Here is a 57671-nt window from a genome sequence, read left to right on the forward strand (position 1 = left end):
GCACAGCAGCGCCTCGTGCGCGGCGGCATCCTCCTTGACGACGTAGTGGCAGTCGTTGGTGACGACCGGCTTGATGCCGAGCTTGCGGCCGATCTCGAGCAGGCCGTCGCGGACGCGGCGCTCGATCTCGAGGCCGTGCTCCATCAGCTCGAGGTAGAAGTTGTCCTTGCCGAAGATGTCCTGCCACTTGGCGGCCGCCTCGAGGGCCTCGCGGTCGTGACCGAGGCGCAGGCGCGTCTGGACCTCGCCCGACGGACAGCCGGTGGTCGCGATGATGCCCTCGGCGTACTCGGCGATCAGCTCGGCGTCCATACGCGCCCACTTGCCGAGCTGCCCCTCGATGGAGGCGAGCGAGGACAGCTTGAACAGGTTGCGCAGACCGGTCGCGTTCTCGGCGACCATCGTCATATGGGTGTAGGCGCCCGAACCCGACACGTCGTCGGACTTCTGCTCGCGGGTGCCCCACTGGACGCGCTTGGTGTCGAAGCGCGAGCCCGGCGCGATGTAGGCCTCGATGCCGATGATCGGCTTGATGTCGTTCTTGATCGCCGTGTTGTAGAACTCGCTGGCGCCGAACATGTTTCCGTGGTCGGTCATGCCGATCGCGGTCATCCCCAGCCGTTTGGCCTCGGCGAACAGCGGTGACACCTTGGCCGCACCGTCGAGCATGGAGTACTCGGTGTGGTTGTGCAGGTGTACAAACGAGTCCGTCACGGCGCCTCTTCTGTCGAGATCAGTCGGTAGATGTCGGGTCAGTCGTCAGATGTCGGTTCGGTCGGCGGTCATCGGCACCCGGGAGAGTGCGCCCGAAGGCGGTCGGGCGGGTCCGAGTCCGGGTCCACTCTAGGCGCGTGCACCGACACCGCCGGGCTCCCACTCCGCGTCGTGACGGATGGGACAGCTGTGGTAGCGGAGCCGGTTCGCTCACCGCGCTCACAGGGCCATGAACACGAGGACGATCGCGACCAGCAACACCGCGGCGACGATCGCCAGCACGATGGGCAACCGGTTCGACGACGACGGCGTCGATGAAGTCGGACCCGCCGGCCCGGCCCAGCCCCGGGCACCCTGACCGGGCAGCCCGCCGGGTCCCGCGGCATCCAGGCCGCGCGGCGGGGTGCCGGCCGGTGTCGGGCCGACGCCGCCCGGGCGGCTCCGGTCGGGCCGCAGGTGGTCGTTGCTCTGCCGGAACGGATTCGACGGCAGGTGCTGCCACACCGCCGGATCGGCACCGGTCGTCGGCCTCGATCTCGGGCCGCGCCCGGGCACCCGCGAGCCCGGCGCGGGGCCGGAGGACGGCGTGGCCGCACCCGGTGGGGCGTTCGGAGGACCGCCCCGCGCCGGGGCCGCGCGCTGCGTCGCTTCATGTGCCGGGTCCACGTTCGCCGCGGGACGGCCGGGCCCGGGTCGGCGGGGCTCGGCCGGCCCCGGCCGTGATCGACGTTCCGCGGGTGGTCGGTCGGGGGTCGCGGCGCGACCGGCGGGCGGCGGTGTCGGCCGGTCGAACCGTCCCGGCATGTCCGGCGTGCGCGGACCCGGGACGGCGCCGCCGGCCATCCGACCGGGGAGGCCGCGGACCGTCTCCGCGTCGAGGTCGGCGGCCGACCTCGGCCGCACGTTCCGCAGACCCGTCGCCAGCGCATCGGCGAACTCCCGGCAGCTGGCGAAGCGCTCGTCCGGGGACTTCGCCATCGCACGCGCGATGACCGCGTCGGCGTCGGGCGAGAGTCCGGGCACGAGCTCGGAAACCCGCGGTACGGGTTCTTTCAGATGTGCTCCGATGACGGCGCCGTTGTCGCGGTCGTCGAAGGGCACGCGTCCGGTGAGCAGGTGGAAAGTGGTGGCCGCCAGCGAATACTGGTCGGTCCGGCCACCGAGTCGACGACCCGTCAGCTGCTCCGGCGACGCGTACGACAGCGTGGCGAGGACCGTGCCGACCGAGGTGAGCGCCTCGGTCTCGTCGGACAGTTTGGCGACCCCGAAGTCGGTCAGCAGGACCCGCTGCTCGTCGAACGACGAATCATCGTCGACCTCGGCGAGCAGGATGTTGGCGGGTTTCACATCGCGGTGCAGCAGTCCGCGCCGGTTGGCGTGGTCGATCCCCCGCGCCACCTCCGACACGATGTGCACCACGCGACGCGGGGCGAGGCGGCCGCGTCCGGCGAGTTCGCGCGCACAGTCGGTTCCCGGGACGTACTGCATGGCGATCCAGAGCAGATCGGCCTCCGCCGACTTGTCCGGCCTCGACGCCACCGGCACACTCGCACGTCCGCGGTTGAACACGGTGACGATGTTCGGGTGGTCGAGCGTGGCCGCGACCTCCGCCTCACGCAGGAACCGCCGGCGAAAGTTGCTGTCCGTGAGCCCGGCCGAGGCCTTCAGCACCTTCAGGGCGTCGTACCGGGGCAGCTCCGGATGCCGGGCGAGGAAGACCGCACCCATGCCGCCGCTGCCGAGTACCCGTTCGACGCGGTACCCGGCGACGAGGGTTCCCGGCTCGAGCACTCCCCCAATCTAGCGGTGTGTCTCGGAAATAGTCGATCGAACGGCCTGGTCGCGCGAGGCATCAGGTTGCGCGCAGGACCTCGAGCGCGTGCTGCAGGTCCTCGGGGTATGACGAGGTGAACTCCACCTGTCGGCCGTCGGCCGGATGGGCGAACCCGAGCGACCGCGCGTGCAGCCATTGGCGTTCCAGACCCAGCTTCTTGCCCAGCACCGGATCGGCGCCGTACGTGGGATCACCGCAGCACGGATGGTGGAGGGCCGAGAAGTGAACCCGGATCTGGTGCGTGCGACCGGTTTCGAGGTGAACGTCCAGCAGCGACGCCGACGCGAACATCTCCAGGGTGTCGTAGTGGGTGACACTCGGTTTGCCGTTCGCGGTCACCGCGAACTTCCAGTCGTTGCCCCGGTGGCGGCCGATCGGCGCATCGATGGTCCCCGACGGCGGATCGAGGTGCCCCTGGACGAGCGCGTGGTAACCCTTGTGTACGGTGCGCTGTTTGAACGCCCGTTTGAGCAACGTGTACGCCCGTTCGGACACCGCGACCACCATGACCCCCGACGTGCCGACATCGAGACGGTGGACGATCCCTTGACGTTCGTGCGCTCCCGAGGTCGAGATCCGGAAACCCGCAGCCGCTAGGGCCCCGATGACCGTCGGGCCGCTCCAGCCCAGCGAGGGATGCGCGGCGACACCCACCGGCTTGTCGACGACGACGATGTCGGAGTCGTGGTAGATGACCTCGAGGTCCTCGACCGGGGTCGGCTCGACGCGCAGCGGTTCGTCCGGTTCGGGCAGCGTGACGTGCAGCATCGTGCCCGCGGCGAGTTTGTGCGACTTCCCCACCGCCACGCCGTCGACGACGACGTCGCCCTCCTCGGCCAGGGTGGCGACGACGGTGCGCGACAGCCCGAGCATCCGGGAGACACCGGCGTCCACGCGCATCCCGTCGAGGCCGTCGGGCACCGGCAGGAACCGCGATTCACGCATGCGCGCCGCCCTCGGTGCCGGCGGGATCGCGCTGCTCGCGACGGGCCGCCCAGCCTGTGCGGGTGCCGTCGTAGTCGAAACCGAGCGCGGAGAGGACGACCAGGAGGATCGCACCGCACACCACCGCGGAGTCGGCGACGTTGAACACCGGCCACCAGCCCACCGACACGAAGTCGACGACATGGCCCTGAAGTGGTTGCGGGGCACGGAAGATGCGGTCCGTCAAATTGCCGATGGCGCCACCGAGCACGAGGGCCAGACCCGCCACCCACCACCAGGAGCGCAGCCGGCTGCTGTAGCGGATGATCACGAGCACGACCACCAGGGCGATGATCGACAGCACCCAGGTGTATCCGGTGGCCATGGAGAAGGCCGCGCCGCTGTTGCGGACCAGACGCAGCGTGACGAAGTCGCCGATGATCTCCACCGGGCGCATCGGGTCATCGCGGCGACCGCGATCGATTTCGTCAGCTGGTCGAGTCCCAGGACCACGAGCGCGACGCCGAGCACCACGATCGTCGCCGTCGGCACCCGACGGCCGGGACGTGCGGCGGCGTCGGTGTCGTCGGGTCCGCGGTCGGCCCCGGGTTCGACACGGTCGTGCGGGTCCACGTGCTCTCGATCCGTCAGGGGTTGGTCATCCACAGCATCATTGTCCACGACACGTCGAATACGCTGGCTACCCGTGTCCCCGCATCCCCGTCGCCTCCGGTCCGTCGTCTCGTCCATCGGGGCGGTGACCGCGCTGTCCGTACTGGTCGCGGGATGCGCATCGGGTCCCGACGAGACGCCCGGCGCTCCGGCGGCGAGCACATCGGCGGGCTGCAGCACCGACTCGCCGTCCCGCGCCGCCGGTGCGGCGCCGGTCCCGATCGCACCGGCGACGGTGACGATCGTCGACGCGGGAACCGGGGAGCGCCGCGTGCCGACGACTGCGCCGGACGTCGCCACCGCCCAGTCGGTGACCCTGGTGACGACCTCGGAGGTGGCGTCACCGGGCACCTCGGACGCCCAGACCGTCGAGATGCCACTGACCGCGCGGTTCGGGTGCGCCGATCCCGCCGACCTCGAACTCGACCTCGGCACGGTCACATCCCCCGACACGACCCTGAACGACGAACTGTCGGCGATGGCCGGCGCGAAAGCCGGTCTCACGCTCGGTCCGGGCCTGGCGCCGGTGTCGCTGCGGATCGCGCCGCCGGAGCCGGCCGGCGGCGAGGCGCGACTGGCGGTCGAGCAGGCGCTGGTGTCGGCGTTCAACGCCGCGGTCGTGCTCCCGACCGAACCGGTCGCGGTGGGTGCGACGTGGCGGAGCGAGCGGGTGATCGCGGCCGCGGCGACCGTCACCCAGACCATCGAGGCACGGCTCACCGGATGGGACGGCAACCGGCTGACCATCGAGTACACCGCCGACGAGACCCCGGTGAACTCGGTGTTCGCGATCCCCGGCGGCAGTGACAGCCTCACCATCAGCCGCTACAGCTACACCGGTCAGGGCTCGGTGACCGTCGACCTGACCCGCGGGCTGCCCATCGCCGGCGAAGCCACCTATCGGGGCGCTCGCGAGTTGGTCGGTGCGGACCCGAACCGGCCGCTGGTGCAGCGGACCGGACTGTCCGTCACCTGGCGCTGAACGCCGACGGCCCCGGGTCACCGACAGGCGTCGGCGACACGGGGCCGCGGATCATGCTGTGCGGCGAGTGGTCAGCTCGCGGGAGCGCACATGGCGCTCTCGACCTGGTAGAGGCCGAGGAGGTTGCACACGGTCTCGTTCGAGAGCTTCCAGCGTCCGTCGTCGAAGACGATGGTCGACTCGGCGTTGGTCGGCGGGTTGCCCGCGGTCTCGATCCGGACCTTGACGCGGGCCTTGTTCGGGCCGGCGCTGATCACGGGGTTGACGAGGACCCAGTCGACGTCGGAGTTCTCGGCACGCGCCTTGACCAGCTCGTCGAAGATCGCCGGGTCCTTCTCCGAACCCTCGACCAGTTCGACCTTCTCGGCCCGCGGGATGTCGGGGTCGACGGCCTGATCCACCATCTCGTTGAGGGCGGCAATCGACGGCGGGTTACTGCCGTCGGTGATCTCGGAGCCATCGCCGCTCGCGGCGGCGGTGGTGCTGGTGAGTGTCGGTGCGGGCGGGGCGTCGCTGTCGTCACTCCCGCAGGCCGCGACGGTGGTCATCAACGCGGCCGCGATCATGGTCGCGCCCAGAAACTTCCGATACTTCAACGATCTCCCTCACTGTGTTCTCGGGCATGGGGTGCGCCGGCGGGCGCTCTCGTACCGCGATGCCGGACGTGTCTGCCGGGTTCGACCCGACCGGACGTGTCTGCCGGGGTGTACCCCCAGCCGGACGTGTGTGCCGGGTTCCCCCCGGCGACGGCCCACACCACTATGCCAAACGGCAGGCACCAGGGGTCCCCGGTGCCCGGCGACACGCGTCGACGATCCGTCCGGCCGGCGGCGCCGAGCAGGCAACGCTTGACGGGCCGACCTGGTTCCGGTGACCCTTGGGCACCATGACAGGCACCCCGCCCGCGGCCGCCGGAGTCACCGTGCTGATCAGCACCGGAGGCACGATCGCCGCCCAGACCACCGACGACGGCGCGGTCCCGGCGCTCGGCTCGGCCGCTCTCCTCTCCGCCGCCGGGAAAGTCACCATCGGGACCGACATCGGGGCCGGGGACGACGGGACGTCGCGCACTCCGTCGGCCACCCGCACCGTCGACCTCATGTCGGTGGACAGTTCCGCGATGACCGTCGCCGACCAGTTCGCGGTGGTCCGCGCAATCGCCGACGCCCTGACCGACCCCGCCGTCCGCGGCGTGGTGGTCACGCACGGGACCGACACGATGGAGGAGACGGCCTACCTCGCCGACCTGTACGCCGCCGACGAGCGGCCGGTCGTGTTCACCGGGGCCATGCTGCCGTCTGATTCTCCTCGCGCCGACGGGCCGTCGAATCTCGCCGCCGCGTTGGCCGCGATCGACGACCCGGCCGCTCGCGGTCGAGGAGTCCTCGTGGCCATGGGGGGCCGGCTCCTGCCGGCACGCGGGTTGTTCAAGGTCTCCACCACCGACCCGGCGGCCTTCGACACCGTGCAGGGCACCCGTCGGGCCGACGACCCGCCGGTGCCGCGACGAGTGCTCGCCGGACCGGTACCGGTGGGCCGGCCGGCACGCGTCGATGCCTTCACCCTCTACCCGGGCGTGTCACCGGGACTGATCGCCGCGTCCGTCGCGCAGAACGCCGCCGGCGTGGTCCTCGCGGCGACCGGCTCCGGGAACACCCACCCGGACATCACCGCCGAGGTGGCACTCGCCGTCCAGCGCGGGGTGACCGTCGTCGTCACCAGCCGCGTCCCGTACGGCGAGGTGACCGCGACCTACGGCGGGGGCGGCGGCGCAGTCGATCTGCGGCGGGCCGGGGCGATCGTGTCACCCTGGCTGCGCGCACCGCAGGCGCGCATGGCGCTCATCGCACTGCTGACCTCGGGTCACGATCTCGAATTGATCACCGATTTCTTTGTCGCACAACAGGACTGATTGCTGCCACCGGCACCCGCCGGGTGGCGGTCACGGCCGGTCGATACCGTGCCCGATCGGTCAACCGTCGCCCGGAAGATCCCACTCGAGGCTGTCGAGCGGATCCGCCGGACGGAGGTTCGGATCGTCGACCGGAAACGTGCGCGTGCGCCCCGGCCCGCTCGTGCGGGTCTCGAATCGCACGGTCACGACCCCGTGTCCACTCCCCTGAACCCAGCCGTGCCCGTGGTCGGGGTGGGTCACGTCGGCGCCGGGGCCGAAGCGGCCGACCGGCATCGAACTCCCTCCCGGCGCGAACCGCGGGGGTTCGGGCGCCGAGTCAGCTATCTGGACGGCCGACGCCTCGGCCCCGGCCGGGTCCGGTGACGTCGCCACCTCGGCGCCGCCCCCCGCTGCCGCACCGTGGCCTGCGGCGGTGTCGTGGTGGGTGGTCTCGACATCGGCCGGTCCCTCGCTGCCCAGCTCGTCGAAGAGGGCGTACTGCTGCACCGCGGTCAACCCCGAGAAGCTGACGCCGACAAGGCGAATCGCCCCGATGGAACGCGGATCGAGCGCGAGCCGCTGCGCCGTCCGCTCGAGGTCGTCGAAGTCGGTGGTGGCCGCCGCGGTCGTCGCCGAGCGCGTCAGGATCGACATGTCGGATCTCTTCAGTTTCAGTACGACGGTGCGCGCTCCCCGGCCGTCGGTGAGCAGTCGGCGGTGAGCGCCGGCGGCGGCCTTGCGGATGGCGGGACGCAGCGCGTCGAGTTCGACGATGTCCTCGGCGAAGGTGGACTCGGCGCTGATCTGCTTCGAGGAGGCACGTTCGGCGACCGGCCGGTCGTCGATGCCGTGGGCAAGGCGATGCAACGCGGGACCGACGGTGGCGCCCAGCACGGAGGCCACCTCGACCGGCGACATCGCCGCGAGGTCACCGATGGTCGCGATCCCCAGCCGCGCCAGCCGATCGCCGGACACGGGCCCGATGCCCCACAGCTTGCGGACCGGGAGCGAATGCAGGAACTCCAGCTGGCCGGACGGTGGGATCACCATCACCCCATCGGGTTTGGCCATCCCCGAGGCGATCTTCGCGAGCTGTTTGCCGCTTCCGAGCCCGACCGACGCGGCGAGTCCGACCTCGCTCCGGATCCGGGATCGAAGCTCCTCGGCGAACTCGCGGGCCGCGTCGACGGTCGCCCCCGCGAGTTCCTCCGGCTCGCCGAACGCCTCGTCGAACGACAGCGTCTCGATGACCGGAACAGCCTCGCGCACGATCCCGAAGACACGTTTGCTGACCGTGCTGTACACCGATCCGCGCGGCGGGATGACCACGCCGCTCGGCCCGATGAGCCGACGCGCCTGGTGCATCGGCATCGCCGAGCCGGCACCGAACACGCGCGCCTCGTAGCTGGCGCCGGCGACCACCCCGCGCCCACCGGACCCGCCGACCAGTACCGGGCGGCCGCGCAGCGTCGGGCGGGTGAGCTGTTCGACGGAGGCGAAGAACGCGTCCATGTCGAGGTGCATCACCCAGCGTGGGCTGCGTTCGGACCCCCGCCCCGACACCGCACCGACCGGGCGCGGCGGTTCGGGTTCGAGGCGTGACACCTCCCCGAGTCTAGTGAGCAGCGGTGACGGCGAAGACGGGGATCAACCCGGCGTGGGCGGCGAGATCCTCATCCGACGAGGCGAGCTCGAGGCCCGCGGGCAGGAACCGCCCGACCTCCCACCCCCAGCGGCGCAGGTACTCCCGGATGACCGGCGGACGAAGCGCGGGGTCGAGCTCGGTGAGGGTGACGACGGCCCGACGTCGGCCGCGGCGGAGTTCCACCGTCCCGGCCGCGCGTGCGTTGCGGACCCATTGCGTGTCGCCTCGGACGGCGACCAGGAATTCCGCCCCGTCGAGTCGCAGCACGTTGACCGGCACCCGCTGCGGCGTGCCGGTCTTCCGGCCGACGACGGTGAGCGTCTGGGCCCCGGCCAGGTTGACCCCGCGGTCGGCGAGCCAGCGCACCGCGCGGTTGAAGGCGGCGTCGAATCCGCTGGGGGCCTTGTAGTGGGTGGTCGCGGTCATGATCGGCCTTTCGTCGAGGTGATGAATCCGAGAGCAGTGCTCTCGAAATCGAGTATGCAGCCACGCCGCCAGGAAATCAAGAGCACCGCTCTCGGTTGTGGCAGGATCGTCGCCATGGCCACCGGACGAACCCGCGCGGAGAACCGCGCGATGATGACCGACGAGATCCGTCGACTGGGACGCGAACACCTGACCACCTACGGCGCCGCCGGGCTCTCGTTGCGCGCCATCGCCCGCGACTTGGGCGTCGTCTCCTCGGCGGTGTACCGGTACGTCCCGAGCCGCGACGAGTTGCTGACCATGTTGCTGGTGGAGGCTTACACCGATGTCGCGGACGCCGTCGATGCCGCGGCCGATTCCATCGCCACCTCCCGACGGCGCGATCGACTCGCGGCCGCGGCCGCGGCCGCGCGGACCTGGGCTCTCGCCGAGCCGTCCCGATGGGCGCTGATCTACGGAAGCCCGGTGCCCGGTTACTCCGCCCCCGGCGAGCGGACCATCGGGCCCGGCACACGCATTCCCGTGCGGCTGCTCCGCGAGTGCTCGGCCGCTCACGCCGAAGGCCTGCTACGCGCCGACCTCCCCTCTCCCACACCGGATGTCGCCGCGGACATGGACGCGATCCGCGACGAGTTCGACCTCGACACCCCCGCCGCGGTCCTGGCCGCGGCCACCACGTTGTGGGCCGTACTCGTCGGCGCGATCAGCCTGGAGACCTTCGGCCAGTACGGGACCGACACCTTCGCGCATCCCGAGCAGCTCTTCCGGCTCCAGATCGAGCAGACACTGTCGGGCCTGTTCGCCTGAGATCGGACAGAGTGCGGTATTCGTACCGGTTTCCGGTACAGATCCCGCACTCCGCGCGGTGGGTGGATCAGCGGGTGACCGGCCGACGGAGCTCGACCCCGACGAGCTTGTCGGGGTTGCGCATCACGTAGATGTCGACGATCAGGCCATCGACGACGCGGAGGGTGATCGCGGTCTGCAGCCGGCCGTCGAAGTAGAGGATCATCCCGGGCTGACCGTTGAAGACCACGAACTCGGCGCGGTAATCCTCGAGCACGGCACCGATCCGGGTGAACCCCGAGAGCACCCGCATCACCGCGGGCGCCCCGCGCATGGGCTGCCGTACCGCGGTGGTCTTGCCGTTGCTGTCCGAGGTCAGCACCACCTCCGGTGCCATGAGGGCGATGAGGGCGTCCGCGTCGCCCGACTCGGCCGCGTCGAGGAACGTCTCGACGACCTCCGCGGCGCGGGCACGGTCCATCGGATCGAACCGGGGGCGCCGACGCTCGACGAACGACCGGCCCCGTTCCGCGAGCATCCCCACCTCGTCGAGCGACCAGGACAGCGACAGCATCGTGGCGATCGTGTCGTCGGCGAATCCGAAGACCCCACTCAGGACGTACACCGTCCGCTCAGCGGGCTCGAGTTCCTCCAGAACGAGCAGCATCGCGGTCGACGCGAACTCCGCAAGACCCGCGTCGGCGAGGACGTCGCCGTCGAACCGGATGGGATCGGGCAGCCAGGGTCCGACGTAATCCATGGCAACACGTCGACGCGCGGTCAGCGTCTCGAGCGCACGCCGGGCGACCTGCGCGATGAGGTGCGCTCGGGCCGACCCGGGGCCGAACGCGTCCACCGGAGCGCTCGCCGGATGATCCCAGAGGCAGTGTCGGACAACATGATCGGCGTCCACAGCCGAGCCCAGGATCTCGTAGGCCACCGTGAACAGCAGCGGTTCGAACGCGGCGGATCGCGCCGGGATCGGGTCCACGTCCATGCGGGTCATCGGGGTCTGCCCCCTCGTAGATGGTTCGGGCGGCGAACGACGCGCTCGGGTGTGTGCTCACCCGCGGGGCCATGTCGCGGCAGTCTCCACACCGTACGTGGCGCAGCACCACCAGGGTGCGACTGTTGCGATCGGTGTCCCAGATCGTCTCGTCCGACCTCCCCGCGCGGCCGACGACAACGACACCGCGCGAACACCCGGCCGGGATGTCCGCGCGGTGCCCGGGTCAGCGGATCAGTTCGCCTTCGTCACGTCGGCGGTCACACCGTCGCCCAGTTCGATGCTGCCCGCGTCACCATCGCCGGTCACGTCGAACCGCACCGCGAGCACCTCGCCGGCGATCAGGTCGGCGTGCGTCCTCGCCCAGTCCAGACGTTCGGCCGGTACGACGAGTCGCACCGTGATCCGGTCGGAGACGTCCAGTCCCAGGGTGCGGCGCGCATCCTGCAGCTCGCGAACCCGGTCCTTCGCCCACCCCTCGGCCTCGAGTTCGGGCGTGACCGCCGTGTCGAGGACGACCAGGCCGTTCCCGCCCGGCAGCTCCGCGGTCGAGTCCGGTTCGACGGCCACCAGCCGTCGGGTGAACTCCCCGTCGTGGAGTTCGATGCCGTCGGCGACGACGACCTCGGACCCGTCGGCGCCCTCGCGCGCAGTCCAGTTGCCCGACTTCACCGCCTTGATCGCACGCTGTACGTCCTTGCCCAAGCGGGGGCCGGCGGCACGCGCGTTGACCGCGATCTCGTAACGCCCGTACTCGCTGGCATCGGCCGCCAGAGTCACGTCCTTGACGTTCATCTCGTCCTTGATCAGGTCGACGAACGGCTCGAGCGCGGCCGCGGTCGGCGAGGCCACCGTCAGACCCGACAGGGGCAGCCGGACCCGCAGCTTGTTGGCCTTGCGGACGCTCGACGCCGTCGAGCACACCGCCTGGACCTGGTCCATGGCCATGACCAGGTCGGCATCGGCCGGCAGCTCATCGTTCGTCGGCCAGTCCGTCAGGTGCACCGACCGCTCCCCGGTGAGACCCCGCCAGATGGCCTCGGTCGCCAGCGGGAGCAGCGGCGAGGCCAGCCGGCAGGCGACCTCGAGCACGGTGTACAGGGTGTCGAAGGCGTCGGTGTCCTCGTCCTGGCCGGCCCAGAAGCGCGCCCGGGAACGACGCACGTACCAGTTGGTGAGCGACTCGACGAACTCACGGAAGGCGTCGCACGCCCCCGCGATGTCGTAGGTGTCGAGCGCCGCGGTCATCGTGTCGCGGGTCGTCGCCAGCTTGGCCAGGATGTAGCGGTCGAGCACATGCTGCGAGTCGGTCCGCCAGGTCGCCGGGCGCTCGGCGTAGAGCTGCAGGAAGCTGTAGGCGTTCCACAGCGGCAGAAGCGCCTGACGCACCCCTTCCCGGATACCTCGCTCCGTCACGACGAGGTTGCCGCCGCGCAGGATCGGCGAGGCCATCAGGAACCACCGCATCGCGTCCGATCCGTCGCGATCGAAGACCTCGTTGACGTCGGGGTAGTTGCGCTTCGACTTCGACATCTTCTGCCCGTCGTCACCCAGCACGATCCCGTGCGCAGCAACGGTTTTGAAGGCCGGCCGGTCGAACAGCGCGGTGGCCAGCACGTGCAGCGTGTAGAACCAGCCACGGGTCTGCCCGTTGTACTCGACGATGAAGTCGCCCGGGTTGTGGGCCGGGGCGTGCGCGGAGTCACCACCGTCGAACCAGTCGCGGTTCTCGAACGGATAGTGCACCTGGGCGAACGGCATCGAACCCGACTCGAACCAGCAGTCGAGGACCTCGGGCACCCGACGCATGGTCGACTTCCCGCTCGGGTCATCGGGATTGGGCCGGGTGAGTTCGTCGATGAACGGCCGGTGCAGGTTGTCCGGACGCACCCCGAAGTCGGCCTCGAGGTCGTCGAGCGAACCGTAGACGTCGACGCGCGGGAACTCCGGGTCGTCGGACACCCAGACCGGCAGGGCGCACCCCAGTACCGATTGCGGCTGATGTTCCAATCCCGGGCGCCTTCGAGCCACTTGCCGAACTGTCCGTCCCGGATGTGTTCGGGCACCCACGTGATCTGCTTGTTCAGTTCGACCATGCGGTCGCGGAACTGCGTCACCGCGACGAACCACGACGGCACCGCCATGTAGATCAGTGGCTGGCCCGACCGCCACGAGTGCGGGTAGGAGTGCTCGATGGTCTCATGGCGGAGGATCCGGCCGGATTCCTTCAGGTCCTTGATGATCACCGGGTTGGCGTCGAACACCATCAGACCCTCGTACGGCGGGACCTGCGCGGTGAAGCGTCCGCCCGGGTCGAGCGGTTGCACCACCTCGATGCCATTGGCGGTCGCGAGGTCCATGTCCTCCTCGCCGAAAGCCGGTGCGAGGTGCACGATCCCGGTGCCGCTGTCGGTGGTCACGTAGTCGCCCAGCAACACGCGATGGGAGTTCGGATGGCCGGCGAAGAAGTCGAACGGCGGTGTGTACGACAGGTTCTCCAAGGTCTTGCCCAGGTGGGTGCCGAGCACCTCCGGATCGGCGATCTCCTTCGCGTACGCACCGATCAGCGCCTCGGCCAGCAGGTATTCCCGGCCGTCGGCGGCCTTCACGTGGACGTAGGTGACCTCGGGGTTCACCGCGATCGCGAGGTTGGACGGCAGGGTCCACGGGGTCGTCGTCCAGATCAGCGCGTTGACTCCGTCGAGGGAGGACAGCGGACCGTCGGGCACCCGCAGCGGCATCGTGACGGTGACCGCCGGGTCCTGCCGCATCCGGTAGGCATCGTCGAGCTTGGACTCCTGGTTGGACAACGGCGTCTGCTCGTACCAGCTGTAGGGCAGCACTCGATAGCCCTGGTAGATGAGCCCCTTGTCGTAGAGCGCCTTGAACGCCCACATCACCGACTCCATGAAGTCGAGATCGAGTGTCTTGTAGTCGTTGTCGAAGTCGACCCAGCGGGCCTGGCGGGTCACGTAGTCACGCCACTCCCCCGTGTACCGCAGCACCGAGTCGCGGCAGTACTCGTTGAACTTCGCCATGCCCATCTTCTCGATCTCCGACTTGTCGGTGATCCCGAGCTGCCGTTCGGCCTCCAGCTCGGCAGGCAGACCGTGTGTGTCCCAGCCGAATCGGCGGTCCACCTTCTTGCCACGCATGGTCTGGTACCGGGGTACCAGATCCTTGACGTAACCGGTCAGCAGGTGACCGTAGTGCGGCAGGCCGTTCGCGAACGGCGGACCGTCGTAGAAGACGAACTCCTCGGCGTCGGCCCGGTTCTCGATCGACGCGGCGAAGGTCGAATCGGAGTCCCAGTACTGCAGGACCCGCTGTTCCACGGACGGGAAGTCGGGGGCGCTGCGCCCGGTGCCCCCGGTCATGTCGACCTTGGGATACACCCGCCCGGACTGAGTGGGGGCGGACTGGGTGGGGTCGGTCGCGTCGCTCACGGCTCGTCTCCTCGTGCCTGGTGATGTCTCATCGGCACGGGGACGCACACCGGAGGTCTGCGCGGTACCACCCCGCTTGCGTCGGAGTTCCGACGCCACTCGACGAATCGCGACGGTTGGTGACCGTACGATCCTGTGGCTGTCACGGGCCACGCCCGCCCGGTTCTACTGGGAGTCACGCATTCGCACCGTCCACTGGACGCCGCACTCGATGACACCGTTCTTCCGGGTGCTCCCCGGTGATGGCCGGATCAACGCGTGAACCAGTGTAGCGACGACCGACCCGGTCGGGCCAATGGGTTCTCGACCGGTGCGCGACCGTGCGGGTGCGCTCAGTCCGGCGGCGGATGCCAGTTCGGATCAAGCGGATCGAAATCCGCACGCCGACGACGCGGCGCGGACTCATCGGGACTTGTTGTCCAGTCGTCCGGGCCGGCGGCGTCGCCGCCCGGCACGTCGTCGGGGACCCACCCCGGAGACTGCGGGTCGAAGGGACGCGGAGCCGACGGCGGGCCGACCGGAGGCCGTTGGCCCCTGGTCGGAGGCGGGCCGGATTGCGGAGGACCGAATTGCCCCTGCTGCGGCCGGGCCTGCTGTTGCGTCCACGATGGTTGACCGACCCCGGGTGGTCGGCTCTGCGGTCCTACGCCGGGCGGTCGGGAACCCGGCGGCGGACCGGGGCGACCACCGGCGACATCGACACCGGTGGGCGGGCCCGCGGGCGGCCCGTCACCACTCGGACCGTCACCGCCGACCGAACGCAGATAGTCCTCGAGGTTGCCCTCACGACGCTCGGGAGCAGGACGATTCGGCGGGACCGAACCAGCGGGCGCGGCCATTCCGGGGTCGAAGGCCCCGGGCCGATAGCCGGCGGGCTCGGAATCGCCGACACCGGGGGCGTCGGCGGCGGGGTACCGACGCGTCGGTGCATCGTCGCCGCGATCGCCGGCCGGGTCGTGCCGGGTGACAGCGTCGTCATCGGCGTCGTGCGACGGATCGGTGTCGCGACCGGCGCCCGGGACCATGTCTTCCAGTGACCGGGCCGCTTCGCCCTTGCGACCGGCGAACACGTCCATCAGGAGGAAGCCGAGGCCCACCAGACAGACCACGATGCAGGCCACGGCCAGCCACACGGTCCCGGTGATGAGACCGAGGATGAGCAGCACGAACCCCAAGAGGGTCGCGGCCAGCGCCAAGGTCAGCACATCACCAGCCTAGTGCGCACCGATCCGCCCAGGTCAGCTGGGTGAGTAGCTGCTGAATCCACCGTTACCCGGATCGTTCGAGAACGACTGATCGGGTCGGCCGCCCTCGACAGGCGCCGCGCTGCCACGCTGCTGGAGTTCCTCGAGCTGGGATTCGAGGTAGGTCTTCAGACGCGTACGGTATTCACGCTCGAAGGTCTTGAGCTGCTCGATCCGGCCTTCCAGCACACCGCGCTGCTGGTTGATCGTGCCCATGATCTCGCTGTGCTTGCGCTCGGCGTCGCTCTGCAGGGCATCGGCACGTTCCTGTGCCTGCCGCAACTGCGCCTCCGACCGCGTCTGCGCGTCGGCGAGGATCGCCTCCGAGCGCTGCCGGGCATCGGCGAGCATGGCATCGGACTTGGTCTGCGCCTCGGAGACCAGCGTGTCGGCGCGCGTCTGGGCGTCGGACAGCATCGCGTCGGCGTCGGCGCGTGCGCTGCCGGTGAGCCGGTCCGCGGTGTCCTGGGCGAGCGCGAGAACGCGTGCGGCACGCACGTTGGCGTCGTCGTTGGTCGCCTGCGGGGCCGGCGTCGGCGCCGGGGCGGGCGGCTCGGGTGCCGCGGCGGGCTTGGCGAACATCTGGGTCCGGTCGTCCGCCTGGGCGCCACCACCGGAACGGGCATCGGCGAGCTCGCTCTCGAGCTCCTCGACGCGCTGCTTGAGGTCGGTGTTCTCTTCGATCAGCCGTGCGAGTTCGGCTTCGACGAAGTCGAGGAACTGATCGACCTCGTCTTCGTTGTAACCGCGCTTACCGATGGGCGGTTTGCTGAACGCGACGTTGTGCACATCAGCTGGAGTCAGCCGCATGTCGGTTCCCCTCATGTCTGGTGGTGAACTTGTGTTCAGTTGGCGGGCCGTCCAACCCGGATCGCGCGACGGTGAGTCGTTCGACCGATACAGGTTGTCACTAACTATTCATACCAGTCAAAAATTGTAACTGGCGTCCAATCCTGTCACACGCGAACCGTTGGTCGCATCTCTGCGATGCGCTGTTGAAATGAAACAGTCATCCGAAGATGACTTACAACGGTAGACCATCGCCGTGACACGGGGTACCCGCCGCCCGATCGGTGCGCCCGCCGGTGACGGGACCCTTCGTGACGCGCCCTCCGCAAGCTCCGGGCGCTCCTCCAGGGAGCAGGGGGACGCGCCCGCAAGCTCCGGCCGCTCCTCAGGGAGCAGGGGGACGCGCCCGCAAATTCCCGGGGCTCCTCAGGGAGCAGGGGGACGCGCCCGCAAGCTCCGGGACCCGGCGTCAGGGGCGGACGAGGTGTCCGGCGATCGCGAGCGACTCGGCCAGGGCGTCGGCGCGTAGGCCGTTGACGATGTTCATGCCGATGATCACGACGAGCATCACGATCATGAGCGACAGGTCGAGCCGGATGGGACCGAGTGGGATCGGGGGGAGAACGCGACGCAGCGCCTTGATCGGGGGGTCGGTCACGGTGAAGACCATCTCGATGACGACCACCGCGATCCCGGTGGGACGCCACTCACGCGCGAAGGTCCGGACCAGTTCGACCACCAGCCGGCCCAGGAGGAGCAACCAGAAGATCAGCAGGAGGTAGTACAAGACGCTCAACAAAATCGCAGCCACGCGTCAAGAGTGCCTGAACATCTCGGACGACGGCGAACCGAGGTCCCCTACGCCGCCGGTCAGGAGTGGTTGTAGAAGCCCGTCTCGGCGATCTTGCGGCGGTCTTCGGGCGACACGTCGACGTCGGCGGGCGACAGCAGGAACACCTTGGTGGCCACCTTGTCGAACGATCCGCGCAGCGCGAACGCAAGACCCGCGGCGAAGTCGACGAGGCGCTTGGCGTCGTCGTTGCTCATGTCGACGAGGTCCATGATGACCGGGTTGCCGTCGCGGAAACGCTCCCCGATGGTACGGGCTTCGCTGTAGTCCGACGGGCGCAGCGTGGTGATCTTCTGCAGCGGGCTGTCGGCGAAGACGCGCTCGAGTTCGCGGGGGTCGGCACCCGTCGACCGCGGCGCGGTGGCAGCGCGCAGGGCGGCGCTCGACGAACGCTGCAGCGGTTCGAGGCGGGCGGGCGCCCGCATCGGCCCCTCGCCCACCGCGCGACTGCCGGCGTAGGCGAACTCCGCCGCGTACTCCGGGGCCAGGTCGAAGCCGGCGTCGTAGTGGCGGTCGGACAGCTCGTCGCGGTACGCGATCTCGTCGCGGTAGCCGGCGTCCCGGAACGACGGCTCGTATCCGGGATCGTAGGAGGAGTCACCGTAGTAGTCGTCACGGTAGGCGCGCTCACGAGACCGCTCCCGCAGCGGCGGGGCCGACTCCTCGAGGTAGTCGTCCTCGTACTCGCTGGGCGGCACCATGCCGAAGTAAGCCTTGAACTTCTGCATCGTGGTCATTGACGGCCTCTCTGGTAGTGCGACGCCGGTTGCTGCCGTGCCGGATGGTGCATCTGTGGTCAGTGAGCTAACTGCGCTTCGTGTGTCACTTGGTTCTGGTGTTACCAATGTGATTACTGAGAGATTAGCGGCCGATCGCCCATGATCGCGGTTCCGACACGCACGCATGTCGAGCCCGCGGCGACCGCCTCCTCCATGTCCCCGGACATGCCCGCGGACAGTTCGGCGGCGGCGTCGAATCGCCCGCGGAACGCCTCGCGGATGCGTGCGGCCTCGGCCATCCAGTGCCCGGGTTCGCCAGCCAGCGGGGCGATCACCATGAGCCCGCGCAACCGCAGTGAATCTGCCTCGACGACCCGCTCGGCCAGAGCCGGGAGATCGTCTTCGACGACGCCGCCGCGCTGCGGATCGCCGTCGAGGCTGACCTGGAGCAGGATGCCGAGCGGATCGGCGCGCTCCCCCTCGTCGAGTGCTGCGACCGCGGCACGGTCCAGGGCGTCGACGACCTTCGGGCGGTCGACGGAGTGCACCGCGCGCGCCCACCGCGCCACCGACCGGGCCTTCTTGGACTGCACCGAACCGATCATGTCGAAGACAGGGACGTCACCGGACCCCGGGGACTCCCAGTCCCTGAGCACCTCCGCCACCTTCCGGCCGGCCTCGGGTTCGCGCGACTCGCCGAACGCGCGCTCCCCCAGCTGCAGCAGCCGACGGACGTCATCCGCGGGGAAGAACTTCGTGACCACGAGGAGCTGACAGGAGCCCGCCGGCCGATGGGCGGCCTCGACCGCGGCGTCGAGGCGCCGACGCACCGCCGCCAACCGTTTCCCCAGCTCGGCGGTGCGCGCATCAGATGACCCGGTCATGTCCCCATCCTTCTCGCCACCGGGTCACTCCCCGAGCGGGCGCCGCTCACCGGGTGCATCGTCGCCGTGTGCATCGCCATCGGGGTCCATCCAGATGACCGAGGCCAGGCGGCCCGTGGGTGCGCCCCGGCGATGGCTGAACAGGCTCGGGTCGGCGATGGTGTCCCGCGGGTCGACCGCGACTCCGGCGACGCCGGCCTCGAGCAACTGCCGCCGCAAGCCGGCACGCAGGTCGAGACCGGCCGTGCCCTTCTTGGTACGCACGGCGCTGCCCGGCAGATGCTTCTCTACGTCGGCCTGCATGTCGGCGGGCACCTCATAGTGGTCTCCGCTCGCGGCAGGACCGAGGAAGGCGCCGATGGACCCGATCCGGGCGCCGAGTTCGAACATTGCGCGCAGGGTGGCGGGCACGATGCCGATCCGGGCGCCGACGCGGCCCGCATGGACCCCCGCGATCACACCGGCGTCGTCGTCGCTGAGGAGTACCGGGACGCAGTCGGCGGACAGCACAGCGAGGGCGAGACCGGGCGTGGTCGTGACCAGCGCGTCGGTGGCGGGCACCGGCTCGGGAACCGGTCCGTCGACCACGGTGACGTTGCGACTGTGGATCTGTTCCATCCAGACCACCGACCCGGCCGCCACCCCGATCTGCTCGGCCAGCCGAATCCTGTTCGCCGCCACGGCTTCCGGATCGTCTCCGACGTGATCACCGAGATTGAACGAATCGTACGGTGACACCGAGACCCCGCCGGCACGGGTGGTGATGACACGACGCACCCGCATGCGCGGGCTCAGCGCTTCATGAACGACGGCACGTCGACATCGTCGTCGTCGAGCCGAACGGTGTTGCGGCGGGGCGGCTCCGGCTCCTGCTCGAACGGATCGCCCGCACCCTTCGGCATGTCCCCGAAGAGCGGATCGTTCTTCGGCGGCGACGCCACGGCGCCGGCCTGGCCCTGACCGACCGCGGAACGCCCCGCGGCGGCCGGGACGTCGGTCCGCTTCTTGGGTGAGCCACCGTCGAAGCCGGCGGCGATGACCGTGACCCGGACCTCGTCACCGAGGTTGTCGTCGATCACCGTGCCGAAGATGATGTTGGCGTCCTCGTGCGCGGCCTCCTGCACCTGGGTCGCGGCGTTGTGGATCTCGAACAGACCCAGGTCGCTGCCACCGGCGATCGAGATCAGCACACCGCGGGCGCCTTCCATCGAGGCCTCGAGCAGCGGCGAGTTGATCGCGGACTCGGCGGCCTTGCGCGCACGCTCCTCGCCGCGGGCCGAACCGATGCCCATCAGCGCGCTGCCGGCATCGCTCATGACGCCCTTGACGTCGGCGAAGTCGACGTTGATCAGGCCCGGCGTGGTGATGAGGTCGGTGATGCCCTGCACGCCGTTGAGGAGCACCTCGTCGGCACTGCGGAACGCGTCCATCAGGCTGACCTGCGCGTCGCCGAGCTGCAGTAGACGGTCGTTGGGGATCACGATCAGGGTGTCGCAGGACTCGCGCAGCGCGGTGATGCCCGCCTCGGCCTGTCCGCCGCGTCGCTTGCCCTCGAAGGCGAACGGCCGGGTGACCACGCCGACGGTGAGCGCGCCGAGCTTGCGCGCGATCGACGCGACCACGGGTGCACCACCCGTTCCGGTCCCGCCGCCCTCGCCCGCGGTCACGAAGACCATGTCGGCGCCCTTGAGCAGTTCCTCGATCTCGTCGCGCGCGTCCTCGGCGGCGCGGCGACCGACCTCGGGATCGGCACCGGCGCCGAGACCCCGTGTCGAGTCGCGCCCGACATCGAGCTTGACGTCGGCGTCGCTCATCAACAACGCCTGGGCGTCGGTGTTGATCGCGATGAACTCGACTCCCTTGAGTCCCTGTTCGATCATGCGGTTGACGGCATTCACGCCGCCACCGCCGATGCCGACGACCTTGATGACGGCCAGGTAGTTGTGCGGTGGCGTCATGCGCTCGCCTTCCTTGTGTGGTCGATCTCGTTGTTCGAGTTCTGGTCTCGATATGTCCTGTGTGAACCGGCCGGTCCACGTCCCGCTCGCGACAAACCCTAAACCTGAACCATAGATTTAGAGTTATGTCAAGTAACTCGTTGTGGTGATGACGCTAGGCATCGCAGGCCCCGGTATCCAGATCCGCGCTCGGCGTGTCGGGAAGTCGTGGCGAAATCCGCCGGAACCCTCAGCTTTTCGCCGCCCCACGGGGGTCGTCCGGTTCCGTCTCGCGGGTCCGCCTCACCCCGACCGGTGATTTCGGGGTCGGCCGGATCCGGCGTGCGTCACCGATAGGCCGGGAACTCGGGACTCGACACGTTGTACATCCGCGCCTCGCGGGTGAGCAGATGCGTCAGTGTGCGGGCCTTCTCGGCGCCGCGGTCGCTGTCCCCCCACACCACGGTGCGCTTCTCCGACAGCGTGAACTCGATGTCGACCGGCGAGGTCGCGGTCACCCGGATGACCTGCCGCGCCAGCGATTCGGGCAAGCCCGCCACCGCCGCGATGGTCTCCCTGGTGGTCGGGTCCGCCGGCCCCGGGTTCGGGGTGTCGAGAACCGGGAGCTTGAGCACCTCGGGCGGGACGCCCTGCGTGCGGTCGTAGTCGAGGAACGCCACCCCGGACTTGTCGAGCACGTGGACGTCGTCGCCGTTGTTCACGATCACGACCGGGACCCGCTCGACGACGGTGATGGTCAGCGACGAGGGGTAACTCCGCTGCACGCGCGCCGACTCGACGGACGGGATGGTGGCGACACGCTGCGCGACCGCCCGGGTGTCGACCTGCAGCAGCGGGGTGCCCGACGGCACTGCCGCGACCCGCAGGATCTCGTCGGCCGGAATCGACCCGTTGTCGCGGACGTCGGTGCCGCGCACCGACATCAGCGGCGTGAGGTAGGCGATGAGCACCAACCCGACGCCGGCCGCGACCACCATGAGCGTGCCGAGGACCACGCGCGACCGGCGGCGCTGCGGCCAGCGGATCACGACACCCGCCCCGTCCGGCCCTCGGAGTCCGCCGGGCCGTCGGTCGGAGTCGCGCCCGAACCCGTCACGGTGGCGGTGTCGGCGGTCGTCGAGGTCGAGGCCAGGGCGTCGAGGATCTCCGGACCCTGCATGGTGATGTCGCCCGCCCCCAGGGTCAGCACGACATCCCCGGACCGCGCCAGTCGCGCGACCTGCGCGGCCAGCCGCGACAGGTCCGGGGCGAAGATCCCCGGCACGGTCAGCTTGTCCGAGATCGTGCGCCCGCTGACCCCCGGGATCGGGGCCTCACGGGCCCCGTACACATCGGCGACGACCACTGCGTCGGCGAGGTCGAGAGCAGCGGCGAACTCATCGGCGAACTCGACGGTGCGTGAGTAGAGGTGCGGCTGGAACACCGCGATCACGCGCCCGCGCGAACCGCTCGGCCCGCCGCGGGCGGACACCATGTCCTGCGCCGCCGAGAGCACGGCCCGCACCTCGGTCGGATGATGGGCGTAGTCGTCGATGACCTCGACGCCGCCGCGCCGGCCGCGGAACTCGAAGCGACGGTGGACACCGCCGAACGCGCCGATCCCGGCCACGATGGCGTCGAGCCGTCCGGCCCCGGTCGATGGGTCGGATGTCGCGACGCCGGGCTGCGCACCCACCCGGGCGGCACCGATCACCGCGGCGATCGCGTTGAGCGCCATGTGCTCGCCCGGGAGCGGGAGGACGATCTGTCGATCCTCGCCATTCGGGCAGAGCGGGGAGGTGAACCGGACCGTGGCGGCTCCGCCGCCTCCGCGCGCTCCCAGGACGTCATGGTCGCGACGTTGCGGACGGTCGGCGCCAGCGCGGCGTGGGTCCCCCGTCCGTATCCAAGGACCTCCACCCCGCGCGCGGTGAGCGACTCGGCGACGCGGCCGGCCAGGGCGGCCGAGCCCGGGTCGTCGAGGCACACGACGAGCGACCCGCCGCCCGCGATGCGCGCGACGAACCGGTCGAACACCTCGACATAGGCCTCGATGGAACCGAAGAAATCGAGGTGGTCGGCGTCGATGTTGGTGACGACGACGACGTCGGGTGTGTACTCCAGCAGCGAGCCGTCGCTCTCGTCGGCCTCGGCGACGAAGATCGGGTCGCCACCGTGGTGGGCGTTGGTCCCCGACTCGTTCAGCTCGCCGCCGATCGCGAACGACGGGTCGGTCCCGGCATGCTGCAGCGCGACGACCGCCATCGAGGTCGTGGAGGTCTTGCCGTGGGTGCCCGCGATCAGCAGGCTGCGCTGACCCGCCATCAGCTGGGCCAGGACGCGGGGCCGCAGGAGGATCGGGATACCGCGCGACCGTGCCGCCACGAGTTCGGGATTGGTCTTGGGGATCGCGGCATGAGTGGTCACCACGACAGACGGGCCACCGGGGATCTGGTCGAGCGCCGACGGATCGTGCCCGACCTGCACCCGGGCGCCGCGGGTCCGCAGTTCGAGGATGCCCCGACTGTTCTTGGCATCCGACCCCGACACCTGTCCCCCGCGGGCCAGCAGGATCCGGGCCAGTCCCGACATCCCGGCGCCGCCGATGCCGACCATGTGGACGCGGCTCAGCTCATCGGGCAGCGACCCCGGAGCCGATGCCGTCTCGTCCCTCTCCGTCGCTTCGCTCACGGCCTCATCGTTCACGGGCCGACCTCCCACCGCGACGACGTCCAGCCCGGAAATCCTGCGCGAGTTCGATGGCGGCGGTGGCCACCGCCGCCGCGGCGTCCCGATGCCCGGTGCCCGCAGCAGCGATCGACATCTCGTGCAGCCGAGTTGTATCCGTCAGCAGCGCAGGCACTTCGCGGGCAACCCAGTCGGCGTCCACCGTCGCATCGTCGACGAGCAGTCCCCCGCCCGCCTCCACGACCGGGAGCGCATTCAGTCGTTGTTCGCCGTTCCCGTGCGGCAGCGGGACATAGATCGCGGGCAACCCGGTCGCCGACACCTCGGCGACGGTCATCGCGCCGGACCGGCACATCACGAGATCCGCGGCGGCGTACGCGAGATCCATCCGTTTGAGATACCCGACGGCGCGGTAGGGCGGCGCGTCGTCGACGACGGCGGGGTCGATCGAGTTCTTGGGACCGTAGGCGTGCAGCACGCCGATGCCGGCCTCACCCAATGTCTTCGCCGCGCCCGACACGGCGTCGTTGAGTCGTTGCGCGCCCTGCGAGCCGCCGAAGACGAGCAGCGTCGGCGCGTCGTCGTCGAGTCCGAAGTAGTGGCGCGCCTTCGCCCGCAGGGCGGGCCGGTCCAGTTCGGCGAGGACACCGCGCACCGGGATTCCGACGACCGTCGCGTCGAGCCCGGAACCGTCGACCGCCGCCAGGACCCGATCGGCGAACCGGGCACCGACCTTGTTGGCGATGCCGGCCGAGGCATTGGCCTCATGGATGACGATCGGGATCCGATTGCGTCGGCGCAGGTGCATCTGCGCCGCGAGGTACGCCGGCACGGAGACGTAACCACCGAAACCGATGACCACGTCGGCGTCCACCTCGTCGAGGACCTTGCGGGTGGCGGCCACCGAACCCAGCAGACGGCCGGGGGTGCGCGCCAGGTCGAGGCCGGGTTTGCGCGGCAACGGTACCGGCGGGATCAGCTGCAGGTCGTATCCGCGTTCCGGGACGAGATCGACTTCGAGGCCGCGACTGGTACCCAGCGCCGTGATACGGGCCGTCGGATCGATGCGGCTGACCGCGTCGGCGACGGCGAGGGCGGGTTCGATGTGACCGGCCGTGCCGCCGCCTGCGACGACCACCGACAACGGCCGGCCGTTCGGCCGTCCGGTCGTATCAGCTTGTACCGCACCCGAACTCACCGGCGTCGTCACTCCATTCCAGCTTTCGATCACACTCGCGGGCTCCCGGCCGGAGATCTCCCGTCGTGGGCCCGCACCTCAGCCGCTCCCACCGCCGGTCACCGACGGCCGGCGCCGCGTACATTCGGCCCGCGCGCTCCGCTCCCGGCGCCGCGTACATACGGCCCGCTCGCTCCGCTCCCGGCGCCGCGTACATACGACCCGCTCCCCCGATACCCGACACCGTAGTCGACGCCGCTCCGCGAAGAAGTCCCCGGCCGGACCCGCCCGCGCAGGACACCCGCCCGGCCGGAGGCCGCCGACCGGGCCCCTCGGGTGTCGCCGGCACCGGATCGCGTCGACGACCGGCCCTGCCGTCGATCGTCCCGCGCGGACTGCGACGGGGCGGCGGCACGCCGCCAGGGCAACGGGAAGCGTCGACGGCCACGTCCGGCATCGGCCGACGGCGCGGGCCCGCTCGGCGGACGGCGACGCGACTGCGGTCCCCGGCCGCCGCGACCGACACCGGCCGTCGGACGCGGACCGGCCGTGCGACGCTGGTCCAGTCGATCGCGCAGCGACTCCGCCCGTGTCTGCCGGTAGGCCACCGGCGTCGGCAGGCGCAGCCACCGTGCCACGCGGCTCGGCGACCCGCCGGTCAGCGTCGCGACCGCCTCGGGTTCGTGCCTCGCGGCGTTGGCGAGCAGACCGAGCATCGCGAGGACGGTCAGCGTCGACGTGCCACCGGCCGAGATCAGCGGCAGCTGGATTCCGGTCACCGGCAGCAATCCGATGACGTAGCCGATGTTGATGAACGCCTGCGCGGTGATCAGCACCGTGATGGTCGCCGACATCAGGCGCAGGAAGGGATCGGTCGACCGGGATGCGATCCGGAAGCCGATGTAGGCGAGGACGACGAACAGGAACACCACCATGAGCCCGCCGAGCAGCCCGAGCTCCTCGCCGATGATCGCGAAGATGAAGTCGTTGTGCGCGTTCGGAAGATAGTTCCACTTGGCACTCGACTGGCCGAGGCCCACGCCGAAGACCCCGCCGTTCGCGAGCGCGTAGGTCGCCTGGCGCGCCTGGTAGCCGGCGCCCTGCGGGTCGTCGACGTTGCCGAGGAAGCTCATCACGCGCTGCGAGCGGTAGCCCTCGGCCAGGGCGAGGATCACGGCGAGCGCGATGCCGGACACCGCGAACGAGACGAAGACCTTGACCGGCAGTCCCGCGAACCACAACAGCGCACCGACGATGATCGCGATGGTGATCGTCGTGGACAGGTTCGGCTCGAGGATGATGAGCAGGCACACGAGCATGGCCACCGGCACGAGCGGGACCAGCAGCTCGCGCAGGGAGGCGTTGTCCCGCCGGCGCGAGGCCAGCAGGTGCGCACCCCAGATACACAACGCGACCTTCACCAGCTCCGACGGCTGCACCGACAGGCCGTAGATGACGAACCAGCGGCGTGCGCCCTGACTGAGCGTGCCCACGCCGGGGATGAGGACCAGCGCCAGGAGCACCACCGCGACGAACATCGCGGGAGCGGCGAACCGTCGGAGCAACCGCACCGGAATCCGCAGCATGAAGTAGAAGACCACCAGGCCGAGCAGGGCGAAGATCACCTGCGTGGCGAACAGCCCGTACGCCGATCCCTCTTTGGAATACCCCTCGACCGACGACGCCGAGAGGACCATCACCAGGCCGAATGTGGTGAGCAGGAACGACATCGTGAGGATCAGCTGATAGGACGCCAGCGGACGCGCCAACAGGTTGCGGATGGCGTCGAGCACGATCGCGGGGATCGACGCGGCAGTCGCTGCTGCCGCACCCGCGGAGCGGCCCGAGGCGTCGTCCCGTGCCGACCTGGCGCCGGTGCCGCGCTTCACGCCCGGCCGTTCGTCTCTCGTGCGCGTCCGGCCACCGGTGTCCCCGCCGGTCTCGACATCAGCGCTCCCGTTGTCGGCAGCGACACCATCGTCTCCGACGCCGTCGAGACCGCTGCGGTCGTCGGCATCGTCGACGGGGTCGTTGTCCGCGGCCGGGTTGCGGCTGCTCATCCGACTCAGCGTCCGGTGTCGGGCGAGCCGGCGATCCGACGCGCGGCGGCGGCGAAAGCGTCACCGCGCGCGCCGTATCCGGCGAACATGTCCAGCGAGGCCGCCGCGGGGGCGAGCAGCACGGCGTCGGGCGCGGACGGGCTCGCCTCCGCGAGCACCCACGCCTCCTCGACGGCCCGGTCCATGACCGCCACCGATGTCGAGGAGCCCGTCCCCGGGAGATCAGCTGCTGAGGCTTGGGGACCGGCCTGTCCCGGACGATGCACGTTCACCGTGCCATCGTCCCCTGTGAATACTGTGACTGTTGGGACTTCTGGGGCGTGTCGCGCGATCGCCTCGATCACCAGGTCTCGGTCACGGCCGATCGCGACCACCCCGGCCAGCCGACTGCCCACCGCGGTGAGCATCTCGTCCATCGACGCACCCTTGAGCAGACCGCCCGCGATCAGCACGACCCGGTCGAAGGCGGCGACCGCCGCCTGGGCGGCGTGGGGGTTGGTGGCCTTGGAGTCGTCGACGAAGTCGATCCCGTCCCGCGAGGCGACGACCTCGCCGCGATGACCGGCCGGCCGGAAGGACGCCAGCCCCGCCCGTATCGCCTCCGGCCCGATGCCGGCCGCGAGCGCGAGAGCCGACGCGGCCAGCGCATCGGCGACACCCGACGGTCCGGCCGGGCGCACCTCGTCAGCGTCGTACAACCGGCCCGCGTCGAAGGCGCGGTCGATCAGCACACCGTCCGCGACGCCGAGTTGTCCGGGCTGCGGCTCGCGCAGCGTGAAACCGATGCGGCGGCCCGCGGCGGGCAGGCCGGACGCGACCGGGTCGTCGAGTCCGACGACACTCACCGCACCGCGCAGCGCTCCCGCCTTGGCAAGTGCGTACGCCTCGAAGGTCCCGTGCCAGTCGAGGTGATCCTCGGCCACGTTGAGCACGACTCCCGCATGCGGACGGACCGACGGCGCCCAATGCAGCTGAAATGACGACAGTTCGGCGCACAGCACGTCCACCCTGGGCTCGGCCTGCATCGCGTCGAGCACCGGGAGCCCGATGTTGCCACAGGCCGCACCCCTGCGGCCCGACGCCTCGACGATCCCGGCGAGCATCGACGTGGTCGTCGTCTTGCCGTTGGTGCCGGTCACGACAAGCCAGGTGCGTGGTTCGCCCAGCAGTCCCGCGACGTCCACGCGCCAGGCCAGTTCGACCTCGCCCCAGACCGGTACGCCGGCGGCGGCCGCGGCCGCCACCAGGTGGTGGGTGGGCGCGAAGCCGGGTGACACGATCACGACCTTGGCCGTCGCCAGTCGCCCGGAACCGGTGAGCAGATCCGCGACGGCGACCGGTTCGACGCCCTGCGACATCAGTTCGGTGACCCCGGCGACCGCCGCGGCCGCGGCGTTCCGGTCGACGGGCGGCGCGTCAGCACCGGCGAACCGGTCGTCGGCGAGCAGGACATGCGCGCCGAGCGTCACCAGGAACCGGGTGGCGGACAACCCCGCGGTCCCGGCCCCGCCGACCACGACGGTCCGGCCGGCCAGGCGCGCGGGTCGGGCCCCCCGGGGGTCGGACTCGCTTCCGGCTGATCAGCCATTGGTGGTCAGGAACTCGCCGTAGAACAGCGACAGGCCGAGCGCACAGGCGATGGCGGTGAGCAACCAGAATCTGATGATCACCGTGGTCTCCGCCCAGCCACCGAGTTCGAAGTGGTGATGGAACGGGGCCATCCGGAACACGCGACGACCGGTGGTCCGGAAGAAGGCGATCTGGATCACGACCGACATGATCTCGGCGACGAACAGCGCGCCGATGACGACCGCCAGCAACTCCGTCCGCGTGGTGATCGACAGACCGGCGAGCATGCCGCCGAGGGCGAGCGAGCCGGTGTCGCCCATGAAGATCTTGGCGGGCGCCGCATTCCACCAGAGGAAGCCGAGGCACGCTCCACCGCCGGCCACGGCGATGAGCGCGAGATCGAGGGGGTCACGGACCTGGTAGCAGCCGGTGGGGATCTCGCTCGGCGGTTTCGCGCCGCCCGCACAGGCGTTGACGAACTGGAAGAAGGTGACCAGGACGTAGGAGCCCAGGACCATCGCCATGGAGCCGGCGGCCAGGCCGTCGAGCCCGTCGGTGAAGTTCACCGCGTTCGACCAGGCCGCGACCACCAGCCAGCAGAACACCACGAACACGACCGACCCGAGCGTGATCGCATCGATGTCGCGGACGTAGGACAGGTTCGTGCTCGCCGGCGTGTAGCCGTAGTCGTTGCGGAACTGCAGCACCAGGATGCCGAAGAGGATGGCGGCGATGAACTGCCCGATCGACTTCGCGGTCTTGTTCAGACCGAGATTGCGATGCTTGCGGATCTTGATGATGTCGTCGAGGAACCCGACGACGCCCAACGCGGTCGCCAGCCCCAGGACGAGCAGTCCGGAGGCGGTCGGCCCGTTCCCGGCGTCGGTGAAGACCCCGACGAGGTGGGCGCCGAAATAGCCGGCCCAGAGGGCGGCCAGGATCGCGACGCCGCCCATCGACGGGGTCCCGCGCTTGGTCTGGTGGCTCTGCGGGCCCTCGACCCGGATCTCCTGCCCGAAGCCCTGCCGGGAGAACACCTTGATGAGGACCGGCGTCAGCAGGATCGACACCGCGATCGCGATCGCCCCCGCGAGGAGTATCTGTGTCACCGCGTTGCCCCCGCATCCTCTCCGTACGCGACCGGTCTGTTCCCGGCCGCGATCTTCCCGAACCTGCCTGACACCCCGCGGCGGAGCGGCATCGTCGGCCCACTCACGCCCGCGCGAGCGCTCACGGTGCCGCCTCGTCGGCGGCCGTCGCGTCGACGACCCGCCATCCGCCCCGCTCGGACCACGCGGTGATCACCGAGTCGAGATCGGCGCCGGCCGCGGCCAGCAGGATGACGTCGCCGGCGGCGGGCCGCCAGTCCGGTTCGGTGTCGGCGAGTCGGGCGGCGGCGTCGACGGACTCGACGATGCGCGCCTCGTCACCCCACGAACCCTCCATGACCGCGCCCTGGTGCAGCGCGTGCACCGATCGTGAATCCCCCACGCAGAGAGTCTTGTCGACAGCCAGCCGGACCGCCAGGCGACCCAGCAGATCGTGTTCGACGACGCGCTGGTTCTCGGTCAGGCCGGCCGGCGAGGCCAGCTCGGCGATGACCGCCCAGGTGCGGCCGGCGCCGGCGGACTCGGCGAGGCGCCGGATCAGCCGGCGGGCGTCGTCGACCGACACCGGCGCATCGCCGCGGATGACCGTGACCGCTCCGGTGGTCATCGTTCGCTCTCCGTGACCGCACCCGGAGCCTCGGCTGCGCGGGACTCGAGCGCACGGGCGACGACCTCCCGATCGTCGAACGGATGCTTCACGCCGTCGATCTCCTGTCCTGCCTCGTGTCCCTTGCCGGCGACCAGCACGATGTCGCCGGGTCGTGCCCAGGCGACGGCCGCCTCGATCGCGGCGGCGCGATCGCCGATCTCCCGGATCGGTTCCGCGCCGCGGGGGCGCTCGGTTCCGGGCACGGCCTGTGCACCGGCGAGCACCTCGGCCCGGATCGCACCCGGGTCCTCGGTACGCGGGTTGTCGTCGGTCACGACCACGAGTTCGGCACCGCGCGCGGCCGCTTCCCCCATCAGCGGCCGTTTCCCGGTGTCGCGATCGCCGCCGGCACCGACGACGATGGCCACCCGTCCGGTGGTCTGCCCGCGCAGTGTCGCCAGCACCGCCTCGATCGCGCCCGGCTTGTGGGCGTAGTCGACGAGGGCCAGGAACGGCTGTCCACGATCGATGCGCTGTAGGCGTCCCGGGACGCTCACCGACGCGACCGCCTCGAGTGCGGTGGGCACCGGCACGCCGGCGGCGTGTGCCACGGCGACGGCCAGGAGCCCGTTGGCCACGTTGTACCGGCCGGGCAGCGGGATGAGGAGCTCGTGCTCGCCGTCCGGCTCGGTGAACGGGGTGCGTGACGAGCCGTCGTCGGCGAGCGACGAGTCATCCGCATGCCAGTGGGCCGGCGTCGGCCCGGTGGATACCAGGACCGGCTGCAGATGGGCGGCCTCGCCCGGCCGCCGGGCGAGCTCGGCCATCCGCCGACCCCACTCGTCGTCGACGCACACGACCGCCCGGACCGCGTGCGTCGGGGCGGACGGGACGAACAGCTGGGCCTTCGCGTCGAAGTAGGCGCGCATCGTCAGGTGGAAATCGAGATGGTCCTGCGAGAGATTGGTGAACGCGCCGATCGCGAAATGCGCACCGTCGACGCGACCGAGTGCCAGCGCGTGACTCGACACCTCCATGACGACGATGTCGACGCCGTCCTCGAGCATCGCCGCGAGCAGGGCCTGCAGGGTCGGGGCCTCCGGCGTGGTCAGCGAACTCGGTTGGGCGTCGCCGTTCACGCGGGTCTCGACGGTGCCGATGAGCCCTACCGAGTGCCCGGCGGCCAGCAGGGCGGCCTCGACCAGATAGGACGTGGTGGTCTTGCCCGACGTGCCGGTGATGCCGATCAGCTTGAGTCGTTGGGACGGATTGCCGTACACGCGGGCGCTGACATTGCCGAGCACCGTGCGGGGAGCGGGATGGATGAGGACCGCGACGGCAGTCTCCGGCGGCAGGACGCGAGCCAGTTCGGCCCGGCCGGCGGGGTCGGTGAGGATGGCCGTCGCACCGGCCGCCACGGCCTGATCGGCGAACTTCGCGCCGTGCGTGCTGGCCCCGGGCAGAGCGGCGAACAGGTCACCGGGCCGGACGTCCTGCGCCCGCAGGACGACCCCGGTCACCTGGGTCTCGGCGTCGGCGCCGCCGACCAGGTCGAGTCGGGCCCCGGTGGCGGTGGACAACACGGACACCGCTGTCGGCGCGACCTCACGCGGACGGATGGGTCCGCCCCTCCGGTCGGGTGATGGTCGACGAGACGCCATCGGTGCTCCTCGCCTCCTCGGTTCTTCTCTCGGCGTTTCCCACGGGCGAGCGGACATGCTCGCTCCTCGGGACTGTGCTGGTCGTGCGGGACTGCTCGGTACGGGTGTCGGTGTTCGGACGTCGGACCGGGCTGTGCCGCGAGGTGCGTCGGTGCCTCGTCGGGAGGCGCAGAATCGCACTCACGATACCGACCCGCCCCGACGCCACAGCACACGGTGCGCCCGTGGCCGCACCTGTCCGGGTGTCCGGCTGATCGGCGACGGACTCCGCGGGCGCTACCGTGCGGTCAGGGTCAGCCGGGGCGTCGGCGCGGACAGCGGCACCTGGGCGCGCTGGAGCATCCACGACGTGATGGTGGAGAACAGCGGAGCCGCCGACTGACCGCCCGACCCGTCGGAACTGCGCCGTGGGTTGTCGAGCATGATCCCGACGACGTAGCGCGGGTTGTCGGCCGGGGCGATGCCCGCGAACGTGATGTTGTACCGCGAGTTCGAGTAGCACCCACAGGATGGATCGACCTGCTGCGCGGTGCCGGTCTTGCCGCTCACCTGGTAGCCGTCGACGCCGCCTTGGTCCCGGTGCCCTGTTGCTCACCGGTCGGGTCGTCCTGCACCACCGACCGGAACATGTCCCGGACGGTCCGGGCGGTGGACTCGCTCACCACCCGGACGGGTTGGGGCCGCGCCCGGTCGTCGGGCGCCGACCCGTCCCGCTGTTCCGATGCCAGGATGCGTGGCGGAATGCGCAGGCCGTCGTTGGCGATCGCCTGGTACATCGCGGTCATCTGCAGCAGCGACATCGAAAGGCCCTGTCCGATGGGCAGGTTGGCGAACGAGCCACCGGACCACTGACTCAGGGCGGGAACCTCTCCCGCGCTCTCCGCGGGCAGGCCGACCCCGGTTCGCTGACCGAGACCGAACTTCTTGACCATGTCGGCGAAGCGCTCCTCGCCGATCCGCTGCGCGAGCATCAGGGTGCCGACGTTCGACGACTTACCGAAGATGCCGGTGGTGGTGTACGGCTCGACCCCGTGCGGCCAAGCGTCGCGCACCGTGACACCTGCCATCCGGATGCTGCCCGGAACGCGGTACACCGTCTCGGGCCGGGTGATGCCGTATTCGACGGCGGCCGCGGCGGCGATGAGCTTGTTGACCGAGCCTGGCTCGAACGGAGACGTGACGGCGGGGTTGCCCAGCTCGGCATCGGGCTGCTCGGACAACGGGATGGATGCGTTGAACGTCCCGTCGTTCGCCATCGCCAGCACCTCACCGGTCTTGGCATCGAGCACCACGGCCGACGCGCCCTGCGCACCCGATGCCTGCTTGGCCTTCATGACCTGGCTCTGGACGAACCACTGGATGTCGGAGTCGAGGGTGAGGCGCACCGTCGCCCCGTTGAGAGCCGGGTGCACGTTGCGCATGCTGCCGGGGATGACGGCCCCGTCCGATCCCCGGTCGTAGGTCCGCGAGCCGTCGGTCCCGGACAGGATCGAGTCAAGCGACGCCTCGAGCCCGATGAGTCCGTTGCCGTCGTAGTTCACGTCGCCGACCACGTTCGCCGCCAGCGACCCACCCGGGTACAGGCGGATGCTCTGCGGGTCGGCACCGACCTCCGGGAAGTCCTCGGTGATCCGGGACGCGACGTCGGGGCTCACGGACCGCGCGAGGTACACGAAAGTGTCTTCGCCGGTGACCTTCTCGAGGAGATCCTCCTCGCTGATCGAACCACCGAGGGCCACCGACACCCCCTTCGCGATCTCCTCGAGCCTGGTCTCGACGTCGGGAAGCGCGGGGTTCTTGCGGTGCTCTTCCTCGATCGTCTTGCGAACGGCCTTGGGCAGGAACGTCAATGACCGCGCTTCGTCGGTGTAGGCCAGCGGGCGCCCGTTGCGGTCGAGGATCGCACCGCGCTTGGCGGTGAGGACCTGCGTGTACTCGCGCTGCTGTGCGGCCTCGGCAGAGATCGAACTCGCCTGCACCGTGTGGACGACGATCATCTTGACCGCGACGGCGAGGACGACCAGCAGGACCACCACGCCGGCCGCGCGCGCACGGAAGACGAAACCCTGCGGCCCACGGCCGTTCCGCCCGCCGGGCCCCTTCCGATCCGATCCTCCCGACCCCGCTCCGGGTCCACGCCCGGGTCGGCGTCCCGGACGCGACGGGCCGGCGCCGAGCCGCTCGAAGGTCGCACGTGTCATGGTCGTCAATTGTTCACCGCTTCAACGTGGTTACCCCGGATTTGACCCCGGCGGGTTGGAGATGGCGCCGGAGATCCAGCGCACTTCGGAAGCGCGGATCGGGGCGAACTCACGGGGTGGGCACCACATTCGGCGCCGGAGTCGGGGTCGACGGCGCGGCCGGGGGCACGGCACCGGCCCCGGAGGGAGCCGGACTCGCACCGGACGGGAGCGGATTCGCGCCGGGCGGTGCGGTCTGCGACGGAGACGGTCCGCCGGCCGCCGGTTCGTCGGATGCCGGTTGCGACGGTGCGGGTTGCGGTGTGGACGTCCCGCCCGCCTCGGGTCCCGCGGAACCCGATCCGCCGCCCAGCCCGATCGAGTCGTCGACCTCGCTCGGGTCGATCGATTCCGCGGGATCCGGTGCGGTATCGGGATTCAGGCTCCCCATCGGACGCCCGGACGCGGGCTCCGGCTTGCCCACCACGCGCGGGCGTCGCGGGTCGTCGACGATCATCCGAGCGGGGTTGTCGGCGGGGATCATGCCGAGACGTGCTGCCTTGTCCGACAATTCAGGCGCCGAGTTGCCCGATTCGTACGTGCGCTTGAGCGCGTCGCGCTGATCGATGAGGGACTGGTTCTGCGTCCGCTCGATTCCCAGCTTGTAGGAATCCTGCGCCGCCTTGGTCGACAACCACAGGCTGAGACCGAGTCCGAGGACGAGCAACGCGATCACCGGCACGACAAACGGGGTGTGCTGCAGTCGCTCTCGCAGGGACACCCCGGTCATGGACAGTCCGCCGCCGGTACGACGCGGCGGCGTGGCACGACCCGCCGCGGAGCGTCGGTGTCGACGGTCGAGTGCCCGCTGGGCGGCCCTCGATCGTGTCGCACGTTCGGACTCGATGCGGGTTCGGCGTGACCGTCGCGAATCGCGCTCGTCGCCGGCGGACCGCGACGGGGCCTCGTGCAGGATGGTCATGCTCAGCCCTTCTTCTCGACTCGCTCGATCGCGCGGACACGTACCGGCGCCGAGCGCGGGTTGGTGGCCAGTTCGTTCTCGTCCGGACGTTCGGCGCCCCGCGTGACGACACGGAATTCCGGTGCCGTGCCGGGCAACTCGACCGGGAGCCCGGGGGGTGAGGTGGACGATGTGCGCGTCGCGAACTCGCGCTTGACGATCCGATCCTCGAGAGACTGGTAACTCATCACGGCGATCCGTCCGCCCACGGCGAGCGCGTCCAGCGCAGCGGGCAAAGCCTCACGCAGGACGTCCAATTCATGGTTGACCTCGATGCGCAACGCCTGGAAGGTCCGCTTCGCCGGGTGCCCGCCGGTCCGCCTGGTGGCGGCCGGGATGGCGTCGTAGAGCAGTTCGACGAGACGCGCGCTGGTCGTGAAGGGCTCCTTGTCCCGCTCCCGCAGGACCGCCGAGGCGATCCGGCCGGCGAAGCGCTCCTCCCCGTAATCGGAGAGTACGCGGGCCAATTCGCCGTGCGAGTACGTGTTGAGCACGTCGGCGGCGGTGAGCGGGTCGTCGGCGTTCATGCGCATGTCGAGCGGCGCATCCACCGCATAGGCGAAACCGCGTCCGGCCTGGTCCAGCTGCATCGACGACACCCCGAGATCGAACAGTGCGGCATCGATGACCGACTCCCCCGCTGCGTCCATCACGTCGCGGATCTCGTGAAAGGTGGCCTGGTGCAGCGAGATCCGGTCGGAGTACGACGTCAGGCGCTCGCGGGCGATCTCGAGTGCCGAGGCGTCCCGATCGATGCCGACCACGCGGACGTTCGGGAACGACTCGAGAACCAGTTGACTGTGCCCGCCCGCGCCGAGCGTGGCGTCGAGGAAGACGCGCGGATCGTCGGAATCCAGTGCGGGGGTCAGCAGTTCGACGATGCGCGCACCCATGACGGGGATGTGGCCGAACTCGCCGGACCGACGCGGTTCGTCCTCGGCATCGACCATGATGAAGACCCCCCATCGGCATGTATGCGGTATCGGCGGTGGGCGGATGCCTCGGGTCGGCGAGAGCAGGCGGTCGGATGGAGCGGGGTCCCGACCCGATCACGCACCTGGCGTTGGGGAAGTACGCCAGGGTCGCCACCGGGCCGGGGCCTCGTGCCACCCGAAGCCGCTGGGCACCGAACTCGCCCATCGGTTGCTGTCTCTTCGGTCGGTTTCTGGTCGGTTGCTGTCGTTGGTGTTGCTGTCTCGGCGGTGTGGCGGCCGGTCCTCCGGCTACAGCACCGCGTTCAGCGCGGCGGAGTTGGCGGCCGAGAAGTTCTCCTCGTGCCGCGTCTGGTACTCGTTCCATGCGGCCGAGTCCCAGATCTCGAGGTGATCGAAGCTGCCGAACACCACGCACTCCTTGGACAACCCCGCGTACACGCGATGGTCGCCGGACAGGCTGATCCTGCCCTGACCGTCCGGTCGCTGCTCTTCCGAACCGGCGAAGAACGTTCGCTGGAACGCGCGCAGATCAGGGTCGTTCCGAGACGCCTCGACGATCCGAGCGGCTATCGCGTCGAACTCTTCGGTCCGGTACACCGACAAGCTGTGATCTTGGCCTTTGGTGACCACTACCCCTCCTGCCAGTGCATCGCGGAACTTGGCGGGCAACGTGAGCCGCCCTTTGTCGTCCAATTTGGGCGTGTAGGTACCGACGAATCGCACGGACACGTCGACACCTCCTGCCCACCGGGTTCCGCGTCGTATCTCGCCTCACCCAGTGATGCCACAGTACCCCACTTTCCACCACTTTCCACCCCCACCGCCCCCGCATTCACCCACTGACAGCAAATTCCCAGTTCAGGGAGCTCAAGATGACGATGAACGCGCGTGTCGCCGGCGCGTCATGGGCGGAAAGAAGGGCAACCAGCGTGTGACCAGAGATACCGATGAGGTCCGAGAGGCGGGAATTCCAGGCGTAAATCCTCTAGTGGGGCAAAGTGGGGCGACCCGGTGGGGAGAAGTGGGGATCGCCGGTGGCGAGAAGTGGGGATCGCCAGTATGGAAGCGCGAGGACCGTTGACCGGGCGTTCGATCCCGTCGACCGTGCGCCCGGATCCGTTCAGCGTGCTCTGGAGAGCAATCGAGGACATGAAAGAGCCGCGTGCCCGAAGGCACGCGGCTCAGTCGAATATGCGAAGTTGCGGGAGTCGGTCAGCCGATCGACGAACGCGGAGTCGGGATCAGCGGATCACTCCTGCTCGAACCGGCGATTGAATCGCTCCTCCATGCGTTCTGACAGCTTGCGCTTGGCGCCGGACGACCCCGATTGCTTCTTGCCGGACCTGGTCGACGACGAGCCCGCCTCGGCGGTGTTGTTGTCTCCCCAGAGAGCGAAGAGGCCGGCCCCGAACATCACCAGGAAGCCCAGGAGGCTCACGATCGGGAATCCGCCGATGTTGATGTTGACGATGAGTCCGCCGACCAGCATCACCAGGCCGACGACGAAGACCGCTGCCGCCTGCAGGCGACGACGACCGCTCGACTTCCCAAGGCGCCGACGCTTGACACTGGACGCAAACTTGGGGTCTTCCGCGTACAGCGCGCTCTCGATCTGTTCGAGCATGCGTTGCTCGTGCTCCGAAAGTGGCACCGACCCTCCTTCTCACTGATCCGTGACGCCGACGAAGGTCACCCGCGACCGGAAAGGCGTCTGCGCCTATATCGTCCCATGATACGAGGTGAAATCGACCGCGACCACCATTACTCGCTGTTGCCGACGACCGGGCGGTGCCAGAAACCGCAAAGTGTGGCCGGATTCACGCCGTCGCGCCGATCTGCGGCGCTTCGGCACCGAGTTTTCCTTGCTCGTAGGCGATGACCATCGTCTCGACCCGACGCAGGAAGTCGAGGACGAGCAGCCGCATGCCGGCGACGCTGTCGGGGTCGATCGTGCGGATGATCCCGGACTCGATCTTCATCCGAACCGGCGACAGCGCGGCGAACCGGGCGGCGATCGGCGCCAGCTCTGGGGCGACCACACCGATGCGGGTCCAGGCGTTCGACGTCCTGCGCCGCACGGTCCCGACCGGTTCGTGCACGGCGAGGGCCGCGCCCGAGGCGCGGAGGGCAACGAGGTACAGCTGACGGAACCGCTCGACGTCGTCGTCGACGCCGTCGGCATTGTCGAAGAGCACGTGTGCACGCTCGAGGAGATCGCGCGCTCGACCGACCATCACCGGGTCGACGGGCGCCGCGTGGGTGAGAGCCGTGGCGCTGCGGTGTCTGGCCATGTCGTCCTCCTCGTGCGTATGGGCTGTGTCCGGCGGCAGACGCTTCCCTCGTCCGCCGCCGGACCGTGTCGTCGGATGAACGCGAACAGCTTGCGGAGGCACATTCATCGAACATCCGTTCGACACGTTCAATATAGCTATCCCGGCGTCGGCGTTCAAGACATCTGTGACCCGAAACCCCCGCCGGGGAGTACAACGCCACCACCTGCGGGCCGATTCCTGCCGAGTGTGCATCATCGATAGGACAATTCCCGGAAGTGGCCTGCGACGCGATGCCCCCGGCAGAGGGCGGCCCGCCCCAGCGGCAGCCGACCTCGTCTGCAGGTCGACGACGCAGGACGAACGATGCAGAGAACGGAAATCCGTTGACCATCCGCCTGGTGAGCCTGAGTGGCCAGGACGCCCGGGCCTGGCTCGAGCCGGCCCTGGAGATCTACGTGACCGCGATGAATTATCCGCGCGGTACGGAGATCCATCGGGCCGGGCTCTGGCGCGAACACATCGCGCGGCCCGGATGGCGTGCGATGGGCGCGGTCGAGACGGTGACCCCACACGAGGCGCGGACCATGCCGGCCGCGCGGCGCCGGGTCGGTCCGCCGGTCGGCTTCGGACCCGACGACCTGCTCGTCGGCATCGCCTACGGCTACACCGGCGCGACCGGTCAATGGTGGAACCAGCAGCTGCGGCTCGGACTCCGCCAGACGGGCCGACCGCCCGAGACGGTCGAGGCGATCGCGCGCGACTACTTCGAGCTCACCGAGCTGCACGTCCACCCGACCGCTCAGGGCCGAGGTATCGGCCAGGGGCTCCTCGCCCGGCTGCTGGCCGACCGGCCCGAACGCCATGTGCTGCTGTCGACCCCGGAGATCCCCGCCGAGGACAACCGCGCGTGGTCGTTGTACCGGCGGATGGGTTTCACCGACGTCCTGCGCCACTTCACCTTCACCGGCGATCCGCGTCCGTTCGCGTTCCTCGGCCGTCCGCTCCCCCTGGAACTGCAACCCCCGGCCGCCGCCCGCCGCGCCGGTACCGGGAGCTGACGATGCACGGCACACGGCGTGACGCCGTCGTCATCGGCGCGGGCCACAACGGCCTGATCGCCGCGGCCTACCTGGCACAGGCCGGACGGGATGTGGAGGCACTCGAGCGGGACGACATCCCAGGCGGCGCGGTCTCCACCGTCGAACGGTTCCCCGGACATCGGGTCGACCGGGGGTCGTCGTCGCATCTGATGATCCGTCACTCCCCCGTTCTCGACGACCTCGACCTCGCCGCGCACGGCCTGCGCTACATCGACTGCGATCCGTGGGCGTTCGTCCCGGCCACCGCGACCGCCCCGCCGATCGTCTTCCGCACCGACCTCGACGCGACGTGCGCTTCCATCGAGAACGCCTGTGGTGCAACCGATGCCGCCGCATATCGACGGTTCGTGGAGACGTGGACGCCGCGGGCGCGGGCGGTCATGGATGCGTTCTACCAACCCGCGACGATGGGGAAGTTCGGCCGGGCCTTCGGCGGGCTCGGCGGCACCGCCACCACGGCACGCACGGGGTTGTTCGGCCGGCGCGGTGGCCGGGTGCTGAACCTGACCGCCGAATTGATGGCCTCCGGCGATTCCCTCCTCGACGAGTATTTCGAGTCCGAACAGCTCAAGGCGGGACTCGCGTGGTTCGGCGCCCAGTCCGGACCGCCCATGAGCGCACCGGGCACGGCGCCGATGATCGGATTCGCCGCACTCATGCACCGAATCCCGCCCGGACGCGCGATCGGGGGCAGCGGCGCACTCACCGAGGCCCTCGTGCACCGAATCCACCAGGACGGCGGCCGTGTCTCCTGCGGCGACCCCGCGGTCTCCGTCGCCCGCTGCGGCGACCACTGGCGGGTGCTCACCAGCACGGGTCAATCCCGTTGTGCCGCAACAGTCATCCACGCCTGCCACGTGCTCACCACGCTCGACCTCCTCGCCGCCGGCGGTTTCGACGCGGGCGTCATCGACCGGTGGCGACGCACCATCGTCGTGGGCAGCGGGATCGGGATGGCGGTTCGCCTGGGGACGACCGGCCTGCCCGACTACCAGGGCTGCCCGGCGACCTGCCCGAGCACGGCGTCCATTCGGCTCTCGGACTGCTGGTCACCGACCGCGCCCACCTCACCCGAGCCCATGCCGCGGCGTCGGTGGGCGAGCTCCCGCCGCGCCCGGCCGTGGTCGCGATGAGCTATTCGGCGATCGATCCGACGCTCGCGCCCCCGGGCCGCTCCGTCATCAATCTCTGGGCACAGTGGCATCCGTACCGGCCGGCCGACGGCGACTGGCCGGCCGCGGCGGACCGCGCCGCGAAGGCCGTCGTCGACGAGGTGGACCGCCACGCGCCCGGTTTCGCCGAGTCGGTCGCGCATCGGTACGTCCAGACGCCGCGAGATCTGGCCGATGAGCTGGGCCTGATCGGCGGCAACATCATGCATGTCGAGATGTCCATCGACCAGATGTTCATGTGGCGTCCCACCCCCGACCTCGCCGGACACCGCGTCCCCGGTGCCGACGGCCTGCTCCTCGCCGGAGCGTCGACTCACCCCGGCGGAGGTGTCACCGGCGCGAGCGGTTACATCGCCGCCCACCTGGCGCTGCGACGCGGGCGTCGGGGTCTCGGCCGTCGGCCCTGACACCGCCGACACCCGACGCGGCGCGGTGTGACGGGTGCCCCGCGGTCCGGCCGGGGTCTGGCACGATGAGCACCGTGCGTTCGTCGAATCCCGTACCGGGTGCGCCCGGGTCCCGCCGAGCCCGGCGCCTGTTGCCGTCCGCGGTGGCCGTCGCTCTCGTCGCTCTCTCCCCGCTGATGGCCGGTTGTCTCGAACGGTCGACGACGGTGGGAGATCGCTACTCGGGGAGCGTCGTCGTGGCGACCACCCCGGACAATCCGCGCGGGACACCGCAGTTCGACCTCCCCGAGTCGATGATGGGGCAGGTCTCGGTGACCGACTACAAACAGGTGCCCGATCGTCCCGACGCGCCGTCGTCTCCGGGCGCCGGACCCGAGAACACGGCCGAATCCCCCTCACCCTCCGAGCCCGCCGGAAACGACGAGGCCGGCGCGGACGAGAACCCCGACGAGGACGATCCCGCCACGCGCGTCGGAACGCGGGCGTCGTTCAGCGATCTCACCGCGGGGCAGTTCGCCCAACTGGGCGACATCGTGGCCGACGCCTACGGCGACACCTCGCTGACGATGGATCTCACCGCCAAGCGCAGCGGGGAGGTGGTGCGGTTCCGCGGCGACGCCGATCTGACCGAGCTGGTCCCGGACCGCGACTACGTACAACTGACCGTCACCTTCGGCGGTCCGGTGACCGCGACGAACGGCGAGCAGGTCGGCGAGTCCACCGTGACCTGGACCCCCGCTCCGGGTGAACCGTCGGACTTCAGCGCCGATGCCACCTATCCGGACCCGGCGACCGCCGCGGTCAGCAGTTGGTCGTGGTTCGTCGCGTTGCTGTGCGTCGTGGTCGTCCTGGTGATCGTCCGGATCGCCTACTCCAAGCGGTATCGCGGACCGCGGCCCGGACGTCCGGTGGCGGCTAAGACAAACCCTTCGTCGATCTCGGGTGAAGGACTCGCGGCTGCCGCCGATCCCGTGTCGGGTCCGTCATCGGCAACGCCGCCCGCGGATCGAAAGCCACCCGCGGGCACATGATGCCGCGCCGGACCGGCGCCGACACCGGTCCGGCGGAACAGCTTCGGCCGTTCAGGCCGGGACGTGCAGCGCGGCGTCGACGTCCACGCCGAGTCGGCCCAGGACCTCCGTCGTGGCCTTGGCGAAGTTCAGACTGCAGAAATGCAGACACGGCGCACCCTCGGCGACCAGTCGCTGTGCCATCTCGGTGGCGAAGTCGATGCCGACGGCACGGACCGACGCACGATCCTCCTCGGCGCCGTTGCCCGCGGCCTTGGCGAAGCGTTCCTCGACGTCGGGCGGGATCACCGAACCCGACAGCTCGACCATGCGACGGACGGTGGCCAGCGACGTGACCGGCATGATGCCCGGGATGATCGGCTTGAGTCCCTGCTCGGGGTCGGCGGCCGCGACCCGGTCGCGCAGCCGCAGGTAGTGCTCGACGTCGAAGAACATCTGGGTGATGGAGTACTCGGCCCCGGCCCGCAACTTGCTGACAAGAGTGCGGGTGTCGTGTTCGATGTCGGGCGACCGGTGATGCGTCTCCGGGAACGACGCCACCCCCACGTGGAAGTCGCCGAGGGTGTCGATGAGCCGGACCAGTTGCTCGGCGTACTCGACGCCGTCGGGATGGGCGACCCACTCGCCGAGCGGATCGCCGGGCGGATCGCCGCGAAGCGCGAGGATGTTGGTGATGCCCTGGTCGGCGTAGGCACCGACGAGCGCCCTCAGTTCCGCGACGCTGTGGTTGACGGCGGTCAGGTGGGCCACCGGCAGCAGCGTGGTATGTGCGGCGAGCTCACCGGTGATGCGCACCGTGCGATCGCGCGTCGAACCGCCTGCACCGTAGGTCATCGAGACGAACGCCGGGGACAACCGCTCGAAGATGCGCACCGCCCGCCAGAGCCGGGACTCGGCCTCGGCGTCACGCGGCGGGAAGAACTCGACCGAGAACGGGACCGGGCCGCGGTGCGGGGCGGACAGGCGTTCGACGATCGAGGGTGCGGGAGCGGTTGGGGTCACCCGCACAGTGTACGGAGCAGGTCGCATAGCCTGGCAGGGTGACCTCCACGATCCCCACGCCCACCTCGCTCGATGCGGTTCCGGGCGCCGTCGAGGCCGAATTACGCGCCTTCTTCGACGACGCGGTCCCGGCCGCCGCCGCGATCGCACCGGTGGTCGGTGAGGCGGCCGAACTGATCCGGGAGTTCGTGCTGCGAGGAGGCAAACGCATTCGACCGGTCTTCGCCTTCGCCGGGTGGCGCTGCGGGACGTCGTCGTCGGACCGTGCCGTCGCCGGGGCCGCAGCCGAGGACGACGCCCCCGGCCCGCGGGACGCGCTGCGCGTCTGCGCCGCACTCGAACTCGTGCAGGCCTGCGCCCTGATCCACGACGACATCATCGACCGGTCGGACACCCGGCGCGGGTACCCGACCGTGCACCGGGAGTTCGAGTCACGGCACGCGAGCGCGGAGTGGGCCGGGGACTCCGGCACCCACGGGGTGGCGGCCGCGATCCTCGCCGGCGACTTCGCGCTCGCCTGGGCGGACGACCTGGTCCACGGTCACCGGCCGGGGGTTTCGACAGGCTCAACCGGCGGGGACCGCTCAACCGGCGGGGACCGCTCAACCGGCAGGGACCGCTCAACCGGCAGGGACGGCGACCACCCGCTGCCCGCGGAGGTGGGCGCGACGTGGGCGGCGATGCGGACCGAGGTGCTCGGCGGCCAGTTCCTGGACATCGTGAACGAGGCCGGCGGCGACGACTCGACCGAGGCCGCCTACCGGGTGATGGAGTTCAAGACCGCCGCCTACACCGTCGCGCGACCACTCGAGCTGGGTGCGCGACTCGCCGGTGCGTCCGAGCAGCTGGTGTCGACGCTGCGTGCGATCGGGCACGACCTCGGCATCGCCTTCCAGCTCCGCGACGATCTGCTCGGCGTCTTCGGCGATCCCGAACGCACGGGTAAACCGTCCGGGGACGATCTGGTCTCGGACAAGCACACGGCCCTGCGCGCGATCGCGCTGCAACGCGCCGATGCGGCCGACCCGGCCCTCGGCGCGCGGTTGCGCTCCTACTTCGGCCGCCGGCTCGACAGCGACGAATTGGGTTCCGCGCGAGACCTGTTCGTCGAGCTCGGCGCGGTGGCCGAGGTGGAGAACTCGATCGACGAGCTGTTGGGGTCGGCGTTGACCGCACTCGACGCCGCCGACATCGGCGACGACATCCGTGCCGAGCTGATCGCGGTCGCCCATCGCGTCGCGCACCGTCAGGCGTGAGCACTTCCGTGACAGGTGCCGCCACGGCCGGTCGGGGCGATCTGATCCTCGGCGCGATCGGGTCCGTGCTGGTCTGTCTCGGCAGCTTCGGGGTCGGCGACCCGCCGCGCAACTCCGCTCTTCTCTCCGATCTGGGTCTGAGCTGGATCACGTACGGGCACGGCAAGAACGTCTTCGGGACGCTGTTCTGGCTGGGCGTGTTCCTCATGGTGTTCGGGTGGGTCCGGCTGGGGCGTCGGATCATCTCCGCCACCACCGACACCGCGCCGACGACGCGGACGCTGAGCCGATGGGTGCTCGTGTGGACCGCTCCCCTGCTCGTCGCGGTGCCGGTGTACTCGCGCGACGTCTACGCCTATCTCGCCCAGGGCGCGGTGTTCGGCGCCGGTTTCGACCCGTATGCCGACGGTCCCGCCCACCTGCCCGGTCCGCTCGTCGACAGCATGGCGCAGGTCTGGGCGACCACGACGGCACCGTACGGCCCCTTCTTCATGGGCATGCTGCGCGTCGTCACCGAGATCACCGGCGACCAGGTCGTCCTCGGCGTGCTGGCCATCCGGCTGGTGCTGCTGCCCGGACTCTTCCTGTCCCTCTGGGCGATACCCCGATTGGCGGAGCGGTTCGGGGCCTCCCCGCAAGCCGGACTGTGGCTGGTGCTGTTCAACCCGCTGGTCCTGATCCATCTCGTGGCGGGACCGCACGTGGAGCTGCTGATGATGGGCGTCCTCGTCACCGGGATCGTCCTGGTGGTCGACGGCCGGCACGTGGTGGGCACAGCCGTCCTGGCGCTCGCGGTGTCGATCAAGATCACCGCCGGCATCGCACTGCCGTTCGTCTTGTGGATCTGGTTGTCGCACATCCGTTCCCGGCGACCGGTGACCGCCCGCGACGTGGTGACGGTGTTCGCATCCATCGTCGGGATCGCGGTCGCGGTGTTCGGCCTGTGGACCCTGGTGATCGGTTTGGGACTCGGCTGGCTCACCGGCCTGGGGTGGGCCGACGTCATCATCAACTGGTTCACGATTCCCACCCTCGCCGCCCATGTCGTGACCCTCGTCGCGGCGCCGTTCGTCGCCCTCAATCTGCAACCGGTGCTGGAGGTCACGCGGGCAATCGGTTCGGTGGTCCTCGCGGTAACGCTGGTCGCGCTCTGGTGGCGCCACCGCCACGACGTGCGGGACGCGGTCGCCGGGATGGCGTGGGCGATGCTGGCCGTACTCCTGCTCGAGCCGTCGACGCTGCCCTGGTACTACACGTGGGTGCTGGTGATCGCGGTGGCCTTCGACCTGCCGATGTGGGTGCGGGCCACGGTCGTCGGTGCCTCGACGTTCCTGCTGATCGTGTTCCAGCCCGACGACGCGATCGTCTTCTACAAACCTGTCGAGGTGACGCTGGCGGCCGCACTGGCCGGCGTCGCGGCCTGGTCGCTGACCCGTCGGGACCCGTTGCGGCTGGGCCGGTTCGGGAGGTGGGCGTGGGGCGCGACCCCGGCCGGCGAGGACACTCTCGCGTCGGATGTCCTCGCGGAGACGGGCGTCGAGGAGTCGGGGCGCGCCGAGGCCGAGCACCGGGAGTCCGGACCCCGGGGGTTCGGGGCCGGGGCGTCGCTCAGAAAGCCTGGGCCTGCGCCCGGCGGATGACCTCGCGGGCGAGATCCGTGTGCAGCGCTGCCGCCGGGTGGAGTCCGAGATCTTCCTGCTCGGTGAACAACCACTCCATCACCTCGTCGCGCGTGTAACCGCCGTCGATCAGGACCGCCACGAGCCCGTAGAAGTGTTTCGCGACGCCACCCTCGTCCACGAAGAGCGCCGGAATCGCCGGGTATCCGTTGTGGGAGACCGCGAGCAGGTGATGGTCACGGATGAGTGTCCGCACCCGGTTGGTCGACACCCCGAGGCGGTCGGCGACATCGTCGATCGACAGGAACTCGGTGTCGGAAGGCAGAGTGTCAGGCGACAACGGTAGGGAACCCACGTCGAAAGGGTAGCCGGTAGTCGGGAGCGGGAGAAACCGTCGGGTCGCGACGACATGACGAACGGACCCGCGAACGCCCCGTCGGCGACACCCTCCATCGGCATCGTGCCGATGCTCTCGACCGGCCCGGGCTGCAGGTAGATTCGGCAGCGTGAACTCCCCCGTCGACACGATGCTCGGGACCGTCCTCGAGGACCGGTACCGGATCGACGCGCCCATCGCGCGCGGCGGCATGTCGGCGGTCTACCTCGCCGTCGACCTGCGGCTGGGACGCGACGTGGCGGTGAAGGTGATGGACTCCCGGTACTCGGGAGACCCACAGTTCTTGCGCCGCTTCGAGTTCGAGGCGCGCGCGGTCGCCGGCCTCAAACATCCCGGGCTCGTCGCGGTGTACGACCAGGGCATCGACGACGGCATCGCGTTCCTGGTGATGGAACTGGTCGACGGGGGCAGCCTGCGCGAACTGTTGCGCGAACGCGGCCCGATGCCGCCCCATGCCGTCGTCGCGGTGGCCGCGCCGGTACTGGGCGGGCTGGGCACCGCACATGCCGCGGGTCTGGTCCACCGGGACGTGAAACCCGAGAACGTGCTCATCTCCGACGAGGGCGAGGTCAAGGTCGCCGACTTCGGACTCGTACGCGCCGTCGCCGAAGCCGGGGTGACCTCGGCGAGCGTGATCCTGGGGACGGCCGCCTATCTCTCCCCCGAGCAAGTCGAGTCCACTCATGCCGACGCGCGCAGCGACGTCTACTCCATGGGTGTGATGATGTTCGAACTCCTCACGGGCAGAACACCTTTCTCGGGCGACTCACCCCTGGCTCTCGCCTACCAACGTCTCAGCTTCGACGTGCCGGCGCCGGGCGACGTGATCCCGGGGGTGCCGGAGGAGTTCGACGAGATCGTGTTGCGCGCGACCGAACGCGACCCCGCCGATCGATATGCCGACGGCTTCGACATGCAGCGGGCTCTGCTCGCCGTCGCCGACGAACTCGACCTCCCGCCGTTCACGGTGCCCGCTCCGCGCCGGTCGGCCGAGCGTCAGACGGTGTCGCGCTACCGGGGCCCCGATCCCGGCGGCCATGGCACCCGGGTCCAGTCGGTGCCCGGCCCGGCGCGGCCCGCGGACACAGCCACACCCGTGGAGCAACCTGCGGCCGAGCGCGACGACGTCGGCTCCGCGCCGCGTCCGGTGACCCGTCGTACCCCACGGCCGGTGGCCGTCGAGCCCGAACTCATCGGCGGCAGCCGGCTCGGCGCGCTGGTCTGGATAGTCGTCGTGCTGGTGCTGGTCGGCGGCCTCGGCGCCCTCGGATTCTGGGTCGGCAGCACGTTCCTGGCGATCGGCTGACGCCCCGCTCCCTCAGCCGCGCAGCATCTCCGCGACGAGGAACGCCAGCTCGAGCGACTGCTGCGTGTTCAACCGCGGATCGCAGGCCGTCTCGTAGCGTCCCCCGAGGTCGAGATCCGAGATCTCCTGTGCGCCACCGAGACATTCGGTGACGTCCTCGCCGGTCAGCTCGACGTGGACACCGCCCGGATGACTACCCAGCGCGCGATGCACCTCGAAGAACCCCTGCACCTCGTCGACGATGCGGTCGAAGTGCCGGGTCTTGAAGCCGGTCGACGCCTCATGGGTGTTCCCGTGCATCGGATCGCACTGCCAGATGACCTTGTGGCCGGTCGCCTCGACGGCGCCGACGATGGCCGGCAGCACGTCGCGGACCTTGCCGTTGCCCATCCGCGCGACGAGCGTGAGTCGCCCGGGCACGTTGTGCGGATCGAGACGCTCGACGTATTCGACGGCCTGCTCGGGCGTCGTCGTGGGCCCGATCTTGACGCCGATCGGATTGCTGATGAGCTCCGCGAACGCGATGTGGGCGCCGTCGAGCTGGCGGGTCCTCTCCCCGATCCACAGGAAGTGCGCGGAGAGGTCGTAGAGGACCTTGCCGGCACCCTCGGGGTCGTCGGCCAGCCGCAGCATGGCGCGTTCGTAGTCGAGGACGAGCGCTTCGTGCGAGGCGAAGATGGAAGCGGAGTTCAGATTCGAATCGGTGACGCCGCAGGCGTCCATGAACCGCAGGCCGCGATCGATCTCGGACGCCAGGGCCTCGTAGCGTGCGCCGGCGGGTGACGTGCGCACGAACTCGCGGTTCCAGTCGTGCACCCGGCTCAGATCCGCCTCGGCCTGGGTGAGGGCGCGGACCAGGTTCATCGCGGCCGCGGCATTCGCGTAGGCGCGCACCAGCCGGGACGGGTCGTGGGCCCGCACCGCCGCGTCGGCCACGAATCCGTTGACCATGTCGCCGCGGTAGGAGGGCAGCCCCAGGGCGTCGGTGTCGGATGATCGCGGCTTGGCGTACTGGCCTGCGATCCGGGCGACCTTGACCACCGGCATGCTGGCGCCGTAGGTGAGCACGACCGCCATCTGCAACAACGTGCGGATGTTGCCCTTGATGTGCGGTTCGGTGTTGTCGGCGAACGTCTCCGCGCAGTCACCGCCCTGCAGGAGGAATGCACGCCCCTCGGCGACGTCGGCCAGCTGCGCGGCGAGTGTCTGGACCTCGGCGGGCATACAGATCGGCGGGACCGACTCGAGGACGGTCCGCATCTTGCGCGCCTCGTCGGCCGGCCAGCTCGGCTGCTGTACCGCCGGGCGGCTGATCGCGTCGTCGAAACGCGTCTGGAGGTCCCCCGGAAGCGGCGGGAGCTCGGGAAGGTCGTCGATCGGAACGTCTACGGTCCAGTTCACCACCCGTCCAGGGTAGAGGAGACGTGGCCGTGGATTCGTCCGCGGGTCAGACGCGGGCCTTCTCGATCGCCTCCCACCGGCGCAGGTTGTGCCGGGCGTCGCTCAGCGCGTCGTGCGCGTCCGACGGCGTGGGCGGCAGCGCCGGTCGGCCCGCGGCCTCCCAGTGCTGCCGCAGCTCACGGGTGAACCGCGGGATCTCGCGCGGCAGCGCGGTCATGGGACCCCACAACTGGCACAGCACGACATGGTCGTACGCGCCCACCCAGGCCCACAGCTCGATGTCGGAGCCGTCGGCGGTGAGGAACTCGAGGAGATCTTCCCGGATGCGTCGACGGTCCCGCCACGCGGACGACGACGGCGAGGGCAGTTTCGGCAACACGTTGGCCCGCACCCAGTCCCCCGCCCGGCCGGGTCGAAATCGGTCGACACCGCATAGAACTCGCGGCCGTCCTCACCGACGACCCCGATCGAGACCAGCTCGATGGTGGTGCCGTCCTCGATGAACTCCGAGTCGTAGAAGAAACGCATGGGTCAAGTATTCACACACCCTCCTGCCGACCCGCTCACCGCGCACCGTTTCGCCATACCGCCCTCCGGCTGTCTACCCTGGTATTTCGTGCGCTCCAGGTCCGTGCTGGCGACCGCTCTCCTGGCGGCGTCGATCATCGCGCGGCTCGTCTGGGACACGCTGACCGTGAACGGCAGGAACTTCGTGGACCTGCACGTTTACCGCGACGGTTCGGCGGGTCTCGCCGACGGGTCGCTCTATCTCTTCACCTACGCCGGTGAGACCGACTTCGCCCTGCCCTTCACGTATCCGCCGTTCGCGGCCGTCGTGCTGTACCCGTTGTCTCTCGTGCCATGGGACCTGGTGGCCATCGGCTGGCAGCTCGCGACGTTCGGAGCCCTGTACACCTGCGTCGTCCTCGCCTTACGCCTGTGCGGGTCGACGACCGACGTCTACGCCGTGGCCGCACTCTGGACCGCCCCCGCGATCTGGTGCGAACCGGTCCGGGTCACCCTGGACTACGGCCAGATCAACGTCTTCCTGATGCTGGGCACCCTGCTGGCGGTCACCTGGGCGCGCAGCGACCGCGGGGTGCTCGCCGGCGGCGCACTCATCGGTCTGATGGCCGGGGTCAAGCTCACCCCGGCGATCTCCGGGCTCTGGTATCTCGCCGCCCGCAAACCCCTGGGCGCCCTGGCCGCCGCGGTCGCCTTCGTCTTCACCGTCCTCGGTTGCCTGCTGCTCTTCCCCGACGTCACCCGCACCTACTACGGGACCCTACTCGGCGACGCCGAGCGCATCGGCCCCGTCGAGGCGGTGATCAATCAGAGCCTGCGCGGCACCCTGTCCCGCTTCGTGGGCTTCGACGTGGGGTCGGGCTGGATCTGGATGGTCGGCGTCCTGGTCGCGGTCGTGGTGGCGGTGTTCGCCGGCCGCGCGGTGTCCGACGCGCTCGGCATCCTGCTGGTGGTCCAGCTCTTCGGACTCCTGGTGTCGCCGATCTCGTGGGTCCATCACTGGGTGTGGATCATCCCGCTGGGAATCTGGCTCGTGCACGGCACCGGTTCGCGGCGCCGGGGCGCGCGGGCGGTCCTCGCGATGTGGATCGTGGTCGCGGGCCTCGGGATTCCGTGGTTGCTCCGGGTCACGATCGAGTACGGTCCCCATCCCCCGGCGGCACTCGAGGCGATCTTCGGGGCCGCGTGGCCGGCGGCAACCTTCGTCACCTTCGCCTGGATGATCGCGACGCGCGCCGCGCGCGACGAACCCCGCGACACCCGACCGCGCGACGTCGTCGCCGCGGCGATCGTCGCCGCGGCGATCGTCGCCGACGGCCGGCTGCTGCTGGCGCAGCGGTCCCGTCCCGCCGAACTCGCCGGTCTGTGGGAACTGCCCGGCGGTCGTGTCGAGTCGGGGGAAACCCATGCGGCGGCGCTGGTTCGGGAGATCCGCGAGGAGCTCGGAGCCGAGGTCGAAGCCGGCGAGGGCGTCGGCTCCCCGGTCGCGCTGCCCGGTGGCCTGACCCTGCACGCCTACGTTGCGCGGTTGCGTTCGGGGACTCCGACCGCGCTCGAGCACCTCGCCGTGCGCTGGTTCTCCGCCGACGAGCTACGACACCTCGACGCAGCCGAGATCGTCCCGGCAGATCGCGACTGGATTCCGGAGCTGTGCGCCGTCCTGGACGGCACCCGGGTCGGCGACGCCGGCTGACCGACTGCGGCGGGTGCTCCCCGAGGAGTGCCCGGAGGGCGCAACCAACCACCGCTCCCTGGGAGCGCCCGGAGCTTGCGGAGGGCGCAACCAACCACCGCTCCCTGAGGAGCGCCCGGAGCTTGCGGAGGGCGCAACCAACCACCGCTCCCTGAGGAGCGCCCGGAGCTTGCGGAGGGCGCAACCAACCACCGCTCCCTGAGGAGCGCCCGGAGCTTGCGGAGGGCGCGTCACGAAGGGTCCTGGTGAGATGCGTCGCCAACCCTTCGTGGCTCGTCGCTAGCGCTCCTCGCACCTCAGGGAGCAGAGGGCGGTCAGAGACTTCCTCAAGCGGCGGCGTCGGCCGCCGGGGGCTCGACCGGCGGGGCCTGGTTCTTGAGACTCGCAGCGTAGACGTCGACGTACTGCTGACCCGAGAGCTGCATCAGCTCGTACATGATCTCGTCGGTGACCGCGCGTTCGATGTAGCGGTTGCCCTCCATGCCCTCGTAACGCGAGAAGTTCAGGGGCTTGCCGATACGCACCGACACCCGGGTGGGTCGCGGCAGGATGCTGCCCGGCGGGTTGAACTTGTGGGTGTCGATCATCGCGACGGGGATGACCGGCACCCCGGTGTCCATGGCCAGCCGGGCGAGACCGGTCTTTCCCTTGTAGAGGCGTCCGTCGGGCGATCGGGTGCCCTCGGGGTACATCCCCATCAGCTTGCCCTTGTCGAGCTGGCGGCGTGCCGCGGTGAGCGCACCCTCGGCGGCCTCGGCTCCCGACCGGTCGATGGGGATCTGACCGACCGCGGTGAAGAACCAGCGCTGGAAGCCACCTTTGAGCCCCGTACCGGTGAAGTACTCGTTCTTGGCGAGGAAGTAGATGCGGCGATCCACCATCAGCGGCAGGAAGAAGCTGTCCATCACCGCGAGGTGATTGCTCGCCAGGATCGCCGGGCCGTCGGTCGGGATGTTCTCGTGTCCTTCGATCGTCGGCCGGCCGAGGACCCGCAGGATCGGACCGAGAAAGATGTACTTGAACGCCCAGTACCACATGAGAATCTCCTCGCCGCGCACACCGACCCGATGACCACCGCCGGACAACCGCGCCGCGGAGACCGCGGAACCGAGGAGTGTCCCGACGCCAAGACCTTACCCGCGTCGCACTCTACCGTCCGGCCGGGACCGCTCGGGGTCTCGCCGGGAGCACTCAGAGCCCGGAGACCGGCCGTGTCTCGGGGTGCGGGTCGGCCAGAGGGCGTGCGGCCGTCCGGATCGCCTGTCGCGCAACCTCGGCCGCGCCCACGACGCCGGCGGTCTCGCCGAGCTGGGTACCGCGGATACGCGCGAGCTGACGGTGTCCGGCACCGGTGACCTGGCGGGCGTAGTGCTCCCGGGCCTCGTCGAGGAACAGCCCCGACGCCGCGCCGACGCCGCCGGCCAGGACGATGAGGTCGGGGTCGAAGATGTCGGCGATCATCGCGAGCCCCTGGCCGAGCGACGTCGCGAACCGCGCGAACGCGGCCAGCGCGACGGCGTCCCCGTCGGCGGCCGCGCGGGCGACCCGACGGCCGGTCAGCGACCCGGGGTCCGCGGCGACATCGGCGGCGAGTTGGCTGCGCCCCCAGTCGCCGTCGGCGAGCAACTCGACCACGGTGTCCACGAGTGCGGTGCCGCTGCAGTACCGCTCCCAGCAGCCGCGTTTGCCACAGGCACAGGCGCGCCCGTCGGGGACGATCGTCAGATGTCCGAGTTCCGGTGCGACGCCGTAACTTCCGCGGTAGATCTCCCCGTCGATCACGAACCCGGCGCCGATCCCGGTCCCGATCGCCAGGACGACGGTGTTGTGCCCACGGGCCGCCGCGCCGAACCGCCATTCGGCCACCGCGGCGGCGTTGGCGTCGTGTTCGGCGAAGACCGGGATCCCGACGCGGCGGGTCATCTCCTCGGCGACCGGCGCCTCGCGCCAGGGCAGATGCGGCGCGAACCGGACGATGCTGCGGTCGGTGGTCAGGAAGCCGGCGATCGCGAGCCCGACCGCCTTCGCGTCCCAGCGCGAGGTCAGTTCGCCGACCAACCGGTCCAGGCAGTGCTCGAGCGCGGCCGCGGTCGGCGGGGTCTGCGCGCGGAGGGTGTCGAGCATCGTCCCCCGGTCGTCGACCACCGAGGCGCGCACGCTGGTGCCGCCGATGTCGATGCCGATCGTCAGGTCGCCCATCAGTTCTCCTGCCCGGGGCCGGGTTCGGGGGGCGGCGTGGCCCGCCGTGAGGCATCACCGCGTCGCGGTGTGCCGGCCTCGCGCCCGGCGGCCGGTCCGTTGAATCGCACCGCGATCGGTTCGTACTGGCGTGGTGACGCCGATGAGGTCGGCGACGAACGCAGCGCCTCGGCGATGGCCTCGAGTACGGCGATGACCGCCGCGATCAGCCGGGCGACCAGATCGCCGATCTCGGCGAGCAACGAGGTGATCTCCCCCGACGCCCCGGAGAGCGCATGCCCGAGCGGACCACCGTCGGCGAAAGCGGCGAAACCGGGGCGCGTCCCCGTTGCGTCCGCACCACCGGCGGTGGCCGACTGCGGAGCCGGCGCGAAGAGCGCGGCCAGGTGGTCGATCTGGGCGGCCAGTCCGAGCAGCAGGTCGCGCACCGGATCGGCGGGTCCGTCGCGACGCCCGTCCGCGGACCCGTCACCGGCCTGCCGGAACGTCTCGTCGTCCGTGCCCATCGCCAACTCTCCCCTTCTCCCGGCCCCGCGCGAACACCCACCCGCGTGTCTGTCGTCGGGGTCATCGGCACCGTACCCTGCCGTCTCGAACGGTGCGGTCTGGCGAACGTACCCCGCCCGGGCGGGATCATTCCACCATCGCCGTCCCACCTGGCCGTCGGAACTGTGGGCGGCGTCGACGTTCAGGCCGGGAAACCGGCTCAGTTCTGCGGCCGGGGCCACACCGCCGGATCGGGGACGAAGCCGATGCCCAGGGTCGTGCCGTCCCAGTCGGCGTCGACGACCGTGCAGCGCCGTAGCACCGACGGCAGCCGCACCGGATGGCGGAATCCCGCGATCGTCACCAGGAGGTCGTCTCCACTGCGCCCGAGCGCCAGCGAATCCGGTTCCGGTAGGCGCTGCGGCCACGACAACCGGTACACCGGACCGGCCGGCTTGCCGCTCACGCGCCCCTGGCCCGCCTCGACCTCGGCCGCGGCCGAACCCCGGGGGACGCCGTGCGGTGCCGGCAACGAGACCGAGAGCTTGCGGAGCCGCGCCATGCGATCGATCGCACCGGGCGATTTCTCGACCACCTCGACGACGACGGAACGCGAACCGTCGGAACCGGCGAGTTCGGCCCGCACCATGTCCGCGACCTCGGCCGCCGGTTCGGCGCCGACGCCCGCGTTGACCTGGACCGAGGCCAGCGGCAGGCCCATGAGGTCGGCGGCGGCGAGATGGTGGCCGGTGAGTCGTCGGCTCCGGTCGTCGGCGGCGAGAACGAGGTGCACCGCCACCGCATGCGGATCGGCGAACAGTTCGGCGATGTCGAGGCAGTCCCGGTCGATGGCGTCGACCGCGGCCGTCAGTTGCGCGACCATCGGACGCTCGGAGGCCATCGCGAGGCGTCGGTGACGCGGCCAGAACCGGTTGAGGGCCTGGCTGAGAACTGCTCCGCCACGGAGGAACTGGAGTGGGTCACCACATCCGGAACAGTCGACGACGATCCGCTGCCACCGGCCGCTGATCGCCTCGTCCCGGATACGGCGCAGGAGCAGGAAGTCGTCGATCCCGGGCAACGAGGTGAGCTCGGCGGCGTCGATCCCGGCCAGGGTGCGGACAACGGGCAGGACCGTCTTGCTGCGGCTCACGGTGTGCTCGAGCACCTCGACGAACGCCGACCATGTGCGTTCGGTGAGGTCCAGTCGGTCCAGGGTCAACAGGTGCAGGTATTTGGACACCGCGACGGGCTCGCCGGGCCGGCGGTACACCCGTGCCCAGTCGGGAACCGGCGACCAGCGGTCGACGGTGATGAGGAGCGTGTCGGATTCGGCTGCCGACAGGCCCGACCGGGGCACGGCCCGGGCCGACCGGGAGGTGCCGGGACGCTGGGTCGCACCGGCGGCCGCGACCGCGGAGACACCGGAACCCCCCGGCCCGAGCACGATGTGGATGGGTGTGAGATCGATCAGCCTTCGACCCTCTTCTTGAGGTCGTTCAGCGCGGCATCGGTGATCGCCTTCTCGGCTCGCCGCTTCAGCTGGCCGATCATGGGCACCTGCAGGTCGACCATGAGTTCGTAGGTCACCTTCGTCGATCCCGGGACCTGTTGGGTCAGCACGTATCGTCCGCGCTGATCCTTCTGTAGATCGCTCGACACCAGGCGCCACGACACCGCGGGGGCGTTCCGATCCCATTCGTAGGCAAGCACATACGTGTCCTGGAGGACACCGGCGTCGAGCACGAACCTGACCTCGAGGGCGCGGCCGGCTTCATCGGTGCGCAGCACCTCGACCTCGCGGGCGGCGGTCACCCACTCCGGGTAGTGCTCGAAGTCGGCGATGACGGCGAGGATGGCGTCGGCGTCGGCGCCGATGACGATGTCGCGTTCGGTGTGGTCGGCCATCACCGCATCCCGGCCGACTCGAGACCGGCGGCGGGACCACCGACGACGCGGCCCTTCTCCAGCAGTCGTTTGACCTCGAAGGAGACCTCTTTGCCCGTCACGCGGCGCAGCTTGTTCTCCTCGGCCAGCACGTCGGCGCGGGTGCGGGGGTCGTCGGGCAGCGGACCGGTGGGTTCGGCGTGGAGGAAGTAGTGGAGCACGAAGCCGTCGAGGACCGCCTCGTTCCAGATCTCCATCGTCCCCGACACCGGACCCGCGACCTGCCAGCGCACGCCCTGCTCGCCCCGGTCCTCGGTGACCGCCAGACGCAGGTCCGGCCACCACCGGCGCCAGTTGGCGGGGTCGCCGATCACGGCGGTCGCCAACGGCGGCGCCGCGGCGACGAAGACCTCGTCGGCCACCTGGATGCTCGTCACGCCCACTAGCTTCACATACTCGTGTCGGCGCAGGGTAGTGCACCCGAAACCGACGTCGCGATGAGTCCGATTCCGTGTCGGGGATACGATTCGGTGACTGATGTCTACTGAAGGGTAACCACGATGGGCGAGTACAGCGTGCCCGCGAAGTTCTCGATCGGCGACGACGAGAACTGCACGAACATCATCTTCGGCCTGGCGCAGCGATCACCGCAGCACATCGTGTTCCGCCACAAGCAGGGCGACCGGTGGGAGCCGGTCACCGCCGCCGAGGCCGCCTCCCGCATCTCCGCCATCGCCAAGGGCCTGATCGCCTCCGGCGTCAACCCCGGGGACCGGGTGGCGCTGCTGTCGCGCACCCGCCTCGAGTGGAATCTCTTCGACTTCGCGATCTGGTCCGCGGGCGCGATCACCGTGCCCATCTACGATTCGTCCTCCGCCGGCCAGATCGAATGGATCATGCAGGATTCCGGTGCGGTCGCGATCGTCCTGGAGGACGACGGACATCGCGCCGAGTTCGAGTCCATCGACTCCCTGACCACGCCGGTGACCGTCTTCCAGATCGACCGCACCGACGGGCCGGGTGCCGTCGGCGAGCTCGTCGCCGCCGGTGCCGACGTCCACGACGACGAGGTCGCGGCCCGCCGGGCCACCGTCAGGGCCGCCGACCCGGCGACGCTGATCTACACCTCGGGGACCACCGGACGGCCCAAGGGCTGCGAACTCACCCACGCCAACATGCTGTCGGAGGTGCGGGCGGTCCTCGCCGGCGACCTCCTCGATCAGGTCATCGCCCGCGACGAGAAGCGTCTGCTGATGTTCCTTCCCCTCGCCCACGTGCTCGCCCGGGCCATCACGCTCGTCGCCATCGAGGCAGGCATCGAGGTGGGACACACCAGCGACATCCCGAACCTGGTGGACGAGTTCGCCGTCTTCAAACCGTCGCTCATCCTGTCCGTGCCGCGCGTGTTCGAGAAGGTGTACAACACCGCCCGGCAGAAGGCCCACGACGGCGGCAAGGGAAAGATCTTCGACGCCGCGTCCGAGACCGCGATCGCCTACTCGCAGGCGACGGAGAAGGGGCAGGTCGGTCTCGCGCTGAAGGTCAAGCACGGCGTCTTCGACGCGCTCGTCTACAAGAAGCTCCGGGCCGCCCTCGGTGGCGAGTGCCAGATGGCGATCTCCGGTGGCGCGCCGCTCGGCGCCCGCCTGGGTCACTTCTTCTCCGGCGTCGGTGTGCCCGTCTACGAGGGGTACGGCCTGACCGAGACCACGGCGGCCTTCAGCGTGAACACCCCGTCGGCGTCGAAGATCGGCAGTGTCGGGAAGCCGTTGTCGGGCAATGCTGTTCGGATCGGCGATGACGGAGAGGTGCTGCTGCACGGCGGTGTCGTCTTCACCGAGTACTGGCAGAACCCGGAGGCCACCGCATCGGCCGTGATCGACGGCTGGTTCCATACCGGCGACCTCGGCACCGTGGATGCCGATGGGTTCATCACCATCACCGGCCGCAAGAAGGAACTGATCGTGACCGCCGGCGGCAAGAACGTCTCCCCCGCCGGACTCGAGGACGTCATCCGCGCCAACGCCCTGATCTCGCAGGCCACCGTCGTCGGCGACGCGAAACCGTTTGTGGCCGCCCTGATCACGATCGATCCGGAGGCGTTTCCGGCGTGGAAAGAGCGCACCGGCAAGCCGGCAACCGCGACGGTCGCGGACCTCGCCGACGACGCCGACCT

At 70.1% G+C, this 57671-nt stretch carries 45 protein-coding genes and 6 pseudogenes (2 of these 51 only partly in view); 11 read left to right on the plus strand and 40 right to left on the minus strand.

The features are described from left to right. The 4 genes and pseudogenes from dnaE to lspA all read right to left on the minus strand — a co-directional run. Positions 1-714, minus strand: partial view of a DNA polymerase III subunit alpha gene (gene dnaE, locus QAD21_RS14905; protein ID WP_280359803.1) — the 5' end (the start) only. 2838 nt of this gene lie to the left of the window's left edge; 714 of the gene's 3552 nt are visible here — the first part of the coding sequence; the start codon lies at positions 712-714; its stop codon lies beyond the left edge, outside the window. Between the two features lie 219 nt (positions 715-933). Continuing rightward, complete coding sequence (locus QAD21_RS14910; protein ID WP_280359804.1) at positions 934-2505, minus strand: serine/threonine-protein kinase; 1572 nt, start codon at positions 2503-2505, stop codon at positions 934-936. A 61-nt stretch (positions 2506-2566) separates the two neighbouring features. Further along, complete coding sequence (locus QAD21_RS14915) at positions 2567-3493, minus strand: RluA family pseudouridine synthase (protein ID WP_068970584.1); 927 nt, start codon at positions 3491-3493, stop codon at positions 2567-2569. Further along, a pseudogene (gene lspA / locus QAD21_RS14920) lies at positions 3486-4153 on the minus strand (signal peptidase II). The gene QAD21_RS14915 and the pseudogene lspA overlap by 8 nt, the downstream one beginning before the upstream one ends. Positions 4154-4178: 25 nt before the next feature. Between lspA and QAD21_RS14925 the strand changes: the two are divergent. Beyond that, entirely contained in the window at positions 4179-5126 is a 948-nt protein-coding gene (locus QAD21_RS14925; RefSeq protein ID WP_068970582.1) for a hypothetical protein, read from the plus strand. 71 nt (positions 5127-5197) lie between these two features. Here the strand turns inward: QAD21_RS14925 and QAD21_RS14930 are convergent, their stop codons facing one another. Then, the gene (locus tag QAD21_RS14930; RefSeq protein ID WP_171011519.1) at positions 5198-5674 is read right to left on the minus strand and encodes a hypothetical protein; all 477 of its coding nucleotides are present in this window, start codon (positions 5672-5674) and stop codon (positions 5198-5200) included. 338 nt (positions 5675-6012) lie between these two features. Here QAD21_RS14930 and QAD21_RS14935 point away from each other — a divergent pair, with 338 nt between their 5' ends. Next, positions 6013-7038, plus strand: a complete 1026-nt coding sequence (locus QAD21_RS14935) for an asparaginase (protein WP_078112840.1) — start codon at positions 6013-6015, stop codon at positions 7036-7038. A 60-nt stretch (positions 7039-7098) separates the two neighbouring features. On the opposite strand, the gene QAD21_RS14940 is transcribed toward QAD21_RS14935, so the two are convergent. Continuing rightward, positions 7099-8625, minus strand: coding sequence for a DNA polymerase IV (locus QAD21_RS14940; protein WP_265966486.1), 1527 nt, complete (start codon positions 8623-8625; stop codon positions 7099-7101). A gap of 10 nt (positions 8626-8635) precedes the next feature. Beyond that, positions 8636-9091: a nitroreductase family deazaflavin-dependent oxidoreductase gene (locus tag QAD21_RS14945; protein WP_078112838.1), complete on the minus strand. Its 456-nt coding sequence runs from the start codon at positions 9089-9091 to the stop codon at positions 8636-8638. A gap of 114 nt (positions 9092-9205) precedes the next feature. On the opposite strand from QAD21_RS14945, the gene QAD21_RS14950 reads away from it, so the two are divergent. Next, the gene (locus tag QAD21_RS14950) at positions 9206-9898 is read left to right on the plus strand and encodes a TetR/AcrR family transcriptional regulator (RefSeq protein WP_078112836.1); all 693 of its coding nucleotides are present in this window, start codon (positions 9206-9208) and stop codon (positions 9896-9898) included. Positions 9899-9965: 67 nt separating this feature from the next. Here QAD21_RS14950 and QAD21_RS14955 read toward each other — a convergent pair whose 3' ends face one another. From QAD21_RS14955 to QAD21_RS15065, 23 genes and pseudogenes are all read right to left on the minus strand, one after another. After that, positions 9966-10883, minus strand: a complete 918-nt coding sequence (locus QAD21_RS14955; protein WP_078112835.1) for an RNA polymerase subunit sigma-24 — start codon at positions 10881-10883, stop codon at positions 9966-9968. Between the two features lie 234 nt (positions 10884-11117). Continuing rightward, positions 11118-14260, minus strand: a pseudogene (gene ileS, locus QAD21_RS14960) (isoleucine--tRNA ligase). A gap of 401 nt (positions 14261-14661) precedes the next feature. Then, on the minus strand, positions 14662-15534 hold the full coding sequence (locus tag QAD21_RS14965; protein ID WP_280359808.1) for a hypothetical protein: 873 nt from the start codon (positions 15532-15534) through the stop codon (positions 14662-14664). Positions 15535-15567: 33 nt separating this feature from the next. Then, positions 15568-16383, minus strand: a complete 816-nt coding sequence (locus tag QAD21_RS14970) for a DivIVA domain-containing protein (RefSeq protein WP_058251721.1) — start codon at positions 16381-16383, stop codon at positions 15568-15570. Between the two features lie 448 nt (positions 16384-16831). After that, the gene (locus QAD21_RS14975; RefSeq protein WP_068970573.1) at positions 16832-17173 is read right to left on the minus strand and encodes a YggT family protein; all 342 of its coding nucleotides are present in this window, start codon (positions 17171-17173) and stop codon (positions 16832-16834) included. A gap of 59 nt (positions 17174-17232) precedes the next feature. Next, a complete protein-coding gene (gene sepF / locus QAD21_RS14980) occupies positions 17233-17949 on the minus strand; it encodes a cell division protein SepF (protein ID WP_068970572.1) in 717 nt (238 codons plus the stop codon). A gap of 113 nt (positions 17950-18062) precedes the next feature. Further along, positions 18063-18815 carry a YggS family pyridoxal phosphate-dependent enzyme gene (locus QAD21_RS14985; protein ID WP_068970571.1) on the minus strand — a complete coding sequence of 251 codons (753 nt, stop codon included), beginning with the start codon at positions 18813-18815 and terminating at the stop codon, positions 18063-18065. A 24-nt stretch (positions 18816-18839) separates the two neighbouring features. After that, a complete protein-coding gene (gene pgeF / locus QAD21_RS14990; protein ID WP_068970570.1) occupies positions 18840-19598 on the minus strand; it encodes a peptidoglycan editing factor PgeF in 759 nt (252 codons plus the stop codon). Between the two features lie 8 nt (positions 19599-19606). Next, positions 19607-20773, minus strand: a complete 1167-nt coding sequence (gene ftsZ / locus QAD21_RS14995; protein WP_058251716.1) for a cell division protein FtsZ — start codon at positions 20771-20773, stop codon at positions 19607-19609. Between the two features lie 326 nt (positions 20774-21099). Then, on the minus strand, positions 21100-21801 hold the full coding sequence (locus QAD21_RS15000) for an FtsQ-type POTRA domain-containing protein (RefSeq protein ID WP_065632300.1): 702 nt from the start codon (positions 21799-21801) through the stop codon (positions 21100-21102). Then, a pseudogene (murC, locus tag QAD21_RS15005) lies at positions 21798-23368 on the minus strand (UDP-N-acetylmuramate--L-alanine ligase). The gene QAD21_RS15000 and the pseudogene murC overlap by 4 nt, the downstream one beginning before the upstream one ends. Positions 23369-23447: 79 nt before the next feature. Beyond that, entirely contained in the window at positions 23448-24578 is a 1131-nt protein-coding gene (murG, locus tag QAD21_RS15010; RefSeq protein WP_068970586.1) for an undecaprenyldiphospho-muramoylpentapeptide beta-N-acetylglucosaminyltransferase, read from the minus strand. A gap of 158 nt (positions 24579-24736) precedes the next feature. Further along, a complete protein-coding gene (ftsW, locus tag QAD21_RS15015) occupies positions 24737-26677 on the minus strand; it encodes a putative lipid II flippase FtsW (protein WP_205333011.1) in 1941 nt (646 codons plus the stop codon). Between the two features lie 5 nt (positions 26678-26682). Next, positions 26683-28167, minus strand: a complete 1485-nt coding sequence (murD, locus tag QAD21_RS15020) for a UDP-N-acetylmuramoyl-L-alanine--D-glutamate ligase (RefSeq protein WP_280359809.1) — start codon at positions 28165-28167, stop codon at positions 26683-26685. A 90-nt stretch (positions 28168-28257) separates the two neighbouring features. Further along, positions 28258-29355 carry a phospho-N-acetylmuramoyl-pentapeptide-transferase gene (gene mraY / locus QAD21_RS15025; RefSeq protein ID WP_058251712.1) on the minus strand — a complete coding sequence of 366 codons (1098 nt, stop codon included), beginning with the start codon at positions 29353-29355 and terminating at the stop codon, positions 28258-28260. A 121-nt stretch (positions 29356-29476) separates the two neighbouring features. Then, entirely contained in the window at positions 29477-29962 is a 486-nt protein-coding gene (locus QAD21_RS15030; RefSeq protein WP_065632296.1) for a UDP-N-acetylmuramoyl-tripeptide--D-alanyl-D-alanine ligase, read from the minus strand. Continuing rightward, positions 29959-31605: a UDP-N-acetylmuramoyl-L-alanyl-D-glutamate--2,6-diaminopimelate ligase gene (locus tag QAD21_RS15035; RefSeq protein WP_205333013.1), complete on the minus strand. Its 1647-nt coding sequence runs from the start codon at positions 31603-31605 to the stop codon at positions 29959-29961. The genes QAD21_RS15030 and QAD21_RS15035 overlap by 4 nt, the downstream gene beginning before the upstream one ends. Before the next feature lie 276 nt (positions 31606-31881). Further along, positions 31882-33806: pseudogene (locus QAD21_RS15040) on the minus strand (penicillin-binding protein 2). Positions 33807-33915: 109 nt separating this feature from the next. Continuing rightward, positions 33916-34767, minus strand: coding sequence for a hypothetical protein (locus QAD21_RS15045; RefSeq protein WP_068970562.1), 852 nt, complete (start codon positions 34765-34767; stop codon positions 33916-33918). Positions 34768-34769: 2 nt separating this feature from the next. After that, positions 34770-35756 (minus strand): 16S rRNA (cytosine(1402)-N(4))-methyltransferase RsmH, encoded by a 987-nt coding sequence (gene rsmH, locus QAD21_RS15050; protein ID WP_068970561.1) that lies wholly within the window; start codon positions 35754-35756, stop codon positions 34770-34772. Positions 35757-36029: 273 nt separating this feature from the next. Beyond that, complete coding sequence (mraZ, locus tag QAD21_RS15055) at positions 36030-36470, minus strand: division/cell wall cluster transcriptional repressor MraZ (RefSeq protein WP_058251706.1); 441 nt, start codon at positions 36468-36470, stop codon at positions 36030-36032. Positions 36471-36990: 520 nt separating this feature from the next. Then, a complete protein-coding gene (locus QAD21_RS15060; protein WP_068970560.1) occupies positions 36991-37392 on the minus strand; it encodes a DUF3040 domain-containing protein in 402 nt (133 codons plus the stop codon). A gap of 166 nt (positions 37393-37558) precedes the next feature. Further along, positions 37559-38032 carry an SAV_6107 family HEPN domain-containing protein gene (locus tag QAD21_RS15065; protein ID WP_058251704.1) on the minus strand — a complete coding sequence of 158 codons (474 nt, stop codon included), beginning with the start codon at positions 38030-38032 and terminating at the stop codon, positions 37559-37561. 365 nt (positions 38033-38397) lie between these two features. Between QAD21_RS15065 and QAD21_RS15070 the strand changes: the two genes are divergently transcribed. From QAD21_RS15070 to QAD21_RS15080, 3 genes and pseudogenes are all read left to right on the plus strand, one after another. Continuing rightward, positions 38398-39072, plus strand: a complete 675-nt coding sequence (locus QAD21_RS15070; protein WP_137808481.1) for a GNAT family N-acetyltransferase — start codon at positions 38398-38400, stop codon at positions 39070-39072. A gap of 2 nt (positions 39073-39074) precedes the next feature. Continuing rightward, positions 39075-40693 (plus strand): annotated as a pseudogene (locus tag QAD21_RS15075) (NAD(P)/FAD-dependent oxidoreductase). A 65-nt stretch (positions 40694-40758) separates the two neighbouring features. Beyond that, the gene (locus tag QAD21_RS15080; RefSeq protein WP_065632288.1) at positions 40759-41724 is read left to right on the plus strand and encodes a DUF3153 domain-containing protein; all 966 of its coding nucleotides are present in this window, start codon (positions 40759-40761) and stop codon (positions 41722-41724) included. A 51-nt stretch (positions 41725-41775) separates the two neighbouring features. Here QAD21_RS15080 and QAD21_RS15085 read toward each other — a convergent pair whose 3' ends face one another. After that, on the minus strand, positions 41776-42753 hold the full coding sequence (locus QAD21_RS15085; protein WP_065632287.1) for a methylenetetrahydrofolate reductase: 978 nt from the start codon (positions 42751-42753) through the stop codon (positions 41776-41778). A gap of 11 nt (positions 42754-42764) precedes the next feature. Between QAD21_RS15085 and QAD21_RS15090 the strand changes: the two genes are divergently transcribed. Together QAD21_RS15090 and QAD21_RS15095 are read left to right on the plus strand one after the other, a co-directional pair. Next, entirely contained in the window at positions 42765-43982 is a 1218-nt protein-coding gene (locus QAD21_RS15090; RefSeq protein ID WP_068970559.1) for a polyprenyl synthetase family protein, read from the plus strand. A gap of 8 nt (positions 43983-43990) precedes the next feature. Next, complete coding sequence (locus QAD21_RS15095) at positions 43991-45622, plus strand: alpha-(1->6)-mannopyranosyltransferase A (protein WP_223258872.1); 1632 nt, start codon at positions 43991-43993, stop codon at positions 45620-45622. Here QAD21_RS15095 and QAD21_RS15100 read toward each other — a convergent pair. Next, on the minus strand, positions 45591-45956 hold the full coding sequence (locus tag QAD21_RS15100) for an Rv2175c family DNA-binding protein (protein WP_058251861.1): 366 nt from the start codon (positions 45954-45956) through the stop codon (positions 45591-45593). The genes QAD21_RS15095 and QAD21_RS15100 overlap by 32 nt on opposite strands. 151 nt (positions 45957-46107) lie before the next feature. Here QAD21_RS15100 and QAD21_RS15105 point away from each other — a divergent pair, with 151 nt between their 5' ends. Next, positions 46108-47304 carry a protein kinase gene (locus QAD21_RS15105; RefSeq protein ID WP_205333015.1) on the plus strand — a complete coding sequence of 399 codons (1197 nt, stop codon included), beginning with the start codon at positions 46108-46110 and terminating at the stop codon, positions 47302-47304. A 12-nt stretch (positions 47305-47316) separates the two neighbouring features. Here QAD21_RS15105 and QAD21_RS15110 read toward each other — a convergent pair whose 3' ends face one another. Next, complete coding sequence (locus QAD21_RS15110) at positions 47317-48708, minus strand: 3-deoxy-7-phosphoheptulonate synthase class II (RefSeq protein ID WP_068970557.1); 1392 nt, start codon at positions 48706-48708, stop codon at positions 47317-47319. Positions 48709-48751: 43 nt separating this feature from the next. Beyond that, positions 48752-49233, minus strand: a pseudogene (locus QAD21_RS15115) (polyadenylate-specific 3'-exoribonuclease AS). 103 nt (positions 49234-49336) lie between these two features. Between QAD21_RS15115 and QAD21_RS15120 the strand changes: the two are divergent. After that, positions 49337-50923, plus strand: a complete 1587-nt coding sequence (locus QAD21_RS15120; RefSeq protein WP_068970556.1) for a mannosyltransferase — start codon at positions 49337-49339, stop codon at positions 50921-50923. Between the two features lie 326 nt (positions 50924-51249). Here the strand turns inward: QAD21_RS15120 and QAD21_RS15125 are convergent, their stop codons facing one another. From QAD21_RS15125 to QAD21_RS15150, 6 genes are all read right to left on the minus strand, one after another. Then, a complete protein-coding gene (locus QAD21_RS15125; protein WP_068972097.1) occupies positions 51250-51960 on the minus strand; it encodes a lysophospholipid acyltransferase family protein in 711 nt (236 codons plus the stop codon). Between the two features lie 154 nt (positions 51961-52114). Further along, positions 52115-53122: an ROK family protein gene (locus QAD21_RS15130; protein ID WP_058253064.1), complete on the minus strand. Its 1008-nt coding sequence runs from the start codon at positions 53120-53122 to the stop codon at positions 52115-52117. Beyond that, on the minus strand, positions 53122-53628 hold the full coding sequence (locus tag QAD21_RS15135; RefSeq protein ID WP_068972086.1) for a hypothetical protein: 507 nt from the start codon (positions 53626-53628) through the stop codon (positions 53122-53124). Before QAD21_RS15135 ends, QAD21_RS15130 begins: the two co-directional genes overlap by 1 nt. Positions 53629-53828: 200 nt before the next feature. Beyond that, a complete protein-coding gene (locus QAD21_RS15140) occupies positions 53829-55058 on the minus strand; it encodes an ArsA-related P-loop ATPase (RefSeq protein ID WP_280361759.1) in 1230 nt (409 codons plus the stop codon). A 20-nt stretch (positions 55059-55078) separates the two neighbouring features. Continuing rightward, positions 55079-55516: an SRPBCC family protein gene (locus QAD21_RS15145; RefSeq protein ID WP_058253066.1), complete on the minus strand. Its 438-nt coding sequence runs from the start codon at positions 55514-55516 to the stop codon at positions 55079-55081. Then, positions 55516-55947, minus strand: coding sequence for a hypothetical protein (locus tag QAD21_RS15150; protein ID WP_065630040.1), 432 nt, complete (start codon positions 55945-55947; stop codon positions 55516-55518). The genes QAD21_RS15145 and QAD21_RS15150 overlap by 1 nt, the downstream gene beginning before the upstream one ends. A 108-nt stretch (positions 55948-56055) precedes the next feature. On the opposite strand from QAD21_RS15150, the gene QAD21_RS15155 reads away from it, so the two are divergent. Next, positions 56056-57671: the 5' portion of an AMP-dependent synthetase/ligase gene (locus QAD21_RS15155; protein WP_165629896.1), read on the plus strand. 193 nt of this gene lie beyond the right edge of the window; the window shows 1616 of its 1809 coding nt (coding positions 1-1616); the start codon lies at positions 56056-56058; its stop codon lies beyond the right edge, outside the window.

This window comes from Gordonia sp. SMJS1 (genome assembly GCF_029866425.1).
GTDB lineage: Bacteria > Actinomycetota > Actinomycetes > Mycobacteriales > Mycobacteriaceae > Gordonia > Gordonia hongkongensis.

What these genes read in the sequence shown, in the direction of transcription:
- QAD21_RS14915 (WP_068970584.1), bottom strand. Translation starts at nt 3,493, where the DNA reads ATGCGTGAATCGCGGTTCCTGCCGGTGCCCGACGGCCTCGACGGGATG.
- QAD21_RS14930 (WP_171011519.1), bottom strand. Translation starts at nt 5,674, where the DNA reads ATGACCACCGTCGCGGCCTGCGGGAGTGACGACAGCGACGCCCCGCCC.
- QAD21_RS14935 (WP_078112840.1), top strand. Translation starts at nt 6,013, where the DNA reads ATGACAGGCACCCCGCCCGCGGCCGCCGGAGTCACCGTGCTGATCAGC.
- QAD21_RS14945 (WP_078112838.1), bottom strand. Translation starts at nt 9,091, where the DNA reads ATGACCGCGACCACCCACTACAAGGCCCCCAGCGGATTCGACGCCGCC.
- QAD21_RS14950 (WP_078112836.1), top strand. Translation starts at nt 9,206, where the DNA reads ATGGCCACCGGACGAACCCGCGCGGAGAACCGCGCGATGATGACCGAC.
- QAD21_RS14955 (WP_078112835.1), bottom strand. Translation starts at nt 10,883, where the DNA reads ATGACCCGCATGGACGTGGACCCGATCCCGGCGCGATCCGCCGCGTTC.
- QAD21_RS14970 (WP_058251721.1), bottom strand. Translation starts at nt 16,383, where the DNA reads ATGCGGCTGACTCCAGCTGATGTGCACAACGTCGCGTTCAGCAAACCG.
- sepF (WP_068970572.1), bottom strand. Translation starts at nt 17,949, where the DNA reads ATGACCACGATGCAGAAGTTCAAGGCTTACTTCGGCATGGTGCCGCCC.
- QAD21_RS14985 (WP_068970571.1), bottom strand. Translation starts at nt 18,815, where the DNA reads ATGACCGGGTCATCTGATGCGCGCACCGCCGAGCTGGGGAAACGGTTG.
- pgeF (WP_068970570.1), bottom strand. Translation starts at nt 19,598, where the DNA reads ATGCGGGTGCGTCGTGTCATCACCACCCGTGCCGGCGGGGTCTCGGTG.
- ftsZ (WP_058251716.1), bottom strand. Translation starts at nt 20,773, where the DNA reads ATGACGCCACCGCACAACTACCTGGCCGTCATCAAGGTCGTCGGCATC.
- ftsW (WP_205333011.1), bottom strand. Translation starts at nt 26,677, where the DNA reads ATGAGCAGCCGCAACCCGGCCGCGGACAACGACCCCGTCGACGATGCC.
- QAD21_RS15030 (WP_065632296.1), bottom strand. Translation starts at nt 29,962, where the DNA reads ATGACCACCGGAGCGGTCACGGTCATCCGCGGCGATGCGCCGGTGTCG.
- QAD21_RS15035 (WP_205333013.1), bottom strand. Translation starts at nt 31,605, where the DNA reads ATGGCGTCTCGTCGACCATCACCCGACCGGAGGGGCGGACCCATCCGT.
- QAD21_RS15045 (WP_068970562.1), bottom strand. Translation starts at nt 34,767, where the DNA reads ATGACCATCCTGCACGAGGCCCCGTCGCGGTCCGCCGGCGACGAGCGC.
- rsmH (WP_068970561.1), bottom strand. Translation starts at nt 35,756, where the DNA reads ATGGTCGATGCCGAGGACGAACCGCGTCGGTCCGGCGAGTTCGGCCAC.
- QAD21_RS15065 (WP_058251704.1), bottom strand. Translation starts at nt 38,032, where the DNA reads ATGGCCAGACACCGCAGCGCCACGGCTCTCACCCACGCGGCGCCCGTC.
- QAD21_RS15080 (WP_065632288.1), top strand. Translation starts at nt 40,759, where the DNA reads ATGAGCACCGTGCGTTCGTCGAATCCCGTACCGGGTGCGCCCGGGTCC.
- QAD21_RS15085 (WP_065632287.1), bottom strand. Translation starts at nt 42,753, where the DNA reads ATGCGACCTGCTCCGTACACTGTGCGGGTGACCCCAACCGCTCCCGCA.
- QAD21_RS15125 (WP_068972097.1), bottom strand. Translation starts at nt 51,960, where the DNA reads ATGTGGTACTGGGCGTTCAAGTACATCTTTCTCGGTCCGATCCTGCGG.
- QAD21_RS15130 (WP_058253064.1), bottom strand. Translation starts at nt 53,122, where the DNA reads ATGGGCGACCTGACGATCGGCATCGACATCGGCGGCACCAGCGTGCGC.
- QAD21_RS15135 (WP_068972086.1), bottom strand. Translation starts at nt 53,628, where the DNA reads ATGGGCACGGACGACGAGACGTTCCGGCAGGCCGGTGACGGGTCCGCG.
- QAD21_RS15145 (WP_058253066.1), bottom strand. Translation starts at nt 55,516, where the DNA reads ATGGCCGACCACACCGAACGCGACATCGTCATCGGCGCCGACGCCGAC.